Origin of the sequence: Dyella marensis (assembly GCF_900112865.1) — a bacterium.
GTDB classification, from domain to species: domain Bacteria; phylum Pseudomonadota; class Gammaproteobacteria; order Xanthomonadales; family Rhodanobacteraceae; genus Dyella_D; species Dyella_D marensis_A.
Window position 1 is genome coordinate 306383 of the sequence record NZ_FONH01000003.1, and the last position, 55073, is coordinate 361455.

Annotated in this window: 53 protein-coding genes (2 of these 53 running past the window's edge); 30 read left to right on the forward strand and 23 right to left on the reverse strand. The window is 68.5% G+C overall.

Annotated elements, in window-relative coordinates; genetic code table 11:
• A protein-coding gene (locus tag BM172_RS07055) for an LLM class flavin-dependent oxidoreductase (RefSeq protein WP_026636169.1) crosses the window boundary here: on the forward strand, positions 1–826 show its 3' portion. It extends 173 nt beyond the left edge of the window; only the last 826 of its 999 coding nucleotides appear in the window; its start codon lies beyond the left edge, outside the window; its stop codon occupies positions 824–826.
• Between the two features lie 135 nt (positions 827–961).
• Here BM172_RS07055 and BM172_RS07060 read toward each other — a convergent pair whose 3' ends face one another.
• Complete coding sequence (locus BM172_RS07060; RefSeq protein ID WP_026636170.1) at positions 962–1792, reverse strand: DUF72 domain-containing protein; 831 nt, start codon at positions 1790–1792, stop codon at positions 962–964.
• Between the two features lie 142 nt (positions 1793–1934).
• Here BM172_RS07060 and BM172_RS07065 point away from each other — a divergent pair, with 142 nt between their 5' ends.
• The 5 genes from BM172_RS07065 to BM172_RS22110 all read left to right on the forward strand — a co-directional run bounded on the left by BM172_RS07065 (position 1935) and on the right by BM172_RS22110 (position 7773).
• Positions 1935–2918, forward strand: a complete 984-nt coding sequence (locus BM172_RS07065) for a TolB family protein (RefSeq protein WP_026636171.1) — start codon at positions 1935–1937, stop codon at positions 2916–2918.
• A gap of 95 nt (positions 2919–3013) precedes the next feature.
• Positions 3014–4657 carry a serine hydrolase gene (locus BM172_RS07070; RefSeq protein WP_026636172.1) on the forward strand — a complete coding sequence of 548 codons (1644 nt, stop codon included), beginning with the start codon at positions 3014–3016 and terminating at the stop codon, positions 4655–4657.
• 63 nt (positions 4658–4720) lie between these two features.
• Positions 4721–6340 (forward strand): alpha/beta hydrolase, encoded by a 1620-nt coding sequence (locus tag BM172_RS07075; RefSeq protein ID WP_026636173.1) that lies wholly within the window; start codon positions 4721–4723, stop codon positions 6338–6340.
• Positions 6341–6755: 415 nt separating this feature from the next.
• On the forward strand, positions 6756–7271 hold the full coding sequence (locus BM172_RS07080; protein ID WP_026636174.1) for a DUF3761 domain-containing protein: 516 nt from the start codon (positions 6756–6758) through the stop codon (positions 7269–7271).
• Positions 7272–7455: 184 nt separating this feature from the next.
• On the forward strand, positions 7456–7773 hold the full coding sequence (locus BM172_RS22110; protein ID WP_143096477.1) for a hypothetical protein: 318 nt from the start codon (positions 7456–7458) through the stop codon (positions 7771–7773).
• A 139-nt stretch (positions 7774–7912) separates the two neighbouring features.
• On the opposite strand, the gene BM172_RS07085 is transcribed toward BM172_RS22110, so the two are convergent.
• Positions 7913–9844: a CocE/NonD family hydrolase gene (locus BM172_RS07085; RefSeq protein ID WP_026636175.1), complete on the reverse strand. Its 1932-nt coding sequence runs from the start codon at positions 9842–9844 to the stop codon at positions 7913–7915.
• 180 nt (positions 9845–10024) lie between these two features.
• Between BM172_RS07085 and BM172_RS22115 the strand changes: the two genes are divergently transcribed.
• Positions 10025–10168 (forward strand): GyrI-like domain-containing protein, encoded by a 144-nt coding sequence (locus BM172_RS22115; protein ID WP_143096478.1) that lies wholly within the window; start codon positions 10025–10027, stop codon positions 10166–10168.
• Between the two features lie 13 nt (positions 10169–10181).
• Here BM172_RS22115 and BM172_RS07090 read toward each other — a convergent pair whose 3' ends face one another.
• Entirely contained in the window at positions 10182–12626 is a 2445-nt protein-coding gene (locus tag BM172_RS07090) for a DUF3772 domain-containing protein (protein ID WP_081805239.1), read from the reverse strand.
• Positions 12627–12745: 119 nt separating this feature from the next.
• Between BM172_RS07090 and nfi the strand changes: the two genes are divergently transcribed.
• Complete coding sequence (nfi, locus tag BM172_RS07095) at positions 12746–13417, forward strand: deoxyribonuclease V (protein WP_026636176.1); 672 nt, start codon at positions 12746–12748, stop codon at positions 13415–13417.
• Between the two features lie 108 nt (positions 13418–13525).
• On the opposite strand, the gene BM172_RS07100 is transcribed toward nfi, so the two are convergent.
• A complete protein-coding gene (locus BM172_RS07100) occupies positions 13526–14440 on the reverse strand; it encodes a cupin domain-containing protein (RefSeq protein WP_026636177.1) in 915 nt (304 codons plus the stop codon).
• A 118-nt stretch (positions 14441–14558) separates the two neighbouring features.
• Here BM172_RS07100 and BM172_RS07105 point away from each other — a divergent pair, with 118 nt between their 5' ends.
• The 3 genes from BM172_RS07105 (at position 14559) to BM172_RS07115 (ending at position 17047) form a co-directional block, all read left to right on the forward strand.
• Positions 14559–14903 carry a carboxymuconolactone decarboxylase family protein gene (locus tag BM172_RS07105; protein ID WP_026636178.1) on the forward strand — a complete coding sequence of 115 codons (345 nt, stop codon included), beginning with the start codon at positions 14559–14561 and terminating at the stop codon, positions 14901–14903.
• A 393-nt stretch (positions 14904–15296) separates the two neighbouring features.
• Positions 15297–16349, forward strand: a complete 1053-nt coding sequence (locus BM172_RS07110) for a class I SAM-dependent methyltransferase (protein WP_026636179.1) — start codon at positions 15297–15299, stop codon at positions 16347–16349.
• Positions 16346–17047: a pseudouridine synthase gene (locus BM172_RS07115; RefSeq protein WP_026636180.1), complete on the forward strand. Its 702-nt coding sequence runs from the start codon at positions 16346–16348 to the stop codon at positions 17045–17047. Before BM172_RS07110 ends, BM172_RS07115 begins: the two co-directional genes overlap by 4 nt.
• 21 nt (positions 17048–17068) lie before the next feature.
• Here BM172_RS07115 and BM172_RS22460 read toward each other — a convergent pair whose 3' ends face one another.
• Entirely contained in the window at positions 17069–17560 is a 492-nt protein-coding gene (locus BM172_RS22460) for a hypothetical protein (RefSeq protein WP_177218789.1), read from the reverse strand.
• Between BM172_RS22460 and BM172_RS07125 the strand changes: the two genes are divergently transcribed.
• The 4 genes from BM172_RS07125 (at position 17498) to BM172_RS07140 (ending at position 21147) form a co-directional block, all read left to right on the forward strand.
• Positions 17498–19054, forward strand: a complete 1557-nt coding sequence (locus tag BM172_RS07125; protein ID WP_026636182.1) for a protein adenylyltransferase SelO — start codon at positions 17498–17500, stop codon at positions 19052–19054. The genes BM172_RS22460 and BM172_RS07125 overlap by 63 nt on opposite strands.
• A 143-nt stretch (positions 19055–19197) precedes the next feature.
• Positions 19198–20172, forward strand: coding sequence for an alpha/beta hydrolase (locus BM172_RS07130; protein ID WP_177218794.1), 975 nt, complete (start codon positions 19198–19200; stop codon positions 20170–20172).
• On the forward strand, positions 20169–20501 hold the full coding sequence (locus BM172_RS07135) for an antibiotic biosynthesis monooxygenase family protein (RefSeq protein ID WP_026636184.1): 333 nt from the start codon (positions 20169–20171) through the stop codon (positions 20499–20501). The genes BM172_RS07130 and BM172_RS07135 overlap by 4 nt, the downstream gene beginning before the upstream one ends.
• Before the next feature lie 178 nt (positions 20502–20679).
• Positions 20680–21147, forward strand: a complete 468-nt coding sequence (locus BM172_RS07140; protein WP_035323758.1) for a hypothetical protein — start codon at positions 20680–20682, stop codon at positions 21145–21147.
• Here the strand turns inward: BM172_RS07140 and BM172_RS07145 are convergent.
• From BM172_RS07145 to BM172_RS07165, 5 genes are all read right to left on the reverse strand, one after another.
• On the reverse strand, positions 21119–22534 hold the full coding sequence (locus BM172_RS07145; protein WP_026636186.1) for a hypothetical protein: 1416 nt from the start codon (positions 22532–22534) through the stop codon (positions 21119–21121). The two genes, BM172_RS07140 and BM172_RS07145, sit on opposite strands and share 29 nt — an antisense overlap.
• Positions 22531–23931 (reverse strand): glycosyltransferase family 2 protein, encoded by a 1401-nt coding sequence (locus BM172_RS07150; protein WP_177218795.1) that lies wholly within the window; start codon positions 23929–23931, stop codon positions 22531–22533. The genes BM172_RS07145 and BM172_RS07150 overlap by 4 nt, the downstream gene beginning before the upstream one ends.
• Before the next feature lie 300 nt (positions 23932–24231).
• Entirely contained in the window at positions 24232–25536 is a 1305-nt protein-coding gene (locus BM172_RS07155; protein ID WP_026636188.1) for an amino acid permease, read from the reverse strand.
• Positions 25533–26618 (reverse strand): aromatic ring-hydroxylating oxygenase subunit alpha, encoded by a 1086-nt coding sequence (locus BM172_RS07160; RefSeq protein WP_035323760.1) that lies wholly within the window; start codon positions 26616–26618, stop codon positions 25533–25535. Before BM172_RS07160 ends, BM172_RS07155 begins: the two co-directional genes overlap by 4 nt.
• 134 nt (positions 26619–26752) lie before the next feature.
• Positions 26753–28579 carry a DEAD/DEAH box helicase gene (locus tag BM172_RS07165; protein WP_051548918.1) on the reverse strand — a complete coding sequence of 609 codons (1827 nt, stop codon included), beginning with the start codon at positions 28577–28579 and terminating at the stop codon, positions 26753–26755.
• A 181-nt stretch (positions 28580–28760) separates the two neighbouring features.
• Here BM172_RS07165 and BM172_RS07170 point away from each other — a divergent pair, with 181 nt between their 5' ends.
• On the forward strand, positions 28761–29228 hold the full coding sequence (locus BM172_RS07170) for a VOC family protein (RefSeq protein ID WP_026636191.1): 468 nt from the start codon (positions 28761–28763) through the stop codon (positions 29226–29228).
• On the opposite strand, the gene BM172_RS07175 is transcribed toward BM172_RS07170, so the two are convergent.
• Positions 29229–30152 carry an oxygenase MpaB family protein gene (locus tag BM172_RS07175; protein ID WP_026636192.1) on the reverse strand — a complete coding sequence of 308 codons (924 nt, stop codon included), beginning with the start codon at positions 30150–30152 and terminating at the stop codon, positions 29229–29231.
• A 289-nt stretch (positions 30153–30441) separates the two neighbouring features.
• On the opposite strand from BM172_RS07175, the gene BM172_RS07180 reads away from it, so the two are divergent.
• Positions 30442–31539, forward strand: coding sequence for a 3-deoxy-7-phosphoheptulonate synthase (locus BM172_RS07180; RefSeq protein ID WP_035323762.1), 1098 nt, complete (start codon positions 30442–30444; stop codon positions 31537–31539).
• 52 nt (positions 31540–31591) lie between these two features.
• Here BM172_RS07180 and BM172_RS22465 read toward each other — a convergent pair whose 3' ends face one another.
• The gene (locus BM172_RS22465; RefSeq protein ID WP_051548922.1) at positions 31592–32422 is read right to left on the reverse strand and encodes an intradiol ring-cleavage dioxygenase; all 831 of its coding nucleotides are present in this window, start codon (positions 32420–32422) and stop codon (positions 31592–31594) included.
• A 135-nt stretch (positions 32423–32557) separates the two neighbouring features.
• Between BM172_RS22465 and BM172_RS07190 the strand changes: the two genes are divergently transcribed.
• Positions 32558–32848 carry a GNAT family N-acetyltransferase gene (locus BM172_RS07190; RefSeq protein WP_026636194.1) on the forward strand — a complete coding sequence of 97 codons (291 nt, stop codon included), beginning with the start codon at positions 32558–32560 and terminating at the stop codon, positions 32846–32848.
• 43 nt (positions 32849–32891) lie between these two features.
• Positions 32892–33569, forward strand: a complete 678-nt coding sequence (locus tag BM172_RS07195; protein WP_026636195.1) for a DUF1345 domain-containing protein — start codon at positions 32892–32894, stop codon at positions 33567–33569.
• A 127-nt stretch (positions 33570–33696) separates the two neighbouring features.
• Here BM172_RS07195 and BM172_RS07200 read toward each other — a convergent pair whose 3' ends face one another.
• Positions 33697–34179 (reverse strand): YajQ family cyclic di-GMP-binding protein, encoded by a 483-nt coding sequence (locus BM172_RS07200; RefSeq protein ID WP_026636196.1) that lies wholly within the window; start codon positions 34177–34179, stop codon positions 33697–33699.
• Between the two features lie 86 nt (positions 34180–34265).
• Here BM172_RS07200 and BM172_RS07205 point away from each other — a divergent pair, with 86 nt between their 5' ends.
• Both BM172_RS07205 and BM172_RS07210 read left to right on the forward strand, forming a co-directional pair.
• Entirely contained in the window at positions 34266–35444 is a 1179-nt protein-coding gene (locus tag BM172_RS07205) for a BaiN/RdsA family NAD(P)/FAD-dependent oxidoreductase (protein WP_026636197.1), read from the forward strand.
• A 76-nt stretch (positions 35445–35520) separates the two neighbouring features.
• The gene (locus tag BM172_RS07210) at positions 35521–36399 is read left to right on the forward strand and encodes an NAD(P)-dependent oxidoreductase (protein WP_026636198.1); all 879 of its coding nucleotides are present in this window, start codon (positions 35521–35523) and stop codon (positions 36397–36399) included.
• Here BM172_RS07210 and BM172_RS07215 read toward each other — a convergent pair.
• Together BM172_RS07215 and BM172_RS07220 are read right to left on the reverse strand one after the other, a co-directional pair.
• Complete coding sequence (locus BM172_RS07215) at positions 36396–36890, reverse strand: YaiI/YqxD family protein (protein WP_026636199.1); 495 nt, start codon at positions 36888–36890, stop codon at positions 36396–36398. The genes BM172_RS07210 and BM172_RS07215 overlap by 4 nt on opposite strands.
• The gene (locus BM172_RS07220; protein WP_026636200.1) at positions 36887–37786 is read right to left on the reverse strand and encodes a PhzF family phenazine biosynthesis protein; all 900 of its coding nucleotides are present in this window, start codon (positions 37784–37786) and stop codon (positions 36887–36889) included. The genes BM172_RS07215 and BM172_RS07220 overlap by 4 nt, the downstream gene beginning before the upstream one ends.
• A gap of 136 nt (positions 37787–37922) precedes the next feature.
• Between BM172_RS07220 and BM172_RS07225 the strand changes: the two genes are divergently transcribed.
• From BM172_RS07225 to BM172_RS07240, 4 genes are all read left to right on the forward strand, one after another.
• A complete protein-coding gene (locus BM172_RS07225) occupies positions 37923–38528 on the forward strand; it encodes a rhomboid family intramembrane serine protease (protein WP_026636201.1) in 606 nt (201 codons plus the stop codon).
• A 103-nt stretch (positions 38529–38631) separates the two neighbouring features.
• Positions 38632–39009 (forward strand): hypothetical protein, encoded by a 378-nt coding sequence (locus BM172_RS07230; protein WP_035323764.1) that lies wholly within the window; start codon positions 38632–38634, stop codon positions 39007–39009.
• A gap of 103 nt (positions 39010–39112) precedes the next feature.
• Positions 39113–40141, forward strand: coding sequence for an aminopeptidase (locus tag BM172_RS07235; protein ID WP_026636202.1), 1029 nt, complete (start codon positions 39113–39115; stop codon positions 40139–40141).
• A gap of 104 nt (positions 40142–40245) precedes the next feature.
• Positions 40246–41514: a dicarboxylate/amino acid:cation symporter gene (locus BM172_RS07240; RefSeq protein WP_026636203.1), complete on the forward strand. Its 1269-nt coding sequence runs from the start codon at positions 40246–40248 to the stop codon at positions 41512–41514.
• A 1-nt stretch (position 41515) separates the two neighbouring features.
• Here BM172_RS07240 and BM172_RS07245 read toward each other — a convergent pair whose 3' ends face one another.
• Positions 41516–42325, reverse strand: coding sequence for a cytochrome c (locus BM172_RS07245; protein ID WP_026636204.1), 810 nt, complete (start codon positions 42323–42325; stop codon positions 41516–41518).
• Positions 42326–42746: 421 nt separating this feature from the next.
• Here BM172_RS07245 and pncB point away from each other — a divergent pair, with 421 nt between their 5' ends.
• On the forward strand, positions 42747–43940 hold the full coding sequence (pncB, locus tag BM172_RS07250) for a nicotinate phosphoribosyltransferase (RefSeq protein ID WP_026636205.1): 1194 nt from the start codon (positions 42747–42749) through the stop codon (positions 43938–43940).
• Positions 43941–44157: 217 nt separating this feature from the next.
• Here pncB and BM172_RS07255 read toward each other — a convergent pair whose 3' ends face one another.
• From BM172_RS07255 to BM172_RS07265, 3 genes are all read right to left on the reverse strand, one after another.
• Positions 44158–44961 (reverse strand): MetQ/NlpA family ABC transporter substrate-binding protein, encoded by an 804-nt coding sequence (locus BM172_RS07255; protein ID WP_026636206.1) that lies wholly within the window; start codon positions 44959–44961, stop codon positions 44158–44160.
• Positions 44962–45101: 140 nt separating this feature from the next.
• Positions 45102–45791, reverse strand: a complete 690-nt coding sequence (locus BM172_RS07260; RefSeq protein WP_026636207.1) for a methionine ABC transporter permease — start codon at positions 45789–45791, stop codon at positions 45102–45104.
• Positions 45788–46798: a methionine ABC transporter ATP-binding protein gene (locus tag BM172_RS07265; RefSeq protein ID WP_026636208.1), complete on the reverse strand. Its 1011-nt coding sequence runs from the start codon at positions 46796–46798 to the stop codon at positions 45788–45790. The genes BM172_RS07260 and BM172_RS07265 overlap by 4 nt, the downstream gene beginning before the upstream one ends.
• 89 nt (positions 46799–46887) lie before the next feature.
• On the opposite strand from BM172_RS07265, the gene BM172_RS07270 reads away from it, so the two are divergent.
• The gene (locus BM172_RS07270; RefSeq protein WP_026636209.1) at positions 46888–47373 is read left to right on the forward strand and encodes a glutathione peroxidase; all 486 of its coding nucleotides are present in this window, start codon (positions 46888–46890) and stop codon (positions 47371–47373) included.
• Here BM172_RS07270 and dacB read toward each other — a convergent pair.
• Entirely contained in the window at positions 47358–48929 is a 1572-nt protein-coding gene (gene dacB / locus BM172_RS07275; RefSeq protein WP_051548925.1) for a D-alanyl-D-alanine carboxypeptidase/D-alanyl-D-alanine endopeptidase, read from the reverse strand. The two genes, BM172_RS07270 and dacB, sit on opposite strands and share 16 nt — an antisense overlap.
• A 10-nt stretch (positions 48930–48939) precedes the next feature.
• Entirely contained in the window at positions 48940–50304 is a 1365-nt protein-coding gene (locus tag BM172_RS07280; RefSeq protein ID WP_026636210.1) for an MATE family efflux transporter, read from the reverse strand.
• Between the two features lie 160 nt (positions 50305–50464).
• Between BM172_RS07280 and BM172_RS07285 the strand changes: the two genes are divergently transcribed.
• Together BM172_RS07285 and BM172_RS07290 are read left to right on the forward strand one after the other, a co-directional pair.
• Positions 50465–50947, forward strand: coding sequence for an FKBP-type peptidyl-prolyl cis-trans isomerase (locus tag BM172_RS07285; protein WP_026636211.1), 483 nt, complete (start codon positions 50465–50467; stop codon positions 50945–50947).
• A 96-nt stretch (positions 50948–51043) separates the two neighbouring features.
• On the forward strand, positions 51044–52231 hold the full coding sequence (locus BM172_RS07290; protein WP_051548926.1) for an FAD-dependent oxidoreductase: 1188 nt from the start codon (positions 51044–51046) through the stop codon (positions 52229–52231).
• A 28-nt stretch (positions 52232–52259) separates the two neighbouring features.
• Here the strand turns inward: BM172_RS07290 and BM172_RS07295 are convergent, their stop codons facing one another.
• The gene (locus BM172_RS07295) at positions 52260–53330 is read right to left on the reverse strand and encodes a phospholipase A (protein WP_051549080.1); all 1071 of its coding nucleotides are present in this window, start codon (positions 53328–53330) and stop codon (positions 52260–52262) included.
• Between the two features lie 151 nt (positions 53331–53481).
• Positions 53482–53940 (reverse strand): hypothetical protein, encoded by a 459-nt coding sequence (locus tag BM172_RS07300; RefSeq protein WP_026636213.1) that lies wholly within the window; start codon positions 53938–53940, stop codon positions 53482–53484.
• A 120-nt stretch (positions 53941–54060) separates the two neighbouring features.
• Here BM172_RS07300 and BM172_RS07305 point away from each other — a divergent pair, with 120 nt between their 5' ends.
• A protein-coding gene (locus BM172_RS07305; protein WP_081805241.1) for a winged helix-turn-helix domain-containing protein crosses the window boundary here: on the forward strand, positions 54061–55073 show its 5' portion. Its footprint extends 301 nt past the window's final position; 1013 of the gene's 1314 nt are visible here — the first part of the coding sequence; it begins with the start codon at positions 54061–54063; the stop codon falls past the right edge of the window.

Sequence of the window (55073 nt, forward strand, 5' to 3'; positions counted from 1 at the left end):
GCTGATCGGCCATATCGCCGGCGGCACCTCGACCATCCGCGTCGGCGCGGGCGGCATCATGCTGCCCAACCACGCGCCGCTGCAGGTGGCCGAGCAGTTCGGCACGCTGGCCTCGCTGTATCCGGGCCGCATCGACCTGGGCCTGGGCCGCGCGCCCGGCACCGACCAGCCGACGGCGCGCGCGCTGCGCCGCTATTACGACAGCGCGGATGCGTTCCCCGAGGACGTGCAGGAACTGCTGATGTATTTCCAGCCGGCGCAACCCGGGCAGGCAGTGCGTGCAGTGCCCGGCGCGGGCATCGACGTGCCGGTGTGGGTACTCGGCTCCAGCCTGTTCGGCGCGCGCCTGGCGGCGGCGCTGGGTCTGCCGTATGCGTTCGCCTCGCACTTCGCGCCGGATGCGATGGATGAAGCGTTGGCTTTGTATCGCCGCGACTTCCGGCCGTCGGAGCACCTGGCGCAGCCGCACGCGATGTTGGGCATCAACGTCATCGCTGCGCAAAGCGACGCCGAGGCGCGGCGCCTGTTCACCACGCAGCAGCAGAGCTTCATCAATCTGCGCCGCGGCATGCCGGGGCTGATTCCGCCGCCGATCGACGACATCGAGAGTTACTGGACGCCGACGGAAAAGTTCGGCGTGGAGCGTGCGCTGGCGTGTTCGGTGGTGGGCGATGCGGATTCGGTGCGCGAAGGCTTGCTGGCTTTCATTGAACGGCACAAGCCCGACGAATTGATGATCACCGCGAATGTCTTCGAGCATGCCTTGCGGCGCAGGTCGTACGAGATGGTGGCGGCGATTCGCGAAGAGCTCGCCGCGGCCGCGTAACGCTTTTGCCGTCATTCCGGCGCAGGCCGGAATCCAGTAGCGATATCGCCGGCTTTTCGCGAGAGCCTATCCAATCGCTTTCGCGAAAATCCAGCATAGTCGCCACTGGATTCCGGCCTGCGCCGGAATGACGAGCTAATCGCGATCGACCAGCCCCTGCAGCGCCATCGCCGCCGCAGGATTCAAATGCTTCGCCGCGCTGATGAAGTAAATGAAGACATCGCGCGGCTCCGTCTTCGCCAGCGGCGCGGCGAAATGCGGCAGCTCCTCGCTATCCTCGCCACGGGCCCAGCGCCGCGCGCGATCCGCCCACGCATCCAGCGCAGCGGCGGGATAGCCGGTGGGCTCGCCATCCGCCGAACGCATCAGCCGCGCATAACTGAAATCGCCCGTCAGATCCGCAAGGTTCGGATACTCGGGCGAATCGGTATACACGGTGGGAATGCGCTGCGACCGCGCCAGCGCCACATAGTCCTCGCACAGAAAGCTGCGATGCCGCACCTCCAGCACATGCCGCAGCGGCTTGCCGTTCAAGCTGCGCGGCAGCAGGTCCAGGAATGCCGCCAGGTCATCCGCATCGAACGCGCGCGACGGCGGCAGTTGCCACAGGATCGGCCCGAGGCGGTCGCCCATCTCGGCCAGGCCGCCATGCACGAAACCGTCGATGCCCTTGCCGGTGGCGGCGAGGCGCTTGCCCTCGGTGACATAGCGCGGCGCCTTCAGCGAGAACACGAAGCCCTCCGGCGTCTGGGCCGCCCAGCGCCCGTAGGTCTCGGCTTTCTGCGCGCCGTAGTAGGTACCGTTGATCTCGATCGCGCGCAGGTGGCGGCTGGCGTATTCCAGCTCGCGCCGCTGCACCAGGCCCTCGGGGTAGAAATTCTTGCGCCAGGGCGCGTAGTTCCAGCCGCCGATGCCGACGCGGATGCGTTCGGCGCGGGGCGTGGCGCTGCTGAAGAGATCGTCCATCGGCTCGGCTTCGCGGGTGTTGCGGGGCCGGCGATGATGCCATGGCAGGGCGTGAACCCGCGGTCGTGACTTCAGGCACGCGCCGCCGTCCGGGCCGGGGCGTATCCAGGCGCATCGCCGTTCCGGCATCGGGGGATCGTCCATGAAACCGCTCGCTTACGCCTTGCTGTCGCTGGGCCTCGCCATGGCCTCGATGGCCATGGCCGATACGCGCGAAGCCGCGCCGGAGATCTTCGCGCCGGGCGTGGTGTCCGGCCCGGCCAACGAGGACTCGGCCGCGTTCTCGCCCGATGGCCACACGGTGTTCTTCGATCGCATCAGCTGGCCCAACGCGGTGATCCTGGAATCGCACAAGATCGGCCATGCCTGGTCGGAGCCGAAGATCGCGCCGTTCTCGGGACAGTGGCTGGACCACGATCCGGCCATGGCGCCGGACGGCTCTTTCCTGGTGTTCACCTCCAACCGCCCCGACACCCCCGGCGGCAAGGCGCTCGACGGCGTGATGGCCAACGGCAAGGTGCTGCACGCCGCGGGTGGGCATCTGTGGCGCGTCGAGCGCAAGGGCGACGGCTGGGGCGAGCCGGTGCGCCTGCCCGACGCGGTCAACACCAGCACGCGCACTTATGCGCCGAGCGTGGCCGCCGATGGCAGCGTGTATTTCCAGCGTCCCGGCGACGACGACGATTTTCGCCTGTACCGCACGCAATACCGCAACGGCGCCTACCAGGCGCCGGAACTGGTGGCGCTGGGCGATGCGGCCGCGCACAAGCTCGACCCCGCGATCGCGCCGGACGAGTCCTTCATCGTGTTCGACGCCGACTATGCGGGGAAGGGCAAGCCCGATCGCCTGTACATCGCCTTCCGCGAAGGCACCGGCTGGGGCGCGCCGGTCGACCTGGGCGACGCGGTCAACGCCGGCGATCCCTGGGGTGCGCACCTGGGGCCGGATGGCCACACGCTGTACTTCAGCAGCCATCGCGCGGAGAAGGTGAGCTACCCGCGCACGCGCGAGCAGGCGGAGAAGGACCTGGCGCGCATGCAGGCCTGGGACAACGCCAGCGAGAACATCTGGTCGGTGTCGCTGGCGCCGTGGCTGGAAGCACGCGGCAAGCCCGCGCACGGCTGAGTTGGCAGGCGCCCCGGCGCCGCGTGACTTCCCGCGCTGGCGCCGGCGCGGCTTTGCCGCGATAGTTGGCCGCTTTCGCCAAGCTGGAGCCGACGATGTCCCGACGAGTGCTGTCCCCGCGCCTGGCCTGCTGCGCCGCGCTGCTGGCCTTTGCCGTTGCCCCGGTCCGGGCGCAGCCGCCACTGCAGGACGCCGCGCCGGCCGCCGCCGCCAGCGCCGCGCTGCCGGCGCAGCTGCAGGACTTCCAGGCCTACGTCGACAGCGCGCGCAAGCAGTTCGACGTGCCCGGCATCGCCGTGGCCATCGTCAAGGACGGCAAGGTGGTGCTGGAGCAGGGCTTCGGCGAAAAGGAAACCGGCAAGCCGGGCGCGGTCGACGCGCATACGCTGTTCGCCATCGCCTCCAACACCAAGGCCTTCACCGCAGCCGCGCTGCAGATCCTGGCCGAGCGCGGCAAGCTGAAGATGGACGATCGCGTGATCGACCATCTGCCGTGGTTCCAGATGTCCGATCCGTATGTCACGCGCGAGATGCGCATCCGCGACCTGCTGGCGCACCGCAGCGGCCTGGGTCTTGGCGCCGGCGACCTGCTGTACTGGCCGCCGACCAGGTACAGCACCAGGGAAGTGGTCGAGCGCCTGCGCGAAGTGCCGCTGGCCACCAGTTTCCGCAGCGCCTACGCCTACGACAACATCCTGTTCGCGGTGGCCACGCTGGTGATCGAGCAGGCCTCGGGCCAGAGCTATGCGGACTTCATCCGCGACAACCTGTTCAAGCCGGTGGGCATGGACGAGTCGCTGGTCGACATGACGTATCTGAAGCCTGGCATGGACGTGGCCATGGGCCATGCCAAGTTCGACTTCAAGGACCTGAAACCGGTGCCGCCGATGGCCTGGGTCAACAATCCCGGTGCCGGCGGCATCTACGCCAGCGTGCACGACCTGGCCAGGTGGATGAACGTGCAGCTCGCCGGCGGCGCGCTGTCCGATGGCAAGCAGCGTGTGTTCAAGGAAGAGAGCCAGAAGCAGATGTGGTCGATGCTCACGCCGATGCGCATCGGCGAGCCGCCGGTGCCGGAACTGGCCGCGACCAAGCCGAACTTCGCCGGCTACGGCGAGGGCTGGTTTCTCTCCGACTATCGCGGACAGCGGCTGGTGTGGCACACCGGCGGCTGGCCCGGCATGGTCTCGCGCCTGACCCTGGTGCCGGAGTTCAAGCTCGGCGTGGTGGTGCTGACCAACCAGGAATCCGGCGCCGCGTTCAACGCCGTCACCTATCGCGTGCTCGACGCCTACCTGGGCCGTGACAAGACCGACTGGGTCGCCGCCTACGCCGCGGCGGTGAAGAAGTCGGAAGACAAGGCCGACGACAGCTGGAAGAAGCACGAGGCCGCGCGCGACAAGCACAGCAAGCCTTCGCTGGCGCCGGCCAGGTACGCCGGCACCTATCGCGATCCGTGGTATGGCGACGTCGTGGTCGCGCAGGAAGGCGGCAAGCTGCGCCTGCGTTTCAGCAAGACGCCGCAGCTGGTCGGCACCATGACGGCCTGGCAGCACGACACTTTCGTGGTGCGCTGGGACGATCGCTCGCTCAACGCCGATGCCTTCGTCAGCTTCACGCTCGACGCCGACGGCCAGATCCGCGAAGCGCGCATGCAGCCGGTCTCGCCGCTGACCGACTTCAGCTTCGACTTCCAGGACCTGCGCCTGGCGCCGGTGAAGAACGCCAAAGAAGGTTGAACCCATCCGGCGGCGGCGCCGAAGCGCTGCCGCCTTTCTCGTCAGGTTTTCAGGGAGAACGCCATGCTGCTTCGCCGTCCCGTCGCCGCCGCGCTGCTGGGCCTTGCGCTCGTCGCCGGCGCGCAGGCCCGCACCGACGCGCCTGCCGCGCATCACTACGTCCAGGTGCAGTTGGGCGGCGCGCAGAAGGCGCCGGTCGGCGGCCGCCTGCTGCTGTTCGTCACCAGCGCCGCGGCCGCGAAGGCCGAAACAAAGGACGGCAAGGTCGAGGAAGTGGACGTCAATCCGCTGCAGCCGGACCAGACCCTGGTCGCCGCGCGCGAAGTTGCGCGCCTGGCGCCCGGCGAGACGGCGATCCTGGATGCGGACGACATCGCCTTCCCGGGCCCGCTGGCCAAGCTGCCGCCGGGCGACTACCTGGTGCAGGCCGTGCTCGACGCCAACCACAACTACAACTACAGCGGGCGCGGCCCCGGCGACGTGGTCAGCGAGGTGACGCCGCTGCATCTGCCGGCAGCCAGCTTGCCGACCTTGCAGTTGACGAAGACGCTGCCTGCGCGCGAGGCGTGGACGCTGCCGCCTTCCGCGCCGAAGGAAATGCGTGACGCCGTCGCGGGCGCGCGCGAACACGCGCAGGCGATCGACTTCGTCAGTCCCGCGCTGTCGGCGTTCTGGGGCCGTCCGATCCATATGCGCGGCTGGGTGCTGCTGCCGCCGGACTACGACGCGAAGAAGGCGGAGCGTTATCCGGTGGTGTATTACACGCACGGCTTCGGCGGCGGCGGCGATCGCCTGTACGGCCCGATCGTCAACAGCTACGTGGCGACCGGCAAAGGCGAGATGCCGCCGATGATCTGGGTCTTCCTCGACGAGTCCAGCCCCACCGGCACGCACGAGTTCGCCGACTCGGTGAACAACGGACCGTGGGGCAAGGCGCTCACCGAGGAACTGATTCCCTCGCTGGAAAAACAGTACCGCATGGACGGCAAGCCGCAGGGGCGCTTCCTCAACGGCCATTCCTCCGGCGGCTGGGCCACGCTGTGGCTGCAGACGCGCTATCCGAAAGTGTTCGGCGGCACCTGGTCGACCTCGCCGGATCCCAGCGATTTCCATGACTTCACCGGCGTCGATCTGTACCTGTCCAACGCCAACGCGTATCGCAAGCCGGATGGCTCGGCCAATCCGCTGATCCGCGACAAGGGCAAGGTGCTGGCGACTTTCGAGCAATACGCGAAGCTCGAGCGCGTGCTCGGCGAATACGGCGGCCAGCTCGCTTCGTTCGACTGGGTGTTCTCGCCGCGCGGCGCCGATGGGCGGCCGCAGCCGATGTTCGATCGCGATACCGGCGCCGTCGATCCGGCGGTGGCGGCGTACTGGATCGAGCACTACGACATCGCGCATCGCCTGCAGCAGGAATGGCCGGCGCTGAAGCCGGACCTGGACGGCAAGATCCACCTGATCGTCGGCACCGCCGATACCTTCTACCTCGACGGCGCGGCGCATCGCCTGAAGGCGGTGCTCGATGGTCTGCATGCGAAGGCCGAGGTGCGCTTCATTCCGGACCGCACGCATTTCGACCTGTACGTGCAGGGCGACGATCGTTGGGCCTTGCTCAAGCAGATCACCTGGGAGATGTACGGCATCGCGCGCCCGGGTTCGAAGTTGAAGCCGCCCGCGAAGTGAGGACAAAGCCCCTCTCCCACTGGGAGAGGGGTTGGGGTGAGGGTACGGGCGGAGCGCAAGAGTGACGTGCATCGCTCCGGCCGAACCTTCATCCGGCTGCCGCCACCTTCCTCGCTCCTCAGAGCCGCGCACATCCATGTGCGCTCCCCGCGTGCTCTCCCACGGGGACTACCTTCGGGTCGCCGGAGGGAGAAGGATTCCAAATTGATAGCTCCATGAAAGCGGTGCGCAAGAGCTTGCGAAACAGCACGATGAATGATGAACGCGCCATGCCCCCACGGATGGCGCGTTGTTTTTTTTGATGCATAGTCGCGCCGCGTGCGCCGGTCGGCGCATGCGCTTCGCGGCGGCATGGGGCAACGGGCGGCACCCGCGGCGAAGCAACGGAAGCTCATTCGCGCTGGAGGGAGTGAAGATGAAATCGTTCGTTTCGATCGCAGTATTGGCCGCCTGCTTGCTGGCAGGTCCCGCGGCGTTCGCGCAGCAGGCGTCGGCGCCGGCCGGTTCCACCGGGCAGTGCAAGGACGGCAGCTATACCGATCACGCCACCAAGAAGGGAGCCTGCTCCGGCCACAAGGGTGTGAAGGAGTGGTACGCGGCGGCGGCTGCGGCCGCGGCCACCGCACCGGCCGCAGTGCCTGCCGCAGCACCGGCGCCCGCCGCCGCGCCCGCGCCGCAGGCCGCACCCGCCGCAGCACCGGCGCCCACCGCCGCCGCCGCGCCGAAGAAACCGATGCCGATGCCGCCTTCACCGAACTCCACCCCGGCGCCGGGCGGCGGTCCGGGCATGGTGTGGGTCAACGCGAGCAGCAAGGTCTATCACTGCCCGAGCGACAAGTGGTACGGCAAGACCAAGCAGGGCTCGTACATGAGCGAAGCCGACGCCAAGGCCAAGGGTTATCACGGCGATCACGGCAAGAGCTGTTCGTAAACGCCTGGCGTAGGTTGGGGTGAGCCGCAGGCGACTGCGAAGGCAGGATGCCGTAGCGAACATCCGCACAGCGGATGGCCCGAAGGGCGGGCTGCTGATGCAGCCCGTAACCCCAACGTCGCAGCGTTGAAGCCGAAAAGGGCTGGCGTTTCCGCCAGCCCTTTTCTTGTTTGGCACATGTCGCGTGCATTTCCAAAGCCGTCATCCCGGCGCAGGCCGGGATCCAGTAACGACCACTTTGAATCGTGCGTTGCGTACATCCCAGGTCGTTTTGGCAACGCTGCGCCATCGTCAAGCGGTGTCGCTACTGGATCCCGGCCTGCGCCGGGATGACGATCAAGAACCGCCGCCGCATCGCTTTCGCGGCTTACTCGCCCGTTACCACCGGCAGGACAGCGTTGAAGCAAAAAAGGGCCGGCGTTTCCGCCAGCCCTTTTCTTGTTTGGTACATGCCGCATGCATTTCCAAAGCCGTCATCCCGGCGCAGGCCGGGATCCAGTAACGACCACCTTGAATCGTGCGTTGCGTACATTCCAGGTTGCTTTGGCAACGCCGCGCCATCATCAAGCGATGTCGCCACTGGATCCCGGCCTGCGCCGGGATGACGAGCGGGGATCGCCCGCTCCGTCGCTTTTCGCGGCTTACTTGCCCGATACCACCGGCAGGCTGATCGCGCTCAGCGTTCCCGGTGCATGCCACACGCGCTGCGTCGCCTTGCGGTAGTCGCCCGGCTTGGCGTCGAAGATATTCGGCACGAAGGTCTGCGGGTTGCGGTCGTACAGCGGGAACAGCGTCGACTGCACCTGCACCATGATGCGGTGGCCGGGCTGGAACACGTGGTTCACCGTCGGCAGGCCGAAGCGGTACAGCAGCGGCTGGTCCGCGGCGATCGCCTGCGGATGTTCGAAGCTGGTGCGGTAGCGGCCGCGGAAGATATCCAGCGAGATCGGCAGCTCGTAGCCGCCCATGTCGGGATCCGAAGCGATCGTATCCGGATACACGTCGATCAGCTTCACCGCCCAGTCGCTGTCGGTGCCGCTGGTCGACGCGTACAGATTCACCTGCGGCGCGCCGCCCACGTGCAGCGGCGCCGTCAGCGGTTCGCTGACATAGGTAAGCACGTCCGGACGGCCGTCGACGAAGCGCTGGTCGGTGACCAGCCAGCGCGTCCACGCGTCGTGGTCGGCGAAATGCACCGGGCGCGGCAGGTACGGCACCGGCTTGGCCGGATCGGAGACGTATTCGTCGTACTTCGACGCGCTGTCGGCCGGTGCATTGAACGACAGCTTGCCGTCGGCTTCCAGGTACAGCGCCTTCGGCTTGCTCGCGCAGCCGCTGTCGCAGCTGAGCGGCCACGACTTGAAGCGGTCCCAGCGGTTCTCGCCGGTGTTGTAGATCAGCACCGGCGGCGTGTTCGCCTTCGGGGCGCCGTCCACCAGGTACTGGTCGAAGAATGGCTTGAGCACGTCGCGGCGGAATTGCAGCGCGGTGTCGCCGTCCCACTTCAGCGGGCCCAGCGAGGTGCCGTCGTAGTTCACCTGGCTGTGGCGCCACGGGCCCATCACCAGGAAATTCTTGTCGTTGCCCTTGTCCTTGGGCTCGGTCGCTGCGTAGCTGTGGATCGCACCCCACATGTCTTCCTGGTCCCACAGGCCCTGCAGCCACATGGTGGGCACCTTCAGCGGCTGCTGCGCCATGATCCTGTCCAGCGCCTGGCCCTGCCAGAAGGCATCGTAGGCGGGGTGCTCGTCGAGCTTCTTCCAGAACGGCAACTGCTCGAAGCCGTTGGCGCGCGCGTAGTCGCCGGCAGAGCCTGCGTCGAGGAAGTTGCTGTAGTCGTCGTAGCCGTCGCGCGGCGCGGAGGAGCCCTTGCCCTTCTGCGCGGTCTGGCCGCGGATGTAGTCGAAGTTGGTCTGGCGATACGCGCCGTAGTGGAACCAGTCGTCGCCCATCCAGCCGTCCACCATCGGGCTTTCCGGCGCGGCCACCTTCAGCGCGGGATGGGGGTTGATCAGCGCCATCACCACGGTGAACCCTTCGTACGAAGAGCCGAGCATGCCGACCTTGCCGTTGGATTCGGGGATGTTCTTCACCAGCCAGTCGATGGTGTCGTAGGCGTCGGTGGAGTGGTCGACCTCGCTGGCATTGAGCGGGCCGCGCAGCGGACGCGTCATCACGTACTCGCCTTCGGAACCGTACTTGCCGCGCACGTCCTGGAACACGCGGATATAGCCGCCGCGCACGAACACTTCGTCGCCCTGCGGCAGCTCGGCCAGCATGCTCGGCGATTCCAGCCGCGCGGCGCGGCCGCTGGCGTTGTACGGCGTGCGCGTGAGCAGGATCGGCGCGTGCTTCGCGCCCCTGGGGATCACGATCACGGTATGCAGCTTGACGCCGTCGCGCATCGGGATCATCACCTCGCGCTTGACGTAGTCGAAGCCGGCGGTGGGCGATTCGAACTTGGCGGGGATGTCCGGCGTCAGCGGCGCGGTCTGCGCCTGGGCCAGGCTGGCGCCAAGGACCGCGACCAGCGCGGCGGCGAGAATGGACGTACCGGACAACGAGCGGCTCATCGGCATGAAACCTCCAGGCAGGGCCGCAAGGCGGTCCATCGCGGGCGGCGTGAAGGGGACGGGAGAATGAACGCCGACTTTACGGGCATCGCCGGATGGTGCCCACCATGACTTCTTGCCTATGGCCTGCCTTCCTCTCCGGGACTGGCGTCGCATGCGCAGGATCGGAACCGCGGGGCAGTGGCGGCACGCGGATTCTCAAGGTGGCTGCCGGCGAGCGGGCACGAGCCGTACGACGTGCCGCTGTCCCATCACTACCTGGACGACCCCGAGCAGATGCTGGAGGCGTCGCTGCGCACGGATATCCATCTGCCGCTGGCGTAGCGTCCGGTGGGCCTCACGTGGCCGGCGGCACCGGCCCGGGCGGTGCCGCCTGCACGTCGACGCCCGTTCTCGGTTCCGGCGCCGGGCGGCGCAGCACCATGTCCTGCGGCGTCGACATCGGCAGCTGCGCGGCGGCCAGCTTGTCGAGCATGTCGAACAGCAGGTCGCTCTTCACCGCGGCGACTTCGCGCGGGCTGCCCACATAAGCGGTGCAGACGAAGATCAGCGATCCGCCGTCGACGGTGTCCAGCTGCACGCTCGGCTTGGGCGTTTCCAGCGTGGATGGGTGTTCGCCCATCACGCCGAGCAGCACCTTGCGGGCCTTGCCCGCCTCGGTGCTCAGCGGCATCGGCAGGCGGATCTGCACGCGGCCCAGCGCGCCGGCCTGGGTCACGTTGCGCACGTTCTGGGTGATCAGTTGCGAGTTCGGCACGATCACGGTGGAGCGGTCGCCCTGCTGGATCTCGGTGGCGCGCACGTTGATGCGCTTGATGTCGCCTTCGACGCCCGCGCCGGGCAGGCTGACCCAGTCGCCCACTTTCACCGGACGCTCCGCCAGCAGGATCAGGCCGGAGATGAAGTTCTGCACGATCGCCTGCAGGCCGAAGCCGATGCCCACCGACAGCGCCGAGGCGACCCAGGTGATGCTCTGCAGATCCACCTTCAGCGTGGCCAGCACCAGCACGAACACCAGCACGCCGCAGACATAGCCGAGCAGGGTGACGATGGACATCTGCATGCCCGGCTCGAGCGCGGTCTTCGGCAGCAGGCGCTGCGACAACCAGCGCTTGACGATGCGCATGACCGCCACGCCAGCCACCAGCACCACCAGCGCCTTGAAGATGTTGCCGGGCACGATCGGCAGCGTGCCGATGCTGCGCACGGCGAACAGCTGGCCGCCGCGGGCGAGCAACTCTTCGGGGCCGGCGCCGTAGGGCGCGAGCAGCAGCGGGATGGCCAGCAGGAGCAGGAAGGCGCGGCTCACGCCGGACAGCACCACCGCGGTCTGTTCCAGCCTTACCGGCGACACGCCGAACGATTCCTGCAGTCGCAGGCCGCTGCGCGAATCCGGCGAGAACACCGTCTCGAACACGTCGTTCAACAGATGCATCAGCAGGTACACCGAGCCGACGATCACGCCGCCGCGCAGCATCGCCTTCGCCTCGAAGAAGGCGAAGGCGATATAGCCGGTGACCAGGCTGAGGAAGACGGTGATGACGCCGGCGAAGGCCGCCGCCACCAGCAGGCCCACCCACAGCGGGCGCTTGCCCGGCGCGGTGCCCGCGGCGAGCAACGCGCGCCGCGCGCGGCCCATGCGCATCAGCGCGGCGGCGATCAGTCCGGTCACCAGCAGGGCGAGCAGGCCGTTGACCGCCACGGTGGCCGACAGCGAGGCGGAGACCTGCACGGTCACGCGCTCGGCCAGGGCGAGCAGCAGCGCGCACCAGGCCAGCAGCGGCGGGAACGGGCGCAGGCGGCGCGCCAGGTCGTCGCTCAGCGCCGGCACGCGCCAGGACGGGCGGCCCGCGCTGAGCAGCGCGCGGCCCAGGCCGGCGATGTACGCCGCGATCCAGGCGAAGATCACCAGCGAGGCGGCGAGGCCCCCGATCTCCTCGCCCAGCGTGCCGTTCCAGTCCAGCGCCAGGTACAGCAGGTAGGCGGCGAAGCCGAAGGTCAGCGTGGTGCCGAGGGTGATGAACAGGGCCAGTGCGCTGCGCCGCAGATGGCCGGCCGGCATGCGGTCGGTGGTCAGGCGCAGCAGCGCGTGCTCGAGTGCGCGGCGGCCCACGCTGAACAGCGCGGCGGCGGCGATCAGGCAGATGAAGAACGGCGTGCGGTTGCCGGGCTGCCAGGCCTTGCTCACGGCGGTCCATGTATCCCGTCCGAGTTCGGCGAGGCCGGCGCGGTCGTCCGGCGCATTGCGCGACAGCGAGGACCAGAACGCGAGGCTGAGCGGCGAGGACGTGCGCTGGCTGAGCCGCGCCTCGAACAGCTGGCGCCGCAGCGCGGAGATCTGGCCGAACAGCTGCGCGCTTTCCAGGCTCACCGTCTTGGCCTGCTTGACCTGCGCGTCGAGGTCGGCCTTGTCCTTGCTCAGCTGCCTGCGCTGGTTGGCCACTTCCGGCGGCTCTGCCGGCTGGCCTTTGTCCGGAGCGGGGCCGAGCACGTCGAGCTTGGCCTTGAGCGCGTCCGATTGTGGCGAAAGCGACGCGACCAGCTGATCGGCCTGCTGCTGCAGCGCCTGGGAGCGCACGCGCAGGTCCTGCAGGGCGGCATCGCCGAGCTTGTCGGTGTCGGCGACGGACTGGCGCAGCTGCTCGAGCTGGCTGTTGAGCTGGTCCACGGTGACCGGCGCGGCGGCCGGCGCCGGGGTATCGGGCGCGTCCTGGGCCAGGGCGAGGGAGCCGCTGCCGATGGCGAGCGAAAGGATCAGCGCGATGCGAAACAGGATGGACATGCCGGCATGATCCGGACGCGCGTGTGCAGGGTCAATCAAGCGCGTGCCTTTCTCTTTGACGGCCTGTTTCTTTGACGGCCTGTTCAGCGCCTTGTCGTCAGGCTTCCCCGATGGACTGGATGACGACCATCGCCGACGCCGTGCCCGCCTGGGACGGCGACGTGGCCAAGGCGCGCGCCCTGCAGAGCACGCTTGCGGGCCAGGTGAGCCTGGTGGAGGACTTCGCCGAACCGGCGCGCATCGCCGGCGTGGACGTGGGCTTCGAGGAACAGGGGGCGATCACCCGCGCGGCAGCGGTATTGCTGGATGCGCGCAGTCTCCAGCCGCTGGCGCACGCGCTGGCGCGCCTGCCGACGCGGATGCCGTATATCCCGGGCCTGCTGTCGTTCCGCGAGCTGCCCGCGGTGCTGCAGGCGCTGGCCGGTCTGCCGGAGCAGCCCGGGCTGGTGTTCGTCGACGGGCAGGGCATCGCGCATCCGCGCGGCCTGGGCATCGCCGCGCACCTGGGCGTGATCACCGGACTGCCGACCATCGGCGTGGCCAAGACCATCCTGGTCGGCACGCACGCGCCGCTGGGCGAACAGCGCGGCGACAGCGTGCCGCTGCTGTTCAAGGGGCGCGCGGTGGGGACGGTGCTGCGCAGCAAGCCGAAGGTGCGGCCGCTGATCGTGTCGCCGGGGCACCGGGTGAGCATCGAAGGGGCTGCGCGACGGGTGCTGGCCGGATGTACGCGCTATCGGCTGCCGGAGGCGACGCGCTGGGCCGACAAGCTGGCATCGCGCCGCGGATGAGGCCGACGTAGGTTGGGGTGAGCCGCAGGCGAACCCCAACGTTGCGAAACATCCCACCACGGCGCATGGCAGTGGCTATGTTGGGGTTCGCCTGCGGCTCACCCCAACCTACGCGTGCTCCCGCCGGAACCGCGCCGGCGTGCTCCCCATGTAATGCCGGAACGCCTTGCCGAACGCCGCTTCCGATTGATAGCCGACGTCCTGCCCGATATCCCCGGTACGCCGCCGCGTGCGCAACAACAAGTCCCCGGCGATCTGCATGCGCAAGCGCGCCAGGCATTCGCCCGGCGTCATGCCCGCGCGCTCGCCGAAATGCCGGGCGAAGCTGGCGCGCGACATGGCGGCGACGCGGCCCAGTTCTTCCAGCGTCCAGTTACGCGCCGGATCGGCCAGCATGGCCTGCATCGCGGCGCCCAGGCGCGCGTCGGCCAGCAGCGGCAACAGGCCGGAACGCTGCGCATCCCCGGCCGCATAGGCGCGCAGGGCCAGCGCGAACAGGGCGTGGGTAAGCGCGGTGACCACGGCCAGCGCGCCGGGCTGGCGCTGGCCGGCTTCGTGGCGCATCAGCGCGACCAGGGCCTGCAGCGCGTCCAGGCCGGCGCTGTCGCGCAGCGAGACCTTGAGCGTGGCGGGCAGGGTCGACAGCAGCAGGCTGGCGGAGGCGGGTGCATAACGGAAGCGGCCGCACAGCAGGTCCAGTTCCGCCGGACCGTCCGCGTTGCGGCGCAGCGGCAGCAGGCCGTCGTGCTCGTAGCGCACCGGCGCCCGGCTGGCGCTGCCGGCGAGGTCGCGGACCAGGTGCGGCGCGCCGTGCGGGAACATCACCAGGTCGCCCGCCTCCAGCAACAAAGGGGTTTCGCCCGCGGGTTCGACCGCGCAGCCGCCGTCCAGCACCAGGTGAAACAGCGCCTCGCCGCGCGGCGCCTCGCCGTGGTCCACGGCAAAGCCGCCGGCGAACTGGCAGCGCACATCGAGGTTGCCTTGCAGTTGCGCGAGCTGGATCAGACGGCTGAGAGCGTCCATGAGACGTTCGCGCCAACAATGGAGTCGCGCGAGTATTCAGCGGAGCGGCGGGCGGCGCAACACTGCGCAGCACGGCGGGCAGGCAGGCCCGTCCTTCCCACCATTGAGGAGAACCGCCATGCTCGACTGGGTCCAATACCGCAACGAACTGCTCGGCCGCATCGGCGAGATCGGCAAGCTCAGCCCCGGCACCGTCGCCGGCTACCAGACGCTCAGCAACGCGGGCGAAAAGACCGGCCACCTCGATGCCAAGACGCGCGAGCTGATTGCGCTGGCCGTGGCGGTGACCACGCGCTGCGACGGCTGTATCACCGTGCACTCCGCCGCTGCCTTGAAGCAAGGCGCCAGCCACGAGGAAATCGCCGAGGCGCTGGGCGTGGCGGTGGCGTTGAATGCGGGCGCCGCGCTGGTGTACTCGGCCCGCGTGCTGGATGCGGTCGACGCGCACGAGAAGAAGGCCTGACGACCCGTTCCGGCCGCGGACTTGCGTCCTGCGGCCGGAACCGATGCAGCAGACGAAGCACCCGAGAGAGATGCATGACATGGAAGAGAAGGATTCGACCCCGGCCACGCCGTGGCCGGTGGGTTGCGCGGGCAGCCGTTGCGCCTGAGCTGGTGGGCGCTGAGTTTTCCGCTGGCCGCCAGTGCGGTGGCGGCGCAGCGTTGCGCGCTGGCCCTGCCGTCGGTGTTCAGCCGCGCGCTGGCATCGGCGCCCTGGCCTGGCGCAGCCTGCGCGGGCTGGCGCGCGGCGAGACGATGCTGCAGGCCGCGCCCGCGCGCTGAGCGCTTTGCCTGCGCGCCGCGTAAAATGCCGGCGTTTCCGCTTTCGAAAGGCCGGCCGGTGAATGCTGCCGCTCTGTCCTCCGCGCACGTCGCGCTGGAGGCCCTGTTCGTTCCCATCGCCAGTGGGCAGTTGCGCTTGCCGGAGGATGGCCGCGTGCTGTTCCTCCATGCGCGCGACGGTTTCCGCCTGCGCGAGATGGCGCAGCCGGGCTGGCTCTGCGCGCAGGGCTTCAAGCCGTTCGCGGCGGAGCTGGAACGCAGCGGTCTGCGCGTCGGCGAGCCGGCGGCGGACGAGCGCTTCCCCCTGGTGCTGGTGCTGCCGCCGCGCCAGCGCGAGGAAGCGCGCGCCCTGTTCGCGCGTGCGGTACGGCATGCCGCGCCCGGCGGCATCGTGCTGGCGTGCATGCCCAATGCCGGCGGCGCGCGTTCCGGCGAGGCGGACCTGGCGCAGCTCGCCGGTGCCGTCACGCAGCTTTCCAAGCACAAGTGCCGTGTGTTCTGGAGTGCGCCGCGAGGGGATCGCGTGGATGCCGCGCTGCTCGGCGAGTGGGCTGCGTTCGACGAACCGCGCCTCAATGCCGCGGGTTACTGGAGCCGTCCTGGGCTGTTCGCCTGGGACCGCGTGGACGTGGCCTCGGCGCTGCTCGCCGCGCACCTGCCGGCCGATCTGCGCGGGCGGGTGGCGGATCTCGGCGCCGGCTACGGCTACCTGTCCGCGCAGGTGCTGGCGCGCTGTGCGCAGGTGCAGGAGATCGATCTCTACGAAGCGGAAGCGCGCGCGCTGGAACCGGCGCGGCTCAACATGGAAGCGGCGGTACGCGAGAGCGGCCACGCGGTGCAGGCGAACGTGCATTGGCACGATGTCAGCTTGGGCCTGCCGGAACGCTACGACGCCATCGTCAGCAATCCGCCGTTTCATCAACAGGGGCGCGAAGACCTGCCGGAACTGGGGCGCGCCTTTATCGCGGCAGCCGCGGCGGCCTTGTCGCCGCAGGGGAGTTTCTGGATGGTCGCCAACCGGCACCTGCCATACGAGGCCACGCTGGCGGGCCGCTTCGCCGAGGTGCGCACGGTGGTGGCGCAGGAGGGTTTCAAAGTGATCGAGGCACGAGGCGTGCGCGCATGAAGCTGGTCAAGCTGATCGCCAACCTGGGCTACGGCAGCCGCAAGGACGTGGCGTGGATGTTCCGCGAGGGCCGCATCACCGATGCGCAGGGCGAGGTGCTCTACGCCGACGACAAGGTCGCGCACGAGCAGATCCATGTCGACGGCGAACCGCTCGATCCGCCGCCGGGCCTGGTGCTGATGATGCACAAGCCGGTGGGCTACACCTGCTCGCGCAAGGATCCGGGCCGCGTGGTGTTCGACCTGTTGCCGCCGCGCTACCGCATGCGCGATCCGGCGCTGTCGACGGTGGGGCGGCTGGATCGCGACACCTCGGGCCTGCTGCTGTTCACCGACGACGGCGCGCTGCTGCACCGGATCATTTCGCCGCGCGCGCAGGTGAGCAAGCTGTACGAGGCGGAGCTGGCCGGCGATCTGCGCGGCGACGAAGGTGCGCTGTTCGCCAGCGGCACGCTGATGCTGGAAGCGGAGAACGAGCCGCTGGAACCGGCGCAACTGGAAGTACTGTCACCGCGCCGCGCGCGGCTGGCCATCACCGAAGGGCGCTACCACCAGGTGCGGCGCATGTTCGCCGCGGCGGGCAATCACGTGCAGACGCTGCATCGCGCCTCGATCGGCGGACTGGTGCTGGATGAGCAACTGGCGCCCGGCGCGTGGCGCATGCTGGCGCCGGACGAGGTCGATGCGATCTTCGCCTGAGCCTCAGGACATCGCGCCGGCTCAGGACTCCACGGTCATCGTAAGAATTTGCTGGCGCGCCCGCGCCATTTCGTCTTCGCGGCGCGAACGGGCGCCCGGCTGCCACGAGACCAGATGGAATTCCGAAGCGGCCTTGTGCCTGTTTCTGGCGTCCTGGCCCGCTTTCGCGGCAATCATCCCTGCGATCCGCTGAATCCCGCGTCCGAGCGCGGAACTCATCATTGGCATCTGCATAGTCTGAGATCCCCCCAAGGGCTGCCCCTGTGCAGCCGTGAATGCATAGTAAACAGAAAATCGGGTATGTGTGTGAACTGTGAAATCGGTTAGGTCGAAGGTCATGCGCCTGTCCGATTTGCGTCTTGCAAAGTCCATACCGATGCCGTGGGAAGAGCCTTGCGTTCTCGCTGCACCGCCGCGATATCGGATCGACCTCCACGCCGCCGTGCCGCCATGCAAAAACTGCGTTTCGACAATGCTTTCTTGCGCGAACTTCCTGCGGATCCGGCGCAGCATGTTGCGGTGCGGCAGGTGGCGGAGGCCTACTCACGCGTCGAGCCGACGCCGGTCGCGGCGCCGAAGCTGATCGCGTGGTCGGCGGAGATGGCCGCGGAACTGGGCCTGGCCGAGAACGATCTGACCCGTCCCGAGTTCGCCCGCGTGTTCGCCGGCAATGCCCTGATGCCGGGCATGGAACCCTGGGCGGCCAACTACGGCGGGCATCAGTTCGGCGTCTGGGCAGGACAGCTGGGCGACGGCCGCGCCATCTCGCTGGGCGAGCTCGTGGACGAGCAGGGGCGGCGGCAGGAACTGCAATTGAAGGGCGCGGGGCCCACGCCGTACTCGCGCGGCGCCGATGGCCGCGCCGTGCTGCGCTCGTCGATCCGCGAATTCCTCTGCAGCGAGGCGATGCATCACCTGGGCGTGCCGACCACGCGCGCGCTGAGCCTGGTGCTGACCGGCGACACGGTGGTGCGCGACATGTTCTACGACGGCCATCCGCGCGAGGAGCAGGGTGCGATCGTCTGCCGCGTGGCCCCGTCCTTCCTGCGCTTCGGCAACTTCGAGTTGCCGGCCTCGCGCGGCGACACGGCCCTGCTGCGGCAGCTGGTGGATTTCACCATTCGCCGCGATTTCCCAGGGCTCACCGGCGAGGGAGAAGCGCTCTACGCCGAATGGTTCGGCCAGGTCTGCGAGCGCACCGCGCTGATGGTGGCGCACTGGATGCGCGTGGGCTTCGTGCACGGCGTGATGAACACCGACAACATGTCCATCCTCGGTCTGACTATCGACTACGGCCCGTACGGCTGGGTCGACAATTTCGATCCGGAGTGGACGCCCAATACCACCGACGCGGTGCGCCGCCGCTACCGCTTCGGGCAGCAGCCGGGCGTGGCCTGGTGGAACCTGAGCCGGCTGGCCGGCGCGCTGGCGCCGCTGTTCGGTGGCGTCGAACCCTTGCAGGCGGGGCTCGACCGTTATGCCGACGCATTCGCCGCGGCCGATCGCCGTTTCGTCGCCGCCAAGCTCGGCCTGGCCGAGTGCCGCGACGACGACATCGAGCTGATGAAATCGCTGCAGGCGCTGCTGGCCGAGGGCGAGGTGGACATGACCTTGTTCTTCCGCGCGTTGTCCGAGGTGGATCCGTACCTGCCTTCGCTGGAGCCGCTGCGCCACGCGTTCTACGACGAGGCCGGCCTGTGGCGCACCGACGCCGGCTTCCAGTCCTGGCTGGCGCGCTATACCGCGCGGCTGGTGGAGGATCCGCAGACACGCGAGGCGCGCCGCGCGCTCATGCACGGCGTCAATCCGCGCTACGTGCTGCGCAACTACCTGGCCCAGGAAGCGATCAACCGCGCCGAGCAGGGCGACTACGCCGGCATCCACGAGCTGCTGGACGTGATGCGCCACCCATACGACGAGCAGCCCGGCCGCGAGCGGTTCGCGCAGAAGCGGCCGGACTGGGCCCGGCAGAAGGCGGGGTGTTCGATGCTGTCCTGCAGTTCCTGAGCTGACCTTCCGCGGCAACTGCTGACGCGATCGAGCGATGTTTGCCACAAGGGCTGGCCGTGTCGTTTCGCCAACCGGCGAAACGATGCCGCTCCCGGATCGGCAGGATGGTGGCCGCCACCTTCCCCCACGAGGCCCATCGCATGTCCCTGCTGCTCGCCATCGGCCTGGCGGCCACGCTGCCCGCAACGCAAACCTCCTATCTGCCCGCGGGCGAAGGACAGCGCGTGGCGCTGCACTGCATCGCGCCTGACGGTCCGGTCCGCCACGCCGCTCTGTTCGTGCATGGCGCCAGCTTTCCGACCATGCTCGCGGCCGGTTTCGAATTCGCTCCAGGCGATTCGTGGATGGGCTTCATGGCGCGCCGCGGTTTTCTCGCCTGCGGCCTGGATTTCCTCGGCTTCGGCGATGCCAGCCGTCCGCCCGCGATGGATGCTGCCGCCGACAAGGCTGAGCCCGTCACGCGCGCGCCGGCAGCGGCGAAGCAGATCGCCCTTGCCGTGGAAGAGCTGCGCGGCAAGCGCCATCTGGACGTCCATCTGATTGCGCATTCCTGGGGCACCATTCCCGCGGCCGAATATGCGGCCGAGCATCCGGGCAAGCTGGCCTCGCTCACCCTGTTCGGGCCGGTGGTGCCGACGGGCGCGAGCGAAACGGCGCAGGCGAAAGCGTGGTGGAACATCACCGCGCAGGAGCGCTACCGGCAGTTGCTGTTCGAGGATGTGCTGCCCAAGGGACTGCGCCTGATCGAACCGGCCGTGACGCAGCGCTGGGCGAAGGCGTTCGATGCCTCGGTGCCGCATGTGCAGGGCGATGCGCCCGGCGCTCTGCGAATTCCGGCCGGACCGTCGGCCGACATTCCCGCGGCGCAGGCCGGCACCTATCCCTACGATCCGGCGAGCATCACCGCGCCGGTGTTCGCTGTCTATGGCGACTACGACACGGTGGTAAACGATAGCCAGGCCGCGGCGTTCCTGCGGCGCTTCACCGCCAGCCCGCTGATGTGGCGCCTGCGCATCGATCACGGCACGCATGTCATGCATCTGGAGCGCTATCGCCATTCGCTCTATCGCAGCGTGGCGGCCTTCATCGATGCGGCGGAGGAGGCGCGGCCATGATGGCGGTGATCTTCGAAGTCTGGCCCGCGGAGGGATGCCGCGAGGCTTATCTGGATATCGCCGCACAGCTGCGTCCGCTGCTGGAAGATATCGATGGCTTTATCTCCGTCGAACGCTTCGAGAGCCTGTCCGAACCGGGCAAGCTGGTGTCGCTCTCGTTCTGGCGGGATGAGGAGGCGGTGACTGCGTGGCGCGAACTGGAGGCGCATCGTGCGGCGCAGGCGCGGGGGCGCGGCGGGGTGTTTCGCCACTATCGGTTGCGGGTTGCGCAGGTGCGCCGCGATTACGGCATGCACGACCGTGCGCAAGTCCCCCGCAGGTCGGGGTAAGCCAACGGCGAACCCCGGCAAGGCCTCGCGTCGCGATCGTCCCGTTGGGGTTCGCTGCGCTCACCCCAACCTGCGCCGGAATGACGGCAAAACTCTTGCGCGGCATGGCAGACTCCGGCGGCCGGTTTCGGACGCGAAGATGGTGATGGCCGCTGCGCAAACAAGTCGTGGATCCCGGATGGCCGTGTGGGCGCTGCGGCTCGCCGGCGCGGCCTGGACCTTGCCCAACACGCTGCTGGGCCTGCTCGCCGGCCTGGCCTGCCTGTGCTTCGGCGCGCGCGTGCGCTGGCGCCGCGACGAACTCGCGCTTACCTTCATCCGCGTGCGCCGGCCGGGGCGCGGCGGCGGTGCGCTGACCCTGGGCAACGTCATTCTCTACACGGGCGACGAACTGGACACGCCCTGCCTGACCTACGCGCACCGCGCGGGCCATGGCGTGGAGCTGCCGATCTCGCTGGCCGCGCACGAACGCGCCCACGTCTACCAGTACATGCTGCTCGGCCCGCTGTTCCTGCCGCTGTACCTGCTGTGCGGCGGCGTCAGCGCGCGCAACCCGTTCGAGCGTGCCGCCGACCGCTATGCGCGCGACGGCGGCGCGGCGTGGTGGCCCTGGCCGCTCAGAGCGGGTAGCGGATCACCAGGTTGATGCTGTTGTTCCAGTAGCCGGAGCCGCCGTTGCTGGCCGACGCGGCCGAGCTGCGCGCCAGCTGCAGGTCCAGGCGGCCGTTGCCGGGCAGGCGCCCTTGCAGCGAGATGCCGGCGGTATAGACGCCCGCGCCGTTACCGTCGATCACCTGGCGCCCGCCCGAGAGCAGCGCGCGCAGTTTCCATTCCGGATTGAAGCTGTACACGCCGACCAGGCCGAACTGGCCGGAGCGATAGTTGCGCGGATTGAAGTACACGCCGCGGCTGGGCTCGCTGCTGTGGAAGATGCGGCCGGAGAACTCGCCGCCGATCGCCGCTTTGGTGCCGGGAATGTCATAAGGGCTCAGCAGCACGCGCAGCACGCCGCCGTCGCGATGGTTGCCGTCGTTGAAGTTCTGCCGGTAGTAGGTGGGCAGCACGTACAGGCGCGGCGCGGGACGCAGGCTGACGCCGGCGCTGAACAGGTTGTAGAGCAGGCGATGGTCGATCGCCGTGTCGGTCGGTACCGGCGCGCGCTCGGCGCCGGCGGTGACGCTGAACACGTCGCTGGGCTGCAGGGTCCAGTCGGCATTGCCCTGCACGTAGTGCCAGCCGTTGCTGCGGCCGGGACCGACGCGCAGGTTGACCGACTGGTCCTCGCCGACGCGCAGCTGGCCGGTCAGCGACAGGTCGTCCATGCGGCGCGTGACGCCGTCGTGGTCGATATGCGTAGTGCCGGCGGCGACGCCCCAGCGCTGGGTGAAGTCCTCGCCGGAGGACGGCGCGAAGCGATACGCGGCGCCGACGCGCCAGGTGTCCAGGCCGTCGCTGTCGTGGCTGTAGCCGAAACCGCCTTCCACCTGGGCGGCACGGTTGAAGGCGACGTCGTCCTTGAGCAGGCGGTACTGCGTGCCGAGATAACCGCCGGCGTCGGGCGCGGGCGCGGCGTCCAGGTACGGCTGGCCGCGGTCCAGCCAGCCCAGTGCCTGGTCGGCGCGCAGCAGTTCCACCGTAGGGCGGGTCTGGCTCATCGCATAGGGCGCGACCAGCGAGCGCGCTTCGCGCGGGTAGTCGCGCGCATTGAGCGCCTGCGCCAGCCCGGTGGATGCGGCCTGGCGGGCGCTGTCGTCCGGCGCTGCCTCGCGGGCGATGCGGAACGCGCGCTCCGCGGCGGCGTAGTCGCCCAGCCACAGGGTGGACTGGCCCAGGCCCATGGCCGCGGCAAAGCGCTCGTCGCGCGTGCCGTTGCCGGCCAGCGCGGCGGCGAAGCGGTCGCGCGCCTGCGCGGGCTGGCTGGCGGCCATCGCGGCGCGGCCGGCGTGCAGATCGTCGGCCACCGTGGCGGCCTGGGCATGCAGCGCCGCGACCGGCGCGAGCGACAGCGCGAACAGCAACCGTGGCGTGTTCATTTCGTTCCCCAGCGCTTGCGCATCTTCAGCAGCTCGGCGGCATAGCCCAGCACGCAGCCGGGCTGCAGCACGATGCCGTAGAACAGCGTATAGACCAGCAGCCCCAGCGGGTTATGGCGCACCTTCAGGCCCTGCGCGCGGAACATGCGCGACTGGATGAAGAACATCAGGTAATTGACCAGCCCGGCCATCGGCAGCACCAGCAGGGTCATCGGGCCGGCCAGCCAGTAGATGCCGAAGCAGGCCAGGATCAGGCCGGGGATGAAGACCAGGGTGTAGACCAGGTCCATGTAGGGGAACAGCAGGTTCCACCAGATGAAGAGCGTGCTCATGCGGCGCTGGAACAGCAGCGCGCCGTGTGCCTTGAACGCTTCGATCAGCCCGCGCGACCAGCGCTGGCGCTGGCGGATGAACTGGCGGAAGCTGGTCGGCGCATTGGTGAAGGCCACCGCGTCCTCGCAGTAGCCCACGCGATGGCCCAGGCGCAGGATCGACCAGGTGAGCACGATGTCCTCGCCCACGTCTTCGGGCCAGCCGCCGACCTGGCGCAGGATGTCGGTGCGATACAGCGAGAACGCGCCCTGCGCCACCAGGGTGCCCTGGAACAGGCTCTGCAGGCGCTTCACCGCGGCGATGCCGTGGAAGTAGTCCCACTCCTGCATGCGCGTGATCAGGTTCTGCCGCGAATTGCGCACCAGCACGGCACCGGCCACCGCGGCGGTGTTCGGCGGATCGCTCAGATAACGCTCGACCAGGCGGCGCAGCGCGTGCTTGTAGAGGTAGGAGTCGGCATCCAGCGTGATGGTCAGCGGCTGCGTCGCATGGCGCAGGCCGACGTTGAGCGCATTGGCCTTGCCGCCATTGCACTTCAGGTCGATCACGTGCAGCCACGGATGCGCCACGCTGCGCAGCCGGTCCATGGTGCCGTCGGTGGAGCCGTCGTTGATCACGATCACTTCCAGCGTGCCGCCGTAGCACTGGCGCTCGAGGCTGGCGATGGTGGAAAGGATCGAATCCTCCTCGTTGTACGCGGCCACCAGCACGGTGATGCCCGGCAGCTCGGCGTCGGCCACCTGGCGGCGCACCGGGCGGCGGTCCATCAGCAGGCCGAACACCAGGAAGGCGTTCATGAAGCCGGGCAGGATGGCGATGCCGAAGATCATGATCATCGCCAGCACGTTCCCTTCCACCGCGGCCAGGTCGTGCAGCCAGCGGCGCGCCAGCAGGTAGGACACGATCGACCAGGCCAGCGACAGCGCGACGGTGAGCGCGAACTTCATCCGCACCGACAGGTAATAGCGGCGGTGCTGCTCGCTGTCGGCTGGCCTGGCCTGCGCCGTCTCGATGGGCGGCAGCGGGCGGGGGTAGCTGGACCAGTCTTGGGCTTGCGTACTCATGAGGTTTCCCCTGGTAGGCCAGTACAGGCGCAGGAATCCCTGTCCCTGCCGGCCTGGCGCCGGAGTGGAGCGTGTGTGGTTGGTCGGATGAGGCGGCCCGCGTCCCTGGAGCGTGTCGGCTGTCGGCGGGCTTGGAACTGTTTCGCCGAAGAGGTGGCAAAAGCTATGCCATGCTGGGATTTGCCTTGAAATAAAATAAATTCAATGATTTACGTTAAATCATCCGGGTGCGAACCTGAACAGATCTTCCGGAATGTATGCGGCAGGTCACAAAATGACAGGGCCCGACTCGCACCAAAGTTATAGGTCCGGCGCCGCCGGCTTCACCGCCGCGCGATAGCGCTGCCACAGGAATACCGGCAGCCCGAGCAGCAACAGCACGCCGCCCCACAGCAGCGCTTCCGCGCCCGTGCCGATCAGCGCCCACAGGCTGTAGGCGAGGGCGAGCGCGGCGGCCGTGCGGCGCGCGACGCCGGCGCCGCGGTCGATGCGCCACCAGGCCAGCACGCTGAGCACGTAGGGCAGCAGGGTGGCCGCGGTGGAAAGCAGGATCGACAAGGTGAACAGCGCCACCAGCGACTTGCTGCCGTTGGCGGCGATCAGCACGCTGGCCAGCACGCTGCTGAGCAGCAGGCCGAACCACGGCGTGCCGCGCGCATCGGTGCGCGCGAACGGTGCCGGGAACAGGCCGTCCTGCGCGGCGGCGTAGGGCGTCTGGCCCTGCAGCAGCACCCAGCCGTTGAGCGCGCCCAGGCAAGAGACGGTGGCGACCAGGCCCATCGCCCAGCCCGCAGCCGGACCCCAGGTCTGCGCGGCCGCCGCCGCCATCGGCGCGGCCGACCCCTGTGCCGCGCCGTGCGGCAGCAGGCCGATCACCGCGGTGCAGGCGAGCATGGTGGCGACGCCGGCGACCAGCATGCCGGCCACCGTGGCGCGCGGCACCGTGCGCTGCGGATCGCGCACCACGCCGGTGGGCACGGTGGCCGCTTCCAGGCCCAGGAACGCCCACAGGGTGAGCGCGGCGGTGGCGGTGGTCACGCTCGGCAGCGACTGCCCGCTCGGATTGAACGGCTGGTACGCCGCGCCATGCACCAGCGCCAGGCCGCAGACGCCAAACACCAGCAGCGGGATCACCTTCAGCGCGGTGGTGACCAGCTGCATGCGCCCGGCTTCGCGCACGCCGGCCGCATTGATCGCAGTGCATAGCCACAGCACGGCCAGCGCCGCGGCGGTGCCGCGCCAGGGCGTGGCGTTCGCCGCGGGCCAGATCGCGCCCAGGCTGCCGGCGAAGGCCACCGCGATCGCCGCATTGGCGGTCCACACGCAGGTCCAGTAGCTCCATGCCGCGACGAAGCCGGCGGTATCGCCGAAGGCCTGGCGTGCATAGGCGTAGGCGCCGCCATGGTTGGCCACGAGCTGCGCCAGCCACGCATGCACCAGCGCCAGCAGCAGCGCGCCGCCCATGGTGAATGCCCAGCCGAGCAGGCTGGCCGCACCGTACGGCGCCAGCGCGGCCGGCAGCACGAACACGCCGGAGCCGATCATGTTGCCGACCACCAGGGCGGTGAGCATCCACGGGCCCAGCAGCCGGGCCGGCGAGGTCATGCGTGCGCGCTCTCGCGGTAGGCGCGGCGCAGCAGTTCGTGGAAGTGGTGCACGGCGTTCTCGCGCAGCGGATTCAGCCGGCCCGCCTCGTACGAGCCGGAAGCCAGGCCGCGCTGCACGTCCTCGCAGATGGTCACGTCCTCGACCTGCACTTCGTCGCTGAAGGCGATGTCGGCGGCGCGGCGCGCCTGCGCGGCGTCGCCGGGTTCGGGCGCGTAATAGAAGTCGAACTCCACGCGGCAACGGTCCACGCCCAGCGGCAATACGCGGTTGGTCTGCAGCCGGCCGGGCAGGATGTTGAGCATGGCGTTGGGGTAGAGGAAGTAATACAGCGCCTCGCCGCTGCCGTAGAGATCCGAAGCGCTTTCCAGCGGACTGAACTGGTACGAGTACCACTCGGCCGTCTCGGTGATGTAGCTGCGGTAGTCGAGCAGGCTGTTCAGGCCCGGATGGATGTGCGGCACGTGGTAACCCTCCAGGTAGTTGTCCACGTACACCTTCCAGTTGCAGGCCACGTCGTAGCCGACGCGATGATGGAATTCGAAATCGCTTAAGCGACGGCCGGGCCCGAGGCGCTGGTCGATGCCTTCGACAAAGTGCTCGAACGGCGGCGCCTCGCCGACGGCGACGAAGACCAGGCCCTGCCACACCTGCACGCGCACTTCGGGCAGGCGGATCTGCGCCGGATCGAAGTCCGGCGTGCGGCCCATTTCCGGCGCGCCGCGCAGCACGCCGTCGAGGCCGTAGGTCCAGCCGTGATAGCGGCAGCGCAAGGCCTTGGCGCCCTTGCCGTCGCAGCTGGCGATGGGGCCGGCGCGATGGCGGCAGACGTTATGAAAGGCACGGATGGTCTGCTCGTCGCTGCGCACGATCAGCAAGGGCAGGCCGGCGATCTGGGTGACCAGATGGTCGCCTGTCTCGGCCAGCTGCGCCCGATGCCCGACCAGTTGCCAGCTGCGCGCGAATACCGCGCGCGTATCCAGGGCCGGCGCGGCGGCATGGGTATAGAAGCGCGCGGAAAGCGCCAGCGCATGGTCGAGCGCCTGCGGCGCGAGGACATCGGGCGAGAGCAGTTCGGTCATGATGGGTTCCGTCGGCGGCGAAGCCTGAGTATCGACCCGCCGCGCCGACGGCGTGAAGGAGCGCCGCAGCATGCGGCGCCGACGCACGGCGTAGGTTGGGGTGAGCGCAGCGAACCCCAACAGGCGTTTCCAACCTACGCCAGTTGGGTCTGCACGTCGTTGATCGAGTTGCGGATGCGTGCGCTGAAGATCGAGTCGGCGTGATGGATCATCACCAGCCGCTCGGTGGCGCGGGTCATCGCCACGTAGAGCAGGCGTGCCTCCTCGGCTTCGTCCTTGCCCGGCATCGGCAGCGAGCCCAGGCCCGGGATGATCACCAGCGGGAATTCCAGGCCCTTGCTGGAATGCATGGTGACCAGCTTGACGGTGTCCTCGCCGGTGGCGAACAGCGCGCGCTTGCCGTCGCCCTCGGCCAGCGTGCTAGGCACCTCGGCGCGCTGCAGTGCCTCGTGCAGCCGTTCGCCCTCCCAGCGGTTGCGGAAGATCACCGCCATGTCGGCCAGCGGACGACCCAGCGTGCGTTCTTCGCGCAGGCGGTCGATGATCGCCGGCAGCTGGTCCTCGGTGCGCTCCACGCGGACCAGCTCGGGCAGGGCGCCGCGGCGGCCGGCGCTCTCGGGCGCGACCAGCGGCACGCCGTCTTCGTCGGCGTCGTCGTGGCCGAGCAGCAGTTCGTTGGCGAAGCCGCGCGCGACGGAGAGGATCTCCAGCGTGTTGCGGTAGTTGAGCTTGAGGATGGTGGTGCGGCCCTGCGCCTGCACGCCCAGGCTTTTCCAGCTCAGGCGCTTGCGGTCCGGCTTGCCGTAGATGTTCTGCGCGTCGTCGTACAGCACCAGCAGCGAGTTGGTGTTCGGATCGATCATCTGCACGATCAGCTTGTACCAGTCCGGCTCGAAGTCGTGGCCTTCGTCGATCAGCACGGCGCCGTACTGGAAGCGCGGGATCCGGCCCTTGTCCACGCCGTCGATCACGGCGGGCGGCAATGCATCGAAGAAGCCGCGGCCTTCCGGCGGCAGCGGCACGTGGTAGGCGCTGAGCATGGCGCGGCACCACTTGTGGAAGTTGTAGACCTGCACCTTGTCGCTCAGGCCCCGCTCGCCCATCAGCTGGTCCAGCCTGGCGGCCAGCGTCTTGTTGTAGCAGAGCACCAGGATCGGCTTGCTCAGCGCGCGCGCCAGGTGCATGGCGCGGAAGCCCAGAATCATGGTTTTGCCGGAGCCGGCCACGCCATGGATGATGCGGTGCTCGTCGCCGAGCGAGCGCGCCAGCTGTTCCTGCTGCGCATCCATCACCTTGATCAGGTCGGGAATCTCGACCTTCGCCACCGCACCGGCGGTGGAAGCATCGAACAGGCCGAACTGGCCGGAGCCGGGTTCCACGCGGATTTCCGGGAACAGGTGCCAGCGCACGCGATCGATCTGCGGCAAGGTCAGCGCGGTGGGGAAGACCTGCGGGTACATCGCCCACAGGCGCTCCTGGAAGATCTCCGCATCGACCGATTCGTACATCTCGTCCTGGCAGATCACCAGGTGCGCGGGGATCACCGCGTCCAGCCCGCCCGCGTCGAACTGCTTGCGGCTGATATTGGCCAGCACCACGCCGTAGCCCCACGGCATGATCAGCTTGCCCTCGTAATGATGGCCGGGCGGATGGCGCAGCGCCGGGTCGTGCTGCAACACCTTGTAGACCTCGCTGGCGCAGTCGCGCGCCTGCATCAGCGGGTTGTGCTCCTTCACGCTGGCGCGGCCGGTGAGCAGGGTGAACAGGGTCGGGTCGGCCTGCTGGATGGTGTCCGGCTTCCAGTCCTTCACCTCCAGCACGAGCAGGCCGCGGCGGGGATGGAACACGATGAAGTCCGGGCGGCGCTGGCGCGGGCCGATCGGCACGTCGTACCACAGCAGGTAGTCTTCCTCGAGCTTCTGCTCCAGGCGCTCGGAAAAGCGCTTTTCGCCGCTGGTCATCCGCGACAGGCAGCTGTTTCGGGTTGGAATGAGCGTCGCCACCTTCGCTTCCCTTCTTGCGTGTGGCGGCGACGTTAGCGGATCGCGGGTCCGTGTCAATTCGCGGTTGGCATGGCGGACCGCATGGGACGGGGCCTGGCGGAGGGTGCATGATGGCCGTTCCCACCCCAAGGAGCCTGCCATGGATGCCTCGTCCTTGCCCCAGATCCACGAGCTGTATCCCTACCTGCGCGTGCACGATGCGCGGGCCGCGCTGGCGTTCTACCAGCGCGTGTTCGGCGCCAGCGTCCGGCTGCGCCTGGACGAAGCGGGCACCGGCCGGATCGGCCATGCCGAGCTGGTGTTCGGCGAACACATGGTGCTGATGCTGTCCGACGAATATCCCGAGTACGGCATCGTCGGACCGAAGTCGGTCGGCGGCACCAGTATTACCTTGCACCTGCACGTGGACGATGCGGACCGCCTGATCGCCCGCGCGGTGGAGGCCGGCGCCGAGCTGGTGCGTCCGCCGGCGGATGCGTTCTACGGCGAGCGCGGCGGCACGGTGCGCGACCCGTTCGGGCACGAGTGGCTGATCGGCCATTCGATCGAAGAGGTCAGTCCCGAAGAGATGCAGCGCCGCTACGACGCGCTGATGGCCGGCGGCTGATCAGCCCCAGCGGTGCAGCGCTTCGGGCGACACGCCGACGCGCCGGCAGGCGCGGCTGGCGATACCGTCTTTGAGCGCGGCACGGAACAGCGGCGACATCGTCCGCAGCGTGCCCGCCGCGATCCGCGCGCGGGTGCGCTGCAACGGCGTGCGTTGCAGCAGCGCCTGCGCCCAGGGCGGCAGCAGGTCGGCGCCGGCGTACAGGAACAGGTCGCGCGACAGGCCTGCCGCCGGCACCGGCAGGCGTACCTTCGACAGGATCGCCAGCACGGTGCGCGAGCGATCGCCGTAGAGCAGCTGCGGCTGCACGCGTTCGAAGTATTCGCTCACCTGTGCCTGCGAGGCCGGCACGTCGCGCGCGCCCAGCGCTTCGGCGATGCGGCGCGCCTCGTCGTAGTAGCGATCGGCCGCATCCGGCGGCATGGCGATCCCGCTGAAACGGCGATAGCCCTCGAGGAAGCTGTGCGCCTCGGTGACGTGGACCCAGGTGAGCAGGTCCGGATCGTCCGCGGCATACGGCCGTCCGTCCTCGGCGGTGCCGATGACCTGGCCATGGATCCGCTTCACGTGCTCGATCAGCTGCTGCGCCTGCTCCCGCGGCGCGTACGTGGTGCCGCCGACGAAAGCGGTGGTGCGACGCAGGCGGCCGACCAGGTCTTCGCGGAAGTTGGAGTGGTCCCACACGCCGGCCAGGGCCAGCGGATGCAGGGTCTGCAGCATCAGCGCGGCCAGGCCGCCGGCGAGCATGCCGGGGAAGTCGCAGTGCACGCGCCAGGTGGCGCTGTCCGGCCCGAACAGGCCGGGGTCGCCGGCCGGGTGGTCGTAGTCGAGATGGCTGCTGCCCTGCCTGGGGAAGGCGCCGAGCACCCAGCGCCGGATCGAGGCCTGGGCGGGATGGGCGAGCAGCTGGATAGGCGAAGGCATGGCGCGGATTCTAGCGGGTGGCCATGCGGCGTTTGGATGTCCAAACGCGTTAGTTGCGAGCGCAACCGAAATTTCGGGGTTTGCATTCGCCGGATGCTGTGTTATCCATACACGCCATGACCTTCTCCTCCGCCCGCTATTACTTCTGGTTTTACGGCTATCCGATGCCGGCGGCGGAGGAAGAGGCGCGATCGTAAGCAGAACACGACCACTCTCCCGAAAAGCCGCCAGCCTCCACTGGCGGCTTTTTTCATGGCCGCCGCTGGAAACCCCACCCAGGAACCGAGCCATGACGCTGCCCCATACCGACGACCTGCGCATCCGCGCGATCACACCCCTGAGCACGCCCGCCGAGGTGATGCGCGACTGCCACGCAGGCGAGCTCGCGCTTGACACCGTGGCGCATGCGCGCGCCGCGGTGCACGACATCCTCGCCGGCCAGGACGACCGGCTGGTGGTAGTGATCGGGCCCTGCTCGATCCACGACACCGCCGCGGCGATGGAATATGCGCGGCGCCTGCTCGGCCAGCGCCGCCGCTTCGCCGATACGCTGGAAATCGTCATGCGCGTGTATTTCGAAAAGCCGCGCACCACCGTGGGCTGGAAGGGACTGATCAACGATCCGGACCTCGACGGCAGCTTCCGCATCGACAAGGGCCTGCGCCTCGCGCGCACCCTGTTGCGCGACATCAACCAGCTGGGCGTGCCGGCCGGTTGCGAATTCCTGGACATGATCACGCCGCAGTACATCGCCGACCTGGTGGCCTGGGGCGCGATCGGCGCGCGCACCACGGAAAGCCAGGTGCATCGCGAGCTGGCCTCGGGCCTGTCGTGCCCGGTGGGCTTCAAGAACGGCACCGACGGTAATGTAAAGATCGCGGTCGACGCGGTGCAGGCCGCGTCGCAGCCGCACCATTTCATGGCGGTGACCAAGGACGGCCGTACCGCCATCGCCAGCACCATGGGCAACGAGGATTGCCATGTGATCCTGCGCGGCGGCAAGCAGCCCAACTACGACGCGGCCAGCGTGGATGCCGCCTGCGAAGCGATCGCGCGCGGCGGGCTTTCGCCGCGGCTGATGGTCGACGCCAGCCATGCCAACAGCAGCAAGCAGCCCGAGAACCAGCCGCTGGTGATCGACGACATCGCCCTGCAGCTGGAAGACGGCGAGCGCCGCATCATTGGCGTGATGGTGGAAAGCCATCTGCTCGGCGGCCGCCAGGAGCTGGTGCCGGAACAGTCGCTGCGCTACGGCCAGAGCATCACCGACGGTTGCATCGACTGGAACGCTTCCGTCGGCGTGCTGGAACGCCTCGACGAGGCCGTGCGCCGCCGCCGCGCGGGTTCCGGCGTAGCGGGGCGGTTGCGGCAGGCCGTGGGTTGTTGAGCCTGGGTTGTTGGGTGTGGGTTGCTGAGCCGCGGGTTGTTGAGCCGCGTGCTCAGGAGCCTTCGCGGCTGGTCTGGCCGGGATCGACCGTAAGCGTGAGGCGTGCGCGCCACGGGCCTTGTTGGTGATCGCGGGTGATCGCTGCCACCGATTGCGCGCCATGCTGCGAGGCGTAGATGTCGTCCTGGTCGACGGTGGTGCGCGCGAGGCGTTCGCGCCGGTACGGCGCCGTCGCCATCGCGGCCCTGGTGTCTTCTTCGCGGAAGAACACTTGTCCGGTGTGCACGGTATGGCCGCCGCGATAATGGCCGTCCTGCACCATGCCGCCGACGTGCAGCTTCAGGTGGATGTGGTTGCAGCGTCCGGCGTAGTAGCCGGGAAAGATGGTGTGGAACGCCAGCTTGCCGCGCGCATCGGCAAGCTGCGCGCCGCGCAGGAAAGTCAGCGCATCGCTGGCCTGCGCATGCGGCGGATGGCCGCCGCCGGGGCGCGGACCGCCTGGAGGCATGGCGCCGCGCGGCGGCGGGCCGGGCGGGGGAGGCGGCATGCCGGGGCCGCCAGGACCGCCGCCGTGGTCGTGGCCGAAGCCCGAATACACGCCCTGCGCATCGCAATGCCAGATCTCCAGCGCGACATCTTTCAGCGGACGGCAAGTGCGGCTGTCGAGCACTTCGAATTCCAGCGTGAGCGGCAGGCCTTGCTTGCCCTCGGTGATGTCCTGGCGCAGCAGCGCGCGATCGAGGTAATACGGACCTTCCGTCTGCTCCGCGCTGAGCCGGCAGGCCGGCGCGCCGCCGGGCAGGGCGCGCACGCGTGCGAGCGGCAGCGCGGCGAGGCCGCCGAGGCAGGCCTGGACGAAGTGGCGGCGGTTCCAGACGGGCATGGATGGGGTTCTCCTGGGGCGGTGCAACAGGAACGCCCGAAGCGAAGTCATGGATGACAATCGCTGCGTGCCTTTCACGACCGCACGCACGCCGCGTGCCCTAAGCTGAGGACTTCATCCGTTCCGGCCAGCAATATGAGCTACGACATCCAGCATCAGCCCAACGAGCGCCGCTTTTCAACCTCGGTCGACCTGGAACTATGCGTGCTCGACTACACGCTGTCGCCCACGCCATCGGGAGAAGTGATGACGATCACCCACACCGAAGTGCCGCCGCCGCTGGAAGGTCGCGGCATCGCCTCGGCCCTGGTGAAAGCCGCACTGGATCATGCGCGGGAGCAAGGCTGGAAGGTGCGGCCCGCATGTTCCTACGCCAATGCCTGGATGCGTCGTCATCCGGACTACGAAGACCTGCGCGCGGGCTGACGTCATCGCTATCATCGCGGTCGCCCATCTCCAGGAGGACGCGATGAACAGCACAGCCCACGCCAAGGCCAGGCCCAGGACGCACCGGCGTTTCCACTACCTGCGCGCGCGGCCGCGCCTGATGCTGTCGATGGCGATCTTCGCCGCCGCGCTGGCCGGCCTGCTCGCTTGTGGGACGCGCGCATCGATGGCGCTGCTGCTGGCCTTCGATCTGGCGGCGCTGGTCTATCTGAGCCTGCTCGCCGTGCTGTTCGGCCGCGCCAGTCCGGAACTGATGCGCTGCCAGGCACGCGCGCAGGACACCGGGCGCTGGGGTTTCCTGTGGAGCGCCATCATCCTCACTGCCGTAGTGATGGTGGCGCTGGGTGCCGAGCTGCATGGCGGCGCGGAAGGCGGCATGGCTTCCATCGCGCTGGCCGCGGGCAGCATCGTGCTGTCGTGGCTGTTCATGAACACCATGTTCGCCATGCATTACGCGCATGGCTATTACGGCGACTTCGGCAAGAAGCACGAAGGGTTGCAGTTTCCCGAAACGCCGGAGCCGGACTACTGGGACTTCGCGTACTTCGCCATCGTGATCGGCATGACCTTCCAGGTGTCGGACGTGCAGATCACCAGCCGCTACCTGCGCCGCGTCGCGCTGCTGCACAGCGTGATCGCGTTCTTCTTCAACGTGTTCATCATTGCGTTGAGCGTGAACGTGGTGGCGGGCAAGGCCTGAAGGCGTCGAACGAACGCGGAGTAGGTTGGGGTGAGCCGCAGGCGAACCCCAACATTGCGGGGCACATGAAAGTGGCGATGTTGGCGTTCGCCTGCGGCTCACCCCAACCTACGCCAGGCGGTGGAGGTCAGTCGCGGAAATTGTCGAACTGCAACGGCAACTCCACCTCCGCCTTGCGCAATACCTGCATCGCCAGCTGCAGGTCGTCGCGTTTCTTCCCGGTCACGCGCAGCTTGTCGCCGTTGATCTGCGCCTCGACCTTCAGCTTGGCCTCCTTCAGCGACGCCACCAGCTTCTTCGCCACCGGCTGCTCGATGCCCTGCTTGACGGTGATCTTCTGGCGCGAGCCGCCCAGGTTGGTCTCCGGATCGGCCACGTCCAGTGCACGCACGTCGATCTTCCGCGACACCAGCCGCCCGCGCAGGATGTCCAGCATCTGCTCCAGCTGGAATTCGCTCGGCGCGCGCTGGGTGATCACGAACTCCTCCAGCTCGAACTTGGCGTCGGTACCTTTGAAGTCGAATCGGTTGGCCAACTCGCGGTTGGCCTGGTCGACGGCGTTGGTGAGTTCGTGCTTGTCGACTTCGGAAACTACGTCGAAGGAAGGCATGGATGCATCTCGCAAGTGGAAACCGGTGGGGAAGTGTACGCGGGTAGGGGATAATCCGTCCCCTTGCAGCTAGGGCGGGTGATGGCGTGAAGGTAGACGTACTGGTGATCGGCGCGGGCGCGGCCGGCCTGATGTGTGCGATCGCGGCGGGGCAGCGCGGGCGCAGCGCGCTGGTGGTCGACCATGCCAACAAGCCGGGCAAGAAGATCCTGATGTCCGGCGGCGGGCGCTGCAATTTCACCAACCTGGGCGTGACGCCGGCGCAATACCTCTGCGCCAATCCGCATTTCGCCAAGTCCGCGCTGGCGCGCTACACGCCGGCGGACTTCATCGCGCTGGTGGAAAAGCACCGCATCGCCTATCACGAGAAGGAACTGGGCCAGCTGTTCTGCGACGAATCGTCCAAGCTGATCGTGCGCATGCTGCTGGACGAATGCGCGGCGGCCGGGGCGAAGGTCGAAACCAGCTGCGCGGTAGAGCGAGTGCGCAAGACCGAGGAGGGTTTCGCCGTGCACACCGCGCGTGGCGAAGTGCATGCGCAATCGCTGGTGGTCGCCAGCGGCGGCCTGTCGATTCCCAGCATGGGCGCCACCGGCTTCGGCTATGAACTGGCGCGGCAGTTCGGACATAACGTGCTGCCGACCCGCGCCGGCCTGGTGCCGCTGACCTTGAGCGGCAAGCACCAGGAGCGCTACCAGGATCTGTCGGGCCTGGCCTTGCCGCAGGTAGAGACCCGCGTAGGCAAGCGCCGCTTCCGCGCCGGCCTGCTGTTCACCCATCGCGGCGTCAGCGGACCGTCGATCCTGCAGATTTCCTCGTACTGGCAGCCCGGCGACGATCTGCGCATCGACCTGTTGCCCGACCAGGATGCGGCGGGTTGGCTGCAGGCTCAGCGCGACACGCGCCCGGCGATGGAGCTGAAGAACGTGCTCGCCGACCTGCTGCCGCGCCGCCTGGCGCAGCGCCTGTGCGAGCTGTGGTTCGAAAGCCGGCCAATGAAGCAGTACCGCCCGGCCGAACTGGACGCGATCGCCGCGCAGCTACGCGACTGGCCGCTGGTCGCCAGCGGTACCGAGGGCTACCGCACGGCCGAGGTGACGCTGGGCGGTGTCGATACCGACGGCCTGTCGTCCAGCACCATGCAATCGAAGCTGGTGCCGGGCTTGTACTTCATCGGCGAGGTCGTGGACGTGACCGGTTGGCTGGGTGGCTACAACTTCCAGTGGGCATGGGCCTCGGGCCAGGCCGCGGGGCAGGCGGCCTGAGTCACGTTCCATCCACCCGGCGTGGCGCACGGTGGCGCGTCTGCTTTTTCGTATTCCCGTGTTTGAGGAGCTATCCATGAAAGTCGGTTTCATCGGCCTCGGTGCCATGGGCAGCGCGATGGCCAGCAACCTGCTCAAGGCCGGCCACAGCGTGACGGTGTGGAACCGTTCGCCGGAGGCGACCGCGCCGCTCGCTTCGCTGGGCGCCAAGGTGGCCAGCACGCCGCAGCGCGCGGCGCAGGGCGAAGCGCTGTTCAGCATGCTGTCCAATGACCAGGCCGTGCGCGAGGTGGTGCTGGACAGCGGCCTGCTCGAGGAGATGGACAAGGGCACCGTGCACGTCAACCACGCCACCGTGTCGGTGGCCCTGGCGCGCGAACTGGCGTCGGCGCATGCGCAGCGCGGGTTGGATTACGTGGCCGCGCCGGTGTTTGGCCGGCCGGACGTGGCGGCGGCTGGCCGCCTCAATATCGTGGTCGCCGGCAAGCCGGCGGTGCTCGAACGCGTACGGCCCCTGCTCGAAGCGATGGGCAGTGCGATCTGGCCGATGGGCGAGGAGGCGGAGCGCGCCAACGTGGTGAAGATCGCCGGCAATTTCATGCTCGGCGCGGCGATCGAAAGCATGGCGGAGGCTTCGGCGCTGACCCGCGCGCATGGGGTCAGCGCGGGCGATTTCCTGCACGTGATGACCAGCACGCTGTTCGCCGCGCCGCCTTACCAGGGCTACGCCAAGCTGATCGCCGAGCAGCGCTTCAAGCCGGCCGGCTTCGCGCTGCCGCTGGGCTACAAGGACATCAACCTGGCACTGTCCGCCGCCGACGCCACGCGCGTGCCATTGCCGTTCGCCAGCGTGCTGCGCGACAGCCTGCTGGAGACGCTGGCGCTGGGCGACGAGGACGTGGACTGGTCGGCGCTGGCGATGGTGGCCGCGCGCCGCGCCGGCTTGAAGGACTAAGGAGTAGCCTTGCGCGCCTGCCGCAGGCGTGCCAGCCAGCCATCGAGCTGGTTGGCGAACGCCTGCTTGTCACGCGGATGGAACGCGGCCGGGCCGCCGGTATCGACGCCCGCGCCGCGCAATTCCTCCATGAAATCGCGCATCCCCAGGCGCTGGGCGATGGTATCGGGCGTGAACAGCTCGCCGCGCGGATGCACCGCCAGCGCGCCCTTGGCGATCACCTGGGCGGCCAACGGGATGTCCTGGGTCACCACCAGGTCGCCCGGCGCCACGCGGTTGGCGATTTCCGCATCGGCGACATCGAAGCCGCCGGGCACCTGGACGGCGCGCACGAAGCGCGAGGGCGGCGTGCGCAGGAACTGGTTGGCGACCAGGGTCACCTGCACCTGTTCGCGCTCGGCGGCGCGAAACAGGATTTCCTTGATCGCTACCGGGCAGGCGTCGGCGTCTACCCAGATGCGCGCATCCGCGTGGGCGGCGGGGAGTTTCACGCGTGCCCGTTCCAATGCAGCGTGCCATCGACCACCGTATGGGTGCGGCCGCCGATCCAGATCGTGCCGTCGATGATGCGCACGCGCAGGCTGGCATCGTGGCCGATCTCGCGGCCCTGGCTCACCGTATAGCCGGCGGCCAGCGGGCCGTGCGGCTCGGCGTGAGCGATATAGGCGGCGATCAGGCCATTGGCGGCGCCGGAAGCCGGATCCTCGACGATGCCGACACCGGCGGGGAAGGCGCGCACCACAAGCCCATACTCAGAAGGCATGTCGTCCGGATGCGCGGCGCGCGCGAACGCGCACAGGCCCAGGCTGTCGGTGGCGCGGGCCAGCGCGCCGATGGCGGCGTGGTCCGGCTGCCAGGCGCGCAGGCTGGCTTCGTCGGCGCATTCGGCCAGCCACCAGTGGCGGCCGCCGGCGACATAGGCGGGCGGCAGCGCGCCTAGCCCGATGCCGGACAAGGCGGCGGCGAGCAGCGGATGCGCGTCGGCGCCGGTTTTCTCAACCGTGGCATGCGGCGATTGCAGAAGTAACTGTCGCGCTTCGCCCGCGTCTTCAATGCGGATCGGCAGCACCCCGGCGCCGCATTCCTGCCACAGCACGCCGTCACGCGGCGTGGCCAGGCCGCATTCGAGCACGGCATGCGCGCTGCCTATGCTGGGATGGCCGGCGAAGGGGATTTCCTTGTGCGGGGTGAAGATGCGCACGCGATAGCTGGCGTCCGGCGTCGACGGCGGCAGCAGGAAGGTGGTCTCGACCAGGTCGGTCCAGCGGGCGAAACGCTGCATCTGCGCGTCGCTCCAGCCGGTCGCGTCGGTGACGACGCCGAGGTGGTTGCCGCCGCCGTGGGAAGCGGCAAAGACGTCCAGATGCAGATAGCGGATGGGAGGCATGAGGGGAGGGTGTGGCGGGGGAAAGAAACGCGTAGCCGCGCATCATACGTGGCCGGACGCAGGCGGGCGAGGTCGACAAGGCGCCGCCGGGCGGCGAAGATGCGCGCTTTGCCGTACCCGCGGACGAGAACCGTACATGCTGATCACCCTGCTCATCATCGCCGTCACCTGCATCGTGTCCTTCGTGGCGTTCAACAACGCACGCCTGATGGACGACCTGATCCTGTGGCCGCCGGCGATCGAAAAGAAAAAGGAATACCACCGCCTGGTGACCTACGGCCTGATCCACGCCGACTTCTATCACCTGCTGTTCAACATGATCACGCTGTTCTTCTTCGGCCGCGCGATGGAGCCCAGGTACGCCGCGCACCTGGGCAGCACCGGCTTCCTGCTGTTCTACATCGGCGCGCTGGTGGTCTCGATCCTGCCGACCTTCCTGGCCAACCGGCACAACCCCAATTACCGCAGCCTGGGCGCTTCGGGAGCGGTGTCGGCGGTGCTGTTCGCTTTCATCCTGTGGATGCCGTGGGCACGCATGGTGGTATTCGTCATCCCGATGCCGGCGATCGTCTATGCGGTGCTGTACGTCGCCTATTCGATCTGGATGGACCGGCAGGGCACGGACAACGTCAACCACAGCGCGCACTTGTGGGGTGCGGCCTATGGCATCGCGTTCACCCTGATCATGCAGCCGGACCTGTTCTCACACTTCCTTAGCGAACTGGCGCGCCCGCGATTCTGAACGCGGCCGGCCCGGGTCAAACACCCGTGGCAGGTGGCAATCCGCTCAGTGGGCATTCAACGCGGCGGGCCTAGCGTGGTTTCATCAAACCGCGAGGTGCGCCATGAAACGCCTGCTTGCCGGCCTGACCCTGGTCGCCGCCACCGCGGCCCTGTCGGGTTGTTACTACGACCCTGGCTACAGCTACGTCCGCAGCTCCAGCTACGTGGGCGACGCGTATTACGGCTCGGGCCGCACGGTGGTCTACGACGACGGCTATTACGCGCCGACCTATTACAGCGGCGGCTACTACGGCTGCTGCTACGCCCCGCCGGTGACGGTGGGCATCAGTGGCGTGTGGTATGGCGGCGGTTCGCGCTGGCACGATCACGGCGGCCGCTACTACCGCGGCGGCGGCAACTGGCGTGGCGGCAACTGGAGCGGCCATCGCGGCAACTGGAGCGGCGGCCGCGGCGGCCACTGGAACGGGCACGGCCGCTGAGCCTGCCCTGGCCGGCTGAGGGCCGGCCCGGCACAATTCCCTGATGAGCTATCCGGGCAGGCGGTTGCCGCAACGATTGAACAGGCTCATCGCCCTCGCGGCGGTGGGCCTTTTGCTATCCGCCTGCGGCGGCCTGGGCTACTACGCGCATGTGGCGCATGGGCAGGGCGAGCTGCTGTTCAACCAGCGCGCGGTCGAGCGGGTGATCGCCGATCCGGCGACCAAGCCGGCCCTGGCCGGTCGCCTGGAGCTGGCGCAGCAGGCGCGCCGCTTCGCCTCGCTCCGGCTGGGCTTGCCCGACAACCGCAGTTACACGCGCTATGTGGCACTCGACCGCCCCTACGTGGTGTGGAACGTGTTCGCCACGCCGCGCTATTCGGTGGATGCCGTGCGGCATTGCTTTCCGGTCGCCGGCTGCGTGGCTTATCGCGGCTACTTCGATGAAGCCAGGGCCAGGGGCGAGGCGGCGCGGTTGAAGGCGGACGGCGACGATGTCTACGTCGGCGGCGTCTCCGCGTATTCCACCCTGGGCTGGTTCGCCGATCCGATCCTCAGCAGCATGCTGCGCTGGGACGACGACGAGCTGGCCGGCACCATCTTCCACGAGCTGGCGCACCAGCTGGTCTATGTGCGCGACGACAGCGCCTTCAACGAGTCCTTCGCCAGCTTCGTGCAGGAGCAGGGCCTGAAGGAGTGGCGCGCTTCGCGCAAGCTGCCGCCGCTGCTCGGGCACGAGCAGGCGGAGGAGGATGGCTTCACCCAGCTGGTGCTGGAACTGCGCGACCGCCTGCGCCAGGCCTACGCCAAGGGCGGCGACGAGGCCACGCTGGAAGCGGCCAAGCAGGCGGAGATCGCCGCCTTCCGCGAGCGCTACCGCCAATGGCGCGATACCAACTGGCCTGACCATCACCGCTACGACGCCTGGGTGGCCGCGCCGATCAACAATGCGCGCCTGCTGCCGTTCGGCCTCTACGACCAGTGGAAGCCGGCCTTCGCGGCGTTGTTCCGGCAGGCGGAAGGGCAGTGGCCGCTGTTCTATGCCGACGTGCGCCGCCTGGCGAAACTGTCGAAGGACGAGCGCGATCGCGAGCTGCGGCGTCTTGCCGCGGAAGTCCCGGCGGGGCCGGCCTAGCCGGCCTGGATCGTTCCCAAAAGGAAACGCTGTGTCGCCGTCTGGACGTCCAGACGGCCAATCCGGGTGTAAGGTCGGGGCTTTCGCGTGGTTGGAGAAGGCCCTTGAAGCTGGTGTCCTGGTGGCTCGGTATCCGTTTCTGGAAGCGCGTGCTGGCGGGCTTCGTGCTGGGTGCGCTGGCGGGCTGGCTGTGCGGGCCGGGCTCCGTGGCGTGGTTCCAGCCGCTGGGCGATGTCTATGTGGCGCTGATCAAGATGATCGCGGTGCCGCTGGTGTTCTTCGCGGTGGTCAACAGCGTGTCGAGCCTGCACGGCGTGCAGCGCATGGCGGCGCTGGGAGGGCGTACCTTCCTGTGGTTCGCGCTGACGGCGGCGCTCGCGGTGGGCGTGGGGCTGCTGGTTGGCCACCTGACCGATCCCGGCCTCGGCGTGGGCCAGTTGACCATGGCCGGCGACTACAAAGTGCGCGAAGTGCCGTCGGCGGTGAAGGTGCTGCTCGACGTGGTGCCGACCAACCCGTTCCGTGCCCTGTCCGAGGGCAAGATCCTCCAGGTGATCTTCTTCGCCGGCCTGCTCGGCCTGGCGCTGGTGAAGATCGGCGAGAAGTCCGCGCGCCTGCGCGAGCTGTTCGGCGAGGCCAACGACGCAATGATCCAGGTCACCCGCTTCGTGCTGGAGATGACGCCGATCGGCACCTTCGGCCTGATTGCCGCGCTGGTCGCCGGCTACGGCTTCGAAAAACTGCTGCCGCTGGGCAAGTTCGTGCTCGCCCTGTATGCCGCCTGCGCGGTGCAGATCGTGGTGGTCTACGGCGGCCTGCTGCTGGCACATGGCCTCAGCCCGCGCCGCTTCTTCCGTGGCGTGCTGCCGGCGATGCAGGTGGCTTTCACCTCGTCCTCGAGCTTCGCCTCGATGCCGGTCGCGCTGCGCAGCGTGACGCAGAACCTCGGCGTCTCGCCGGCCTATGCCTCGTTCGCCGTGCCGCTGGGCGCCAGCATCAAGATGGACGGCTGCGGCGCGATCTATCCGGCGATCAGCTCGATCTTCGTGGCGCAGTATTTCGGCCTGCAGCTGGAACCTGCGCAATATTTCGTGATCCTGCTGGCCTCGGTGCTCGGTTCGTTCGGCACCGCGGGCGTGCCGGGCACGGCGACGGTGATGGTCACCCTGGTGCTCAGCTCCGCGGGCCTGCCGGTGGAGGGCATCGGCTACCTGGTGGCGATCGACCGCGTGCTCGACATGATGCGCACCATGACCAACGTTACCGGCCAGATGCTGGTGCCGGTGCTGGTGGCGCGCGAGCAGGGGCTGCTGGATATGGACGTCTATCTGGGCGAGGCCGCGCCTGCGGGGTTGCAGGAGCCCGCGCGCTGACTCAGGGGCCGTGCTTGCGCCCGGCCATGTGGCGCAGATAGGCCAGCAGGGCATCCAGGTCGGCGTCGCTCAGCACCTTGGCGTCGAAGCCCGGCATCTTCGCCTGCGGCCAGTGGCGCAGCGCTTGCGGATCGCGCACGTAGGCGCGCAGCAGGTCGGCGCGCAGGTATTCGGTGGGGTTGTACGGCACGTTGAGATCCGGCCCCAGCCTGGCGTCACCCTGGCCGTTGAGCGTGTGGCAGGCCAGGCAGATGTGCTGGAACACCTCGAAGCCGCGCCGCTCGGGGCTGCCCGTGGCCAGCGCGGGATCGGGCGCCATGGCCGGGAAGCGCGCCGCCACCGCGTCGAGCTTGCGGATCGCGGCCAGCTGATAAGGCCATTGCTCCGGATTGACGCCGCCCGCCTCGGGGCGCGTCCACACCACATAGAACGGCCCGGCGCCCTGGCTCTTGCCGGGCAGGGCGGGCCAGGGCTGCTGCGGATCCTCGATCGCCAGCCAGGCCTCGGCGCCGTGGCCATCCAGGACCAGGGCCGCCGGCACCTCGGCCGCAAAGCCGTCGCTGGCGACGAACTGCAGATGGTCGCCAGCCGTCGCGCCGGCCAGCAGCGCCTTCAGCGGCACGGCGCGGTAGCGCATGGCGCGGCGGTAGGCGACGTCCTGCGGGATATCGATCGTGCGTGCATCCGGGCGCGTTGCCAGCTGGCTGCTTTCCAGCGTCTTCGCGCCATGGCCCAGGTCGATCTTCAGCTCGGCGGCGCCTGCGGGCAGGGCGGCAAGCAGGGCGAGCAGGCATAGAAGGCGCAGCAGCATCGGCGATTCTCGGGGTTGGCAAGCGGCGCATTGTGGCATGGCCCCGGAGCCCGGCATGGCCGTGAAAACAGACGGTTGCGATCGAAAACAAGATGCGGGATTTTGCCCGGGTTTTCCCGAAGCTGGCGGAAACCTGAACCGATCTAAATTCGCTCTTGAACTAAGCCGGGGGCGACCGCACTAATCACCCGTATCGCCGTGAGGCGAAATGAGATGGGGCAGAAGATCGCACCATCGGGGGCCGCCTCTTTTTCTCCCCCTCTTTGTAGAGGACGGCCTGACAAGACCCCGGTAGCTACTCCCCTGGCTACCGGGGTTTTCATTTTTCCGGCTCATGGTTTTTTCTCAGGCTCGCGTTTCGCCGCGAGGCGCGGGGATAATCGGCGACGGCTCGCGCCGCTCCTCCCCCTGTGGATCCCCGATGATCATCCGCTCGTTGCTGGACACCGACCTGTACAAGTTCTCGATGATGCAGGTGGTGCTGCACCACTATCCGGCCGCCCAGGTCGAATACCGCTTCAAGTGCCGCAACCCGGGCATCGACCTGGTGCCGTACATCGGGGAGATCCGCGCCGAGCTCGACGCGCTGTGCAGCCTGCGCTTCAGCGAGGACGAGCTGGCCTACCTGCGCTCGTGGCGTTTCATCAAGAGCGACTTCATCGATTTCCTCGGGTTGTTCCAGCTCAACGCCAAGTACGTAAGCATCGAACCGGCATCCAGCGGCAATGGCGAGATCGAGATCCGCATCGTCGGTCCGTGGCTGCACACCATCCTGTTCGAGGTGCCGCTGCTGGCCATCGTCAACGAGGTGTACTTCCGTAACGCCCATCCCGGCCTGGGCCTCGACGAGGGGCGCGAGCGCCTGCGCGACAAGATCGCCTTGCTGCGCGATACGCCCGGCTACGAAGGCTGCCGCATCGCCGACTACGGCACGCGCCGCCGCTTCTCGCGCGAATGGCACGCCGAAGTGGTGGAAGCGCTGCGCGACGGGCTGGGCCCGAAGCTGGCCGGCACCAGCAACGTCTGGCTGGCCTGGAAGCTGGGCCTGACCCCGCTGGGCACGCTGGCGCATGAGTACCTGCAGGCGCACCAGGCGCTGGGTCCGCGCCTGCGCGATTCGCAGGTGGCGGCGCTGGAAACCTGGGCGAAGGAATACCGCGGCGACCTCGGCATCGCGCTGTCCGATGTCTACGGCCTCAACGCCTTCCTGCGCGATTTCGACATGTACTTCTGCAAGCTGTTCGACGGCACCCGCCACGATTCCGGCGACCCGTTCGCCTGGGGCGAGCGCGTGCTGGCGCATTACCGCGCCAACCGCGTGGACCCGAGCAGCAAGGTGCTGGTCTTCAGCGACGGCCTGGACATCCCCAAGGTGATGCAGCTGTACGAGCACTTCCGCGGGCGCTGCCTGCTGGCCTTCGGCGTCGGCACCAACCTCACCAACGACGTGGGCCCGACGCCGCTGAACATCGTGATCAAGATGATCCGCTGCAACGGCCAGCCGGTGGCCAAGCTCAGCGATTCGCCGGGTAAGAACATGTGCGAGGACAAGGCCTACGTGACCTATCTCCGGCAGGTGTTCGAGATTCCCGTGCCGGTCGAAGAGGGGGCCTGAGAGACCGGCTGTAATTTGCTACACGCTCGTCATTCCGGCGCAGGCCGGAATCCAGTGCCAACACGCTAAATGGAGCGGATACGCCTAAAGATGCGCTCTTGAAGTTTATCGCGACAACCAAGCGCCATCGCCACTGGATTCCGGCCTGCGCCGGAATGACGAGCAAAGAAAACGCCGGGCACTGCCCGGCGTTTTCGCATGACGGAGAAGACGCCGCTCAGAACGCCGGCAACACCGCCCCCTGGTACTTCTGCTCGATGAAGGCCTTGATCTCGGGGCTGGTCAGCGCCTTGGCCAGCTTCTGCACGCGCGGGTCGTCCTTGTTGTCGGGACGGCCGACCAGGTAGTTCACATAGGGCGAGTCCTTGCCCTCGATCAGCAGCGCATCCCTGGTCGGATTGAGGCCGGCGGCCAGCGCGTAGTTGGTATTGATCAGCGCCAGGTCCACCTCGTCCAGCGTGCGCGGCAGCATCGCCGCTTCCAGCTCGCGGAACTTCAGGTGCTTGGGGTTGGCGGTGATGTCCTTCTGCGTGGCCAGCTCGTCGTTCGGGTCCTTCAACGTGATGATCCCGTGGCGCGCGAGCAGGAGCAGGGCGCGGCTGTTGTTGCTGGGGTCGTTCGGCAGGGTGACGGTGGCGCCGTCGGACAGCTCGGCGATGTTCTTGAGCTTGCGCGAGTAGGCGCCGAACGGCTCGATGTGCACGCCGGTAACGATGGTCAGCTGGGTGCCGCGCTGGCGGTTGAATTCGTCCAGGTAGGGCTTGGTCTGGAAGTAGTTCAGGTCGATGGCCTTCTCGGCCACCTGGGTATTGGGCTGTACGTAGTCGGCGAAGACCTTGATCTCCAGGTCCACGCCTTCCTTGGCCAGCAGCGGCTTGACCTGCTTGAGGATCTCCGCGTGCGGCACGGCGGTGGCGGCGACCACCAGTTTCTGGCCGCCGGCGGTGGCATCGCCGGAACCGGAGGACGAGCAGCCGGCCAGCGCGAGCAGGGCGGTCAGGGCGGCGAGCAGCTTCTTCATGGGGCGGGATCCTTGTGCGACGCACCAGAATAGCCGTCTATATGCCTTTGAGGGAATAGGGAGTGGGGAATAGGGAATAGGGAAGAGCAAACACCGCCAGCTTGCAGCGCCGCTCTTCCTATTCCCTATTCCCGATTCCCTTATTGGCGATTCCCTGCAAAGCGGGCCACCACGCGGTCGCCGACCATCTGCAGCAGCTGCACCAGCACGATCAGCAGCACCACGGTGACGAACATGTAGTCCGACTTGTAGCTCAGGTAACCGTAGCGATAAGCCAGGTCGCCCAGGCCGCCGGCGCCGATCGCGCCACCCATGGCGGTATAACCGACCAGGGCGATGGCGGTGACCGTGGTGCCGGCGATCAGGCCGCCGCGGGCCTCCGGCAGCAGCACGTGGCGCACGATCTGCCAGGTGCTGGCGCCCATCGCCTGGCTGGCCTCGATTACGCCGCGCTGCACTTCGCGCAGCGCCGTCTCGACCAGGCGCGCGAAGAACGGTGCCGCGCCGATCACCAGCGGCGGGATCGCGCCGCGGATGCCGAGCTTGGTGCCGACCAGCACATAGGTCAGCGGCATCAGCACGATCATCAGGATGATGAAGGGAATCGAACGCAGGATGTTCACCACCAGCGACAGCGCCGCATACAGCTTGGGCATCTCGCGCAGCTGGCCCTTGCCGGTGAGATACAGCAGCACGCCCAGCGGCAGGCCGATCAGCACGGTAAGCGCGAGCGAACCGCCGAGCATCAGCAAGGTGTCGATGCAGGCGTGGCCGAGCTCGGCCCAGTCGTCGATGTTCGGAAACAGGCTTTGCAGCAGCGGCGCGCTCATCGGTTCAGTTCCTCGATCTCGATGCCGGCGGCGCGCAGCGCCACCAGCGCCTGGTCCACGCCGCTGCCCTGCATGGCCAGCGTGAGCTGGCCGTAGGGCAGGTCCTTGATGCGGTCGATGCGGCCGGCCAGGATGTTGAAGTCCACGCCGGTATCGCGCGCCACGCGGCCCAGCGCAGGCGTCCAGGTGGCTTCGCCGCGGAAGGACAGGCGCAGGATGCGGCCCGGCACATGGGTATACGGAGCCAGTTCGCCGGCGGCTTCCTCCGGCAGCGCTTCGTTGACGAAACGCCGCGTGGTCGGATGCCGCGGATGCAGGAACACGTCCGCCACCGCGCCGTGCTCGACGATGCGGCCGGCGTCCAGCACCGCCACGCGGTCGCACACGCGGCGCACCACGTCCATCTCGTGGGTGATCAGCACGATGGTGAGTTTCAGCTCGCGGTTGATCTCGGCCAGCAGTTCCAGCACCGAGGCGGTGGTCTGCGGATCCAGCGCGCTGGTGGCCTCGTCGCACAGCAGGATGGACGGCCGGTTGGCGAGCGCACGGGCGATGCCCACGCGCTGCTTCTGGCCACCCGAAAGTTGCGCGGGGTATTTGCTGGCATGCGCCTCCAGGCCCACGCGGCGCAGCAGCTCGTCCACTCGCGCCTTGATCTTGCCGGCGTCGGTTTCGCCGGCCAGGCGCAGCGGAAAGGCGATGTTGTCCGCCACCGTCTGCGAGCTGAGCAGGTTGAAGTGCTGGAAGATCATGCCGATGCGCCGCCGCTGCGCGCGCAGGGCGGCATCGCCCAGCGCGGTCATCTCGGTGCCGTCGATCAGGATGCTGCCGCCGCTGGGACGCTCCAGCAGGTTGATCAGCCGGATCAGCGTGGACTTGCCGGCGCCCGAATGCCCGATGATGCCGAACACCTCGCCGTCGGCGATGTCCAGGCTGAAAGGCTGCAGGGCGGGGATGTCCTTGCCGTCGACGCGGTAGGACTTGTGGACATCGACGAAGCGGATCACGACGGGCCTTGGACAGTGACCGGAAGCGGCATTCTATGCCAGCTGGACCGGGCGGCGTAGACTGCCGGGACCTCTACCGGAGCTTCGCCATGACCACGGCCTACGACTTCAGCGCGCGCGACATCGACGGCAACGAGCGCTCACTCGCCGAATGGCGCGGCAAGACCCTGCTGATCGTCAACGTCGCCTCCAAGTGCGGCTTCACACCGCAGTACGAAGGGCTGGAGCAGCTGTGGCGCGCCGGCCGCGACAAGGACCTGGTGGTGCTGGGCTTCCCCTGCGACCAGTTCGGCCACCAGGAACCGGGCGACGAGGCCGAGATCAAGAACTTCTGCAGCCTCAGCTACGACGTGACCTTCCCGATGTTCGCCAAGATCGAGGTCAACGGCGACGGCACGCATCCGCTCTACCAGTGGCTGAAGAGCGAGGGCAAGGGCATCCTCGGCAGCGAGTCGATCAAGTGGAACTTCACCAAGTTCCTGGTCGGCCCGGACGGCCAGGTGGTGAAGCGCTACGCGCCCACCGACACGCCGGCCAGGATCGGCAAGGACGTCAAGGTTCAGTTGGCCGGCTGAGCGGCCACCGCGCCGGTCTTTTCCGGCACCGGTGCCTGCGCCGGCAGCCCGGCCAGCATCTGCGCGATCGCATCGATGTCGCGGCTGGCGCTGGGTGCGCCGGCCGGCGGGTCGTAATTGTTGAGCATGATGGCGAAGGCCAGGCGCTCGCCGCCGGCGGTAGTGACGTAGCCGGCCATGCAGTGCACCAGCGACATGCTGCCGGTCTTGGCGCGCAGGTTGTTGTTGGCCGGCGTGTCGCGCATGCGCCACTGCAGGGTGCCGTCCACGCCGGCGATCGGCAGCGCATCGAATAGCACGTGCGCGTACGACTGCGCGGCGAGGAAGGACAGCAGGCGCGTCATCGAGGCCGGCGTGCTCAGGTCGCGGCGCGACAGGCCGGTGCCTTCCTCGATCACCGTGCTGCCCGGCGGCAGCCCCATCTGCTCCAGCAGCTGGCGCAGGCCGCGCAGGCCCCAGTTCTCGGTGGTGAGGAAGCCGGTCGGGGGCGACGCGGCCTGCATCGCCGCGGCCTGCGCGCGCACGCCGGCGATCAGCAGCAGGTTCTGCAGGTACAGGTTCTGCGAGCGCTTCAGGCCGCGCTGCACGATCTCGGCCAGCGGCGGCGATTGCACTTCGGCGATCAGCCTGGCGTCGTCGCGCAGCGCGTCGCTGTTCTGTGGCCAGTGCAGCGCGCGCACGCCGCCCTGCACGGCGACGCCGTGCCGCATCAGCGCGGCACGCAGTTGCTCGCCGGCGAGCAGGGCCGGGTCGAACACGGCGAGCTTGAAGCGCTGCGCCGTGCTGCGCGCGGCGATATGGCCGAAGGCGTACAGCGTGCGGTCGCCCGGCGCGCGGTAGAGATTGATGTCGTTGCGCACGCCGTGCGCACTGGTGGCGATGCGGTTGGCGACCTCGGGCAAGGCGTCGGCGGGATTCTGCGTGACCACCGCCGGCCGCCCTTCGGCGCCGGGCGCGACGGTCACGTCGACCTGGTTCTCCTGCACGCTCAGTGCGGAGGACGGCACGGCGAACCAGCTCTGCAGGTCCGCCGCTTCCCAGCCCGAGCCCATCGCCGGGCTGGCGAAATAGCTGTCGTCGGCGACGATGCCGCCCTTGACCGTGCGGATGCCGCGCGCGGCCGCCTGCTGCGCCATGCGGTCCGCCCAGTCCGCGGTCGACGCATCCGCACCCAGGGTGGGATCGCCCATGCCGTAGAGCAGCAGCGGGCCGTCCAGCACGCCGTTGCGCACGTGCTCGTGAGCGAGCAGGCGGGTCGGGATGCGGTAGTCCGGGCCCAGCTCGCTCAGTGCCAGCGCGGCGGTGAACAGCTTGGCGGTGGACGCGGTCTGGTACAGGCGATCGCCGTCGTGCTCGTAGAGCGTGCGGCCGGTGTCCAGCGAGACCACCGCGATGCCCCAGCGCGCGCCGGCAAAGCGCGGCTGCGCGATCTGCGCTTCGATGCGGGAGGCCAGCGACAACGCTTCGCCGGCGTGTGCCGCGGTGCCGAGCAGCAGCGCTGCGGCCACGGCGAGCAGGCGGCCAATCCTTGGGCGGTCAGTCAGGATGTCCTTCATGCCGCGCAGTTTACGCAGCCTCGTGCAGGCGTGGCAGCGGCGCGATCCACGCGCCGCGCCGGCGCAGCTCCCAGGCGATCCAGCCCAGTCCGGCGCCGCGCACCGCCATGAAGGCGAGAAACGCCAGCCACAAGCCGTCATTGCCCCAGCCGCGCGCGGCCCAGGCGAGCAGGGCGAACAGCGCCACCGCCACCAGCATGCCGTCGCGCATCTCCCGTCCGCGCGTGGCGCCGATGAACAGGCCATCGAGCAGATAGCTCCACACCGACACCACCGGCAGCGCGGCCAGCCAGGGCAGCGCGCCGTAGGCTACGGCGCGCACTTCCGGCAGGCTGGTCTGCACATTCACGAACAGATGGCCGGCGCCGGCGAACAGCAGCGCACAGGCCACGCTGCCCAGCAACGACCAACCGCCCGCCACCACCAGCGCGCGGCGCAGCGCCAGTGGATCGCGCGCGCCGATGGCGTGGCCGCACAGCGCCTCCACTGCATTGGCGAGGCCGTCCAGGCCGAACGCGGTCAGCATCAGCCCGTTGAGCAGCAGGGCGTTGGCAGCCACGGTGGCGTCGCCCAATCGCGCGCCGAGCAGCGAGATGCTGAAGAACACGCCTTCCAGCGCCAGCGTGCGGATGAAGATGTCGCGGTTGACCATCAGCAGTGGCCGCCAGTGCGCCCAGCCGCGCATTGCCTGCCAATCCACGCGGCCCGGCCAGCCATGCACGGCGCGGCGCGCGCACCACAGGCCATACAGGGCGCCGCACCATTCGCCGCAGGCCGAGGCCAGCGCGATGCCCGGCACGCCCCAGCCGAAGCCGGGCACGAACAGCAGGTTCAGCGCGATATTCACCAGGTTGGCCACCAGCAGCAGGGACAGCGTGGTGCGTGCGCGCTGCGCGCCGATGAACCAGCCGGCGAGTGCATAGTTGAGCAGCGCGGCCGGCAGGCCGAGCAGGCGCAGGTGCAGATAATCGAGGCCGCGCGCGGCCAGTGCCGGCGTGGCATGCATCTGGCCGATCAGCCACGGCAGCAGCGGCAGCATCAGCAAGCCCACGCCGATACCGAACACGGCGGCCAGCAGCAAGGCCTGGACCTGCACCGTGCGCAGCGCGATGCGATCGCCGGCGCCCTCGGCCTGCGCGGCGAAGCCGGTGGTGCCCATGCGCAGGAAGCCCAGACTCCACACCGGCAGCGCATAGATCGCGCTGCCGACCGCGACGGCGCCCAGGTCCTGCGTCTGCGGCAGATGGCCGGCCACCGTGCTGTCGACCAGCGCCACCAGCGGCACGGTGAGGTTGGACAGGATCATCGGCACGGCCAGCGCCCAGACCCGGCGATGGGTGGGGCGATGGCGCCAGGCGTCGAGCAGCTCGGACATGGGGCGGGCTTGAGGCGGGGATGTCGCGCAGAGTAGCGCCCCGCGGAAAACAGCGCATTGACGCCCAAGCTGGTAATCTTCCCGACCGTTGTCTCGCCGGTCCCCGTCACGCATGGGTCCGGACCGGCAGCTTCTTTCCTTTCCCCTTTGCGAGAACACCATGCAGATCGCCGAGCGCTCCGTTGCCTCCTTCCATTACACGCTGACCGACGACCAGGGTCAGGTCCTCGACAGCTCCGAAGGCCGCGAGCCGCTCACCTATCTGCACGGCGTGGGCCAGATCGTGCCCGGCCTGGAGAAGGCGATGACCGGCCGCCAGGCCGGCGACCAGTTCAAGGTCGACGTCGCGCCGGAAGAAGGCTACGGCGTGCACCATGCCGAACTGACCCAGTCGGTGCCGCGCGAAGCGTTCCAGGGCGTGGACGACATCCAGCCGGGCATGCAGTTCCAGGGCCACGGCCCGCAGGGTGTCATCAACGTCACCGTCACCGCGGTCGACAACGACACCGTGCATATCGACGGCAACCATCCGCTGGCCGGCAAGACGCTGCACTTCGCCGTCGAGGTGACCGACGTGCGCCAGGCCACCGAGGAAGAGCTGGCCCACGGCCACGTCCACGGCGAAGGCGGCCACGAGCACTGAGCCATGACACGCGCCGGCCCGGTTTCGACCGGGCCGGCTTTTTTGTGGGCGTTTCGCACGGCGCGCCCCAACCGCTCGCTCAAGGATCGAGTCGCCATGCAGGCACCCCTGCGCATCGCGATCGTCGGCTATGGCGCCGCCGGCCAGGCCGTCGCGCTGTTTCTCTCTGCGCAGGGACATGCGCTGAGCGTGTTCGAGCAGGCGGCCACGCCCGGCCCGGTCGGCGCCGGGTTCCTGCTGCAGCCCACCGGCCTGGGCGTGCTGTCGCGCCTGGGTCTGCACGAAGGCGCGCTGGCGCAGGGGCAGCGCATCGAGCGCCTGCACGGCGAGAATCGCCGCGGCCGGCGCGTGATGGACATGCGCTATGCCGACCATGCGCCGGCGTGTTTCGGGCTGGGCCTGACCCGCGGTTCCTTGTTCACCCTGCTGCGCGATGCGTATGACGATGCCGGGCGCATCCATACCGGCGTGTGCATCGAGGCAGTCGCTGACGATGGCGTGCACCTGCGCGACAGCAACGGCGGCATGCATGGGCCGTTCGACCTGATCGTCGTCGCCGACGGCGCGCACTCGCGCTTGCGGCGCCATTTGCCGCAAGCGCAGCGGCGGCGTGAAGCGGTCTATCCGTGGGGAGCGATGTGGTGCCTGCTGCCGGCCGGCGACTGGCCGCATGGCAACGAGCTGCGCCAGCGCTATGCCGGTACGCGCGAGATGATCGGGTTGCTGCCGGTGGGGCGGCGCGCCGATCGCGACGGGGATTGGCTCACCTTCTTTTTCAGCCTGCCGGGCGAGCAGGTGGACGGTTTCGATGGCGCGGCGCTGGAACGCCTGCGCGAGCGCGTGGCGGAGCTCTGGCCGGAGGCGTCGCCGCTGCTGGATGGCATCGATACGCCCGGGCAACTCCACCGCGCGCGTTATCGCGACGTGGCGCTGCGCCATCCCGTGCACGGCCGCGTGGTCTTCGTCGGCGACGCGGCTCATGCGATGAGCCCGCAGCTGGGACAGGGCGTGAACATGGCGCTGCTCGATGCGCAAGCGCTGGCCGATGCGCTGGCCGCGCATGTCACGCCCGAGGCGGCACTGCTCGATTACGCGCGGCAGCGGCGTAATCACCTGGCGGTGTACCAGCGCATCAGCCGCTGGCTGACGCCGCTGTTCCAGTCGGACCGCAACGGACTGGCCTGGTGGCGCGACCTGGCCTTCCATCCGCTGAGCCGCCTGCCGCTGGCGCGCGTCCAGACGCTGAAAATCCTCACCGGCACGAAAAAGGCCTGGTGGCGCTGACCACCATGCCTTTCGCGGCGGCCTGCGCTCAGTACCAGTCGAGCAGCGAGATGCCCACGCCCAGGTAGGTGGCGTTGTGGTTGTAGTCGATCATGCTCTCGCCGTAGCCCTTGAACAGCTCCATGTAGGCGCGCAGGTTGCCGCTGATCGGAAAGGCCCAGCTGAACTGCGCGGCGCCATGGCTGCGGCTGCCGCCGCGCAGCGAGTGGCGCAGCATCAGGCCGAATTCCTGGCCGTTCCATTCGTGCACGATCTGCACGTCGCCGCGGCCCATGTAGTCGCTGATGTCGGGGTTGTTGTCGTCCTTGCCGTGCTCCGGCACACGCCACCACGGGCGGAACATCACCGTCCAGCCGTCGCGCTCGAAGCCGACGTTGCCGATCACGCGGTTCCAGCTGCGCGACAACGGATTGGAGCGGCCGTTCGACTCGTGGTTGACGCCGATGCCGAGCAGGCGGCCGTCCCAGCCAGCCAACTGGTAGTTGGTGGCGAACACCAGCATCGCTTCCGGTTCGTAATTGGTCTCGCGGAACGGACGCGAGATCTTGTTGTTGTAGACCTGCCAGCGCGAGGACTGGGTATAGCCCACCCACAGGTCGCCCGCGTCGCCGAATACGCCCTGCCACACCTTGGTCTTCAGGCTGAGCTGGAACTTCGCCTCGACGTTCTGCAGCTGCTGCGGCGTGTCGACGGTGTTCAAGGGATTGGGGCTGTGCGGCTGCGCGTTCTGGTTGCTGGTGGCGAACACCGGCAGCAGGTACAGCGGCTTGTAGCCGCGCACGTTGAAGGTGCCGAGCTTGCTTTCCGGCGACAGCTCCCAGCGCGAATCCAGCAGCGACAGCGGGCGGCTCACTTCGGGATTGCCTTGCGTGGCCAGTTCGCGCTGGCTCTTGTCGGCCGCGAACACGCCCGATGCCGCGCCGTTCTCGTTGACGCGCTTCTGCGCGGTAGGCAGGTTCACCCGGCCGGTGGCGTGGTCGTAGCAGGCCAGGCGCTGCGCGTCGCTTTCGATCGCGGTGCAGGCGCGGATGTCCATCGGATCGGGATTCTGCGCATGCGCGGACAGGGTGAACAGGCTTGCTGCCGATAGCAGCGCCATGGTGACGAGCGGTCGCGTCATTGCGTACTCCACGAAAGACGAGCCCATCCGGGCGCGGGGGAATTCATGAGGGGGCGCGGCCGGACGTGGGTGCCGCACACAAAAAAAGCCGGCCGCGGCGTGCCGCGGCCGGCGTCAGGGTGCCGGAAGCTCAGCGCTGCTTCAACCAGCGCGCATACGCGGCCTTGCTTAAGTGCTGCGCGCCGCCGGACGCATGCAGGAAGTCATTGGCGAGCGGCGGATACGCGGACGCGTCGTCCTCGGTGACATAGGCCTTGCCGTTGGCGAGCGTGGCGAAATCCGGCGGCGGGCCGGCATCCTTCACCGCGGGAATGCTCGAATTGACGGTGACCTGGCCCTGCGGGCTGTTGTAGCTCGCGCTGTCCTGGCCGGGCTGTGGCGCGGGCGCGGCCTGCTGCGGCATCGCTTGCGGTTGTGCCTGCGGCTGTGGCGCGGGTTGCGGCATGGGTTGCGCTTGCGGCATCGCCTGCGGTTGCGGCGGAGGAGGCGGCGGCACGGTCTGTGCGGGTTGATTCTGCGCCAGCAGCGTGCCGGCGAACAGCAGCGAACCGGAGGCGACAAGAGTGAGCAGGGAATGGCGAGGGTTCATCGTCGATGCTCCATGCCAGAATGACTGGCTCGGGGAGGGAAGGCGTGGGAGCCGAAGCGACCGCGATGTCGGGCCACTGCACGTCCCGCGCTGAGGACAACGCTAGCAAAGGCCGGGTAAATGCCTGCACAACCATTCGATGTGGTGGACGTGAAAACTTCGTCATCGCCGTCTGCATCTTCGTCGGAACGACTGCATCTGACGCTTGCGCAGGCGCAGCGCCTGCAACTGGCGGCGCAGGGACTGCTGCGCGCGCCGCGCCGCCGTGCGCGGCGCGCCGACGTGGTGGAAGCGATCGCGCGCATGCGCCTGCTGCAGATCGACACCATCCATGTGGTGGCGCGCAGTCCCTACCTGGTCCTGCATTCGCGGCTGGGCGAATACGAGCCCGCCTGGCTGGACGAAGCGCTTGCGCAAGGGAAGCTCGCCGAATGCTGGGCGCATGAAGCGTGCTTCGTGCCGGCGGCGGACTATGCGTGGCATCGCGCGTGGAGTGTCCGGCGCGGCACGCATTGGGCGCATCGCCATGCCGAGCGCATGCATCGCGAGCAGCGCGAAGACATGGACGGATTGCTCGAACGCATCCGCGCGAACGGCCCGGTACGCGCGGCCGACTTCGAACGCGAAGAGCGCGGCGCGGCCAGCGGCTGGTGGTCGTGGAAACCGGAGAAACGCTGGCTGGAAGCGTGGTTCGCTCTGGGCGAGCTGATGGTCAGCCGGCGCGAGCGTTTCCAGCGCGTGTACGACCTGGCCGGGCGTGTGATCGCGCAGCTGCAGCCTTCGTTCGACGCTGCCCCGCTCGGTCTGGAACAGGACGCCTTGCGCCGGCGCTTCATCCTGGATGCCGTGCGGGCGCTCGGCGTCACGCAGGCGCGCTGGATCGCGGATTACCACCGGCTCAAGCCGGCGGTCACCGAGCGCGAACTGGCGCCGCTGGTGGCGTCCGGTGAGCTGATCGAAGTGGCGGTGGCGGACTGGAAAGTCCCCGGCTATGTGCACGCCGAGCATGCGGATCTGCTGGCTCAGGCATCACGCGGCAGCCTGCGCGCCAGCTGCACGACGCTGCTGTCGCCGTTCGATCCCCTGGTATGGGACCGGGCCCGCGCGCAGGCGATGTTCGGCTTCGAATACAC

Excerpts from the sequence above, each read along its gene's own strand:
- BM172_RS07290 (WP_051548926.1), top strand. The coding sequence starts at position 51,044 with ATGCAGGCACCCCTGCGCATCGCGATCGTCGGCTATGGCGCCGCCGGC.
- BM172_RS07165 (WP_051548918.1), bottom strand. The coding sequence starts at position 28,579 with ATGACCAGCGGCGAAAAGCGCTTTTCCGAGCGCCTGGAGCAGAAGCTC.
- BM172_RS07070 (WP_026636172.1), top strand. The coding sequence starts at position 3,014 with ATGTCCCGACGAGTGCTGTCCCCGCGCCTGGCCTGCTGCGCCGCGCTG.
- pncB (WP_026636205.1), top strand. The coding sequence starts at position 42,747 with ATGATCATCCGCTCGTTGCTGGACACCGACCTGTACAAGTTCTCGATG.
- BM172_RS22460 (WP_177218789.1), bottom strand. The coding sequence starts at position 17,560 with ATGCTGCGCCGGATCCGCAGGAAGTTCGCGCAAGAAAGCATTGTCGAA.
- BM172_RS07115 (WP_026636180.1), top strand. The coding sequence starts at position 16,346 with ATGAAGCTGGTCAAGCTGATCGCCAACCTGGGCTACGGCAGCCGCAAG.
- BM172_RS07175 (WP_026636192.1), bottom strand. The coding sequence starts at position 30,152 with ATGCCTTCGCCTATCCAGCTGCTCGCCCATCCCGCCCAGGCCTCGATC.
- BM172_RS22465 (WP_051548922.1), bottom strand. The coding sequence starts at position 32,422 with ATGCCCGTCTGGAACCGCCGCCACTTCGTCCAGGCCTGCCTCGGCGGC.
- BM172_RS07270 (WP_026636209.1), top strand. The coding sequence starts at position 46,888 with ATGACCACGGCCTACGACTTCAGCGCGCGCGACATCGACGGCAACGAG.
- BM172_RS07180 (WP_035323762.1), top strand. The coding sequence starts at position 30,442 with ATGACGCTGCCCCATACCGACGACCTGCGCATCCGCGCGATCACACCC.
- BM172_RS07260 (WP_026636207.1), bottom strand. The coding sequence starts at position 45,791 with ATGAGCGCGCCGCTGCTGCAAAGCCTGTTTCCGAACATCGACGACTGG.
- BM172_RS07200 (WP_026636196.1), bottom strand. The coding sequence starts at position 34,179 with ATGCCTTCCTTCGACGTAGTTTCCGAAGTCGACAAGCACGAACTCACC.
- BM172_RS07295 (WP_051549080.1), bottom strand. The coding sequence starts at position 53,330 with ATGGCGCTGCTATCGGCAGCAAGCCTGTTCACCCTGTCCGCGCATGCG.
- BM172_RS07225 (WP_026636201.1), top strand. The coding sequence starts at position 37,923 with ATGCTGATCACCCTGCTCATCATCGCCGTCACCTGCATCGTGTCCTTC.
- BM172_RS07220 (WP_026636200.1), bottom strand. The coding sequence starts at position 37,786 with ATGCCTCCCATCCGCTATCTGCATCTGGACGTCTTTGCCGCTTCCCAC.
- BM172_RS07145 (WP_026636186.1), bottom strand. The coding sequence starts at position 22,534 with ATGAACACGCCACGGTTGCTGTTCGCGCTGTCGCTCGCGCCGGTCGCG.
- BM172_RS07080 (WP_026636174.1), top strand. The coding sequence starts at position 6,756 with ATGAAATCGTTCGTTTCGATCGCAGTATTGGCCGCCTGCTTGCTGGCA.
- BM172_RS07130 (WP_177218794.1), top strand. The coding sequence starts at position 19,198 with ATGTCCCTGCTGCTCGCCATCGGCCTGGCGGCCACGCTGCCCGCAACG.
- BM172_RS07100 (WP_026636177.1), bottom strand. The coding sequence starts at position 14,440 with ATGGACGCTCTCAGCCGTCTGATCCAGCTCGCGCAACTGCAAGGCAAC.
- BM172_RS07160 (WP_035323760.1), bottom strand. The coding sequence starts at position 26,618 with ATGACCGAACTGCTCTCGCCCGATGTCCTCGCGCCGCAGGCGCTCGAC.
- BM172_RS07060 (WP_026636170.1), bottom strand. The coding sequence starts at position 1,792 with ATGGACGATCTCTTCAGCAGCGCCACGCCCCGCGCCGAACGCATCCGC.
- BM172_RS07155 (WP_026636188.1), bottom strand. The coding sequence starts at position 25,536 with ATGACCTCGCCGGCCCGGCTGCTGGGCCCGTGGATGCTCACCGCCCTG.
- BM172_RS07085 (WP_026636175.1), bottom strand. The coding sequence starts at position 9,844 with ATGAGCCGCTCGTTGTCCGGTACGTCCATTCTCGCCGCCGCGCTGGTC.
- BM172_RS07210 (WP_026636198.1), top strand. The coding sequence starts at position 35,521 with ATGAAAGTCGGTTTCATCGGCCTCGGTGCCATGGGCAGCGCGATGGCC.
- BM172_RS07150 (WP_177218795.1), bottom strand. The coding sequence starts at position 23,931 with ATGAGTACGCAAGCCCAAGACTGGTCCAGCTACCCCCGCCCGCTGCCG.
- BM172_RS07230 (WP_035323764.1), top strand. The coding sequence starts at position 38,632 with ATGAAACGCCTGCTTGCCGGCCTGACCCTGGTCGCCGCCACCGCGGCC.
- BM172_RS07140 (WP_035323758.1), top strand. The coding sequence starts at position 20,680 with ATGGCCGTGTGGGCGCTGCGGCTCGCCGGCGCGGCCTGGACCTTGCCC.
- BM172_RS07285 (WP_026636211.1), top strand. The coding sequence starts at position 50,465 with ATGCAGATCGCCGAGCGCTCCGTTGCCTCCTTCCATTACACGCTGACC.
- BM172_RS07280 (WP_026636210.1), bottom strand. The coding sequence starts at position 50,304 with ATGTCCGAGCTGCTCGACGCCTGGCGCCATCGCCCCACCCATCGCCGG.
- dacB (WP_051548925.1), bottom strand. The coding sequence starts at position 48,929 with ATGAAGGACATCCTGACTGACCGCCCAAGGATTGGCCGCCTGCTCGCC.
- BM172_RS07125 (WP_026636182.1), top strand. The coding sequence starts at position 17,498 with ATGCAAAAACTGCGTTTCGACAATGCTTTCTTGCGCGAACTTCCTGCG.
- BM172_RS07135 (WP_026636184.1), top strand. The coding sequence starts at position 20,169 with ATGATGGCGGTGATCTTCGAAGTCTGGCCCGCGGAGGGATGCCGCGAG.
- BM172_RS07065 (WP_026636171.1), top strand. The coding sequence starts at position 1,935 with ATGAAACCGCTCGCTTACGCCTTGCTGTCGCTGGGCCTCGCCATGGCC.
- BM172_RS07245 (WP_026636204.1), bottom strand. The coding sequence starts at position 42,325 with ATGCTGCTGCGCCTTCTATGCCTGCTCGCCCTGCTTGCCGCCCTGCCC.
- BM172_RS07190 (WP_026636194.1), top strand. The coding sequence starts at position 32,558 with ATGAGCTACGACATCCAGCATCAGCCCAACGAGCGCCGCTTTTCAACC.
- BM172_RS07075 (WP_026636173.1), top strand. The coding sequence starts at position 4,721 with ATGCTGCTTCGCCGTCCCGTCGCCGCCGCGCTGCTGGGCCTTGCGCTC.
- nfi (WP_026636176.1), top strand. The coding sequence starts at position 12,746 with ATGACGACCATCGCCGACGCCGTGCCCGCCTGGGACGGCGACGTGGCC.
- BM172_RS07090 (WP_081805239.1), bottom strand. The coding sequence starts at position 12,626 with ATGTCCATCCTGTTTCGCATCGCGCTGATCCTTTCGCTCGCCATCGGC.
- BM172_RS07195 (WP_026636195.1), top strand. The coding sequence starts at position 32,892 with ATGAACAGCACAGCCCACGCCAAGGCCAGGCCCAGGACGCACCGGCGT.
- BM172_RS07105 (WP_026636178.1), top strand. The coding sequence starts at position 14,559 with ATGCTCGACTGGGTCCAATACCGCAACGAACTGCTCGGCCGCATCGGC.
- BM172_RS07300 (WP_026636213.1), bottom strand. The coding sequence starts at position 53,940 with ATGAACCCTCGCCATTCCCTGCTCACTCTTGTCGCCTCCGGTTCGCTG.
- BM172_RS07255 (WP_026636206.1), bottom strand. The coding sequence starts at position 44,961 with ATGAAGAAGCTGCTCGCCGCCCTGACCGCCCTGCTCGCGCTGGCCGGC.
- BM172_RS07170 (WP_026636191.1), top strand. The coding sequence starts at position 28,761 with ATGGATGCCTCGTCCTTGCCCCAGATCCACGAGCTGTATCCCTACCTG.